This is a genomic window from Leeuwenhoekiella sp. NPDC079379 (genome assembly GCF_044542075.1).
GTDB lineage: Bacteria > Bacteroidota > Bacteroidia > Flavobacteriales > Flavobacteriaceae > Leeuwenhoekiella.
In genome coordinates, this window is the sequence record NZ_JBITTU010000008.1 from 124304 (window position 1) to 180048 (window position 55745).

The window sequence follows — 55745 nt, forward strand, 5'->3', positions numbered from 1 at the left end:
CTGAAGCGTGGCGAGAAAGCTATAATTAAAGAGTTTACCCTAGATATGGTACCTCTTAAGCTTTTAGAAATGGGCTGCCTGCCTGGTAATGAAGTAGAATTGGTTCAGATTGCACCGTTTAAAGATCCTATGTATCTCAACATCAACGGTAGTCACCTGGCTATACGCAAAGAAACTGCCAGTCATATTCTTGTAGAAAAACGCTCTCAATGAGTAAACAGTTAAACGTAGCCCTTATAGGAAACCCTAATACCGGTAAGACTTCCGTTTTTAATCAATTAACCGGTCTTAAACAACAAGTAGGAAACTACCCGGGGATTACTGTAGAAAAGAAAGAAGGTATATGCAAACTTCCACGAGGAGTTAAAGCACATATACTTGATCTTCCCGGTACTTACAGCCTTAACGCAAGCTCTCTTGACGAGAATGTGGTAATAGAATTACTGCTAAATAAAAATGACAAAGATTATCCTGATGTTGCTGTAGTCGTTTCTGATGTAGAAAACCTAAAACGAAATCTACTGCTGTTTACACAAATTAAGGATTTAAAAATACCTACGATTCTGGTTATAAATATGGCAGATCGTATGAAGCGTAAAGCTATTACGCTAGATATTGAAAAGCTAGAAGAGCGCCTGCAAACAAAAATTGCGCTGGTAAGCTCACGTAAAAATACCGGCTTTGATAACCTAAAAGAATTAATAGCAAACTATAAAGCACTCTCTGTTGAACCCTGTGTAAATGCTTCGGTAATTGCACCAGAATACTTTGATCGCTTACGCAAAGCGTTTCCTAAACAGGATTTATACAAATTATGGTTGGTTATTACCCAGGATGTAAACTTTGGTAAACTTGACCGTAATGAGATGCAGAGCATTACGAGTTTTCAAACCGAAAGTAAATCTAACCTCAAGCGTTTACAGCAAAAAGAAACCATTGTACGCTACCAGTTTATAAATGGTGTTCTTAAAGAAACATTGAGTATAGATCATCTGGCAGCTAAAGATTTGCGCAGCAGACTAGATCGCGTGCTTACTCACAAATTCTGGGGATACATTATTTTCTTTGCGATTTTGCTGCTTATTTTTCAGGCGATTTACGACTGGTCTTCTTATCCTATGGATCTTATTGATGAGTCTTTTGCTGCAATGGGAGAATGGGTGCGTAACACCATGCCTCCGGGTGCCTTCACAAGTCTTATTGCCGAGGGAATTTTACCCGGCTTAGGCGGGATTGTGATATTCATTCCGCAGATTGCTTTTTTATTTCTCTTTATATCTATACTCGAAGAAAGTGGGTATATGAGTCGCGTGGTCTTTTTAATGGATCGTATTATGCGTCGTTTTGGCCTAAGCGGAAAAAGTGTTGTTCCGCTGGTTTCAGGTACTGCCTGTGCCATTCCTGCAATTATGGCAACCCGTAATATCGAAAACTGGAAAGAACGCCTTATTACCATTCTCGTCACCCCATTTACCACCTGTAGCGCACGATTGCCGGTATATCTTATTATCATCTCATTGGTTATACCAGACCAACAAGTACTCTACATTTTCAATCTACAGAGTTTAGTCCTAATGGGTTTATACCTCATTGGGTTTGGTACCGCAATACTTTCTGCCTGGCTTTTAGACCGAATCTTAAAAATTAAAAGCCGTACCTTTTTTGTTATTGAGATGCCTAACTATAAGCTTCCGTTGTTTAAAAATGTAGCTTATAATGTGATCGAAAAGACAAAATCATTTATCGTAGGTGCCGGTAAAATCATATTAGCCATCTCGATTGTGCTGTGGGTTTTAGCCTCAAATGGTCCCGGAGATGCTTTTAATAATGCCGAAGTAAATGCGGTTGAACGCATGCAAGCCGGAGATTTCCCAGAAAGCGAACTCGATAAACACATTGCTTCAGAAAAACTAGAATACAGCTACATTGGCTATATGGGGAAAGCTATAGAACCTGTTGTTAGACCTTTAGGTTACGACTGGAAAATAGGCATCGCTATTGTGAGTTCGTTTGCAGCCCGTGAAGTATTTGTAGGCACGCTAGCAACAATTTACAGCGTAGGAAGCGAGGAAGAAGAAACCATTAAAAACCGAATGGCAGGTGAAGTAAATCCTATTTTAGGGGGCCCGCTGTTTAATTTAGCAAGTGGTGTTTCCCTTTTATTATTTTATGCTTTTGCCATGCAATGTATGAGTACTTTGGCGATTGTAAAACGCGAAACAAATACCTGGAAGTGGCCCATACTGCAACTCGTGATTATGAGTGGTTTTGCATATGTAGTTGCTCTAGTTGCTTATCAATTATTGATTTAAGTATTTTTCGCTTTAGCGAAAGCAAACATTTAAAAACAAAATTATTATGATACAGAATATATTAGTACTTCTTATTTTTTTAGTTGCTGTAGGATATCTTGTAACTAAATATGTTTGGAAACCGGCTTTCTTAAGCAGTAAATCAAGTGATAAATCCTGCGGAAGTGATAATTGTGGCTGTCACTAATTCTGCTTCCAAACTACATTAAAAATATAATCTTTCTGGGATATTTTTTCTTCGGAAGTTTTAGGATAAGGATGTACAGAAAGTGCAGCAAGACTTGTACCGCCAGTTTCTAGCAAACTTACAAACTCTTCTTTTGCCTCTAAGATCGCTTTGCAGTCTTCCACAAATTTTCCATCTTTATATACGGAATACTCAATACCTACGTTTCCTGCCCAAACACAGATTACGTCACTAGGGCATCTAGAGTCTACAACTTTTGTTACCTTGATTGCCACATCCCCAAAAGAAGTAAGTTTACCATAGGGTACTAGTACTACAAATTGAGGTTCAGGAACCTGTTTTTTAGCGCTTATTGAATCATTAGATATAACAATTGTTTGCGCTGTAGATACCACACTAAACAAACTGAATACTATAAGTGCTAGCTTTTTCATAATACAATAGTGAGTTATTTAATAAAGACTCAAATAAAAGCTTTACCGTTGCAGTTACCCTAAACCAACATCAAGTGTCATCATAAGTATGAAACCGCCTATAAATCCTAAAGTAGCAATATCTGTATTGTTATCCTGTTGCGACTCTGGTACCACTTCTTCAACTACAACAAATATCATTGCTCCCGCCGCAAAAGCTAATGCATAAGGAAGTATGGGTTTAAAAGTCATCACCGCATAAGCTCCTAAAACTGCAGCCATAGGCTCGACTATGGCAGATAATTGCCCATAATTAAAACTTTTCCATCTGCTAAAGCCTTGTCTGCGTAAGGGCATAGCAACAGCAAAACCTTCCGGGAAATTTTGTAAACCTATCCCAATTGCTAGTGCTACAGCTCCTCCTATACTCGCTCCGTCAAAACCTGCTGCGACACCACCAAATAAAACCCCAACAGCCAAGCCTTCTGGTATGTTATGTAGTGTAATTGCCAGAGTAAGTAAAACCGATTTATGCCAGGGTGTTTTAATCCCTTCTTTATCTTCCATTTTAAAATTGACGTGTAAGTGTGGCAACACTTTGTCAAGACCAAATAGAAAAGCAGCACCAAGGGCAAAGCCTACCGCAGCGGGTATCACTTTTATAAAACCTTCTCCGGGACTCATTTCGATTCCCGGCGCCAGTAAACTCCAAAAACTAGCAGCAACCATAACGCCTCCTGCAAATCCTAACATGGCATCAAATACCTTACGATTCATCCCTTTAAAAAAGAAAACTAAAGAGGCGCCTAAAGCGGTCACACCCCAAGTAAAAAGTGTCGCTAAAAAAGCACCCATAACCGGGTCTAAGGTTTCAAAATAATCTATTATTTCATTCATGTTAAAGTAGAATTAAAATCTAAACTTGCTTTTTAATACTTTTAAATACGCACGTAAATATGTTCTGTGGCGATTTGCGATAAAGATAATTCACGGTCATTTATACGCACAAGCATACTTTTATCAAACTCCTGAATATTTAAAATTTCTAAAACGCTTCCTAAACGTATGTCTTGCTGATCTAGAAATTGTAAAAAAGAAGACGACGTGTCATTTACCCCTATGCAGGTTCCCACGTCTCCGGGAACTAATTGAGAAACACGTTTCTTTTCAATCTTAATTATATTCCCATTTGCATCAGGAATAGGGTCTCCATGAGGATCATGTTTGGGATACCCCAAAAAGCGATCTAGCTCTCGTATTAACTTTTCAGACTTTATGTGCTCTAATTGTTCTGCAACATCGTGAATCTCATCCCAACTAAAATCGAGCTTTTGTACTAAAAAAGTTTCCCACAAACGGTGTTTGCGTACGACACGCAAAGCGATCTCTTCTCCCTTCTTATTTAAAAGCACGCCCTGATAGGGCTGATAAACTACCAGGTCTTTATCATTCAGCTTTTTAACCATTTCTGTGGTAGACGCCGGCTTTGTTTCTAAATATTGAGACAACGCATTTGTACTCACCCCTTTAGGACTTTCCTTTTGCAAGGCATAAATCGATTTTAAGTAATTTTCTTCAGAAAAAGTCATACCTATTTTTAATTATACCACAATAATACGCTAAAATATTCAAATATATTTTTTAGGTTTGCCTAAACTTTATTTTAGAAACAACATACATGGCTGCACGATATCTACTTATAATTTTATTATTGAATATTTCCGGTGTATGTTTTGCTCAAAAAACAATCACGATTCGCGGTAACATCACGCACAATAATGCAGCGCTACCCTTTGCGACGATTCTGGTTAGTGAGTCAGCAACTGGGGTTGCAGCAGATCAAAATGGAGCTTTTGAGATTGATGTTCCCGATAATTCCATCACGCTTGTGATTCAGGCAGTAGGTTTTAAAACTTTAAAAAAAACAATTAATCCCGCAGAGTTTGTTGAAAAGCCACTTAATATCAATCTTACTGAAGATTTACTGGGTTTAGAAGAGGTGGTGGTTAGCGCTACGCGGAATAGAATAAGCAAGAAAAAAGCTGCGGTGATTGTAAATGTCTTAAGTCCGAAACTATTTAAAGCAACACAATCTATTTCGCTGGCAGACGGTCTTAATTATCAACCGGGTGTTCGGGTAGAAACTAATTGTCAAAATTGCGGATTTACGCAGGTACGTCTCAACGGTCTGGGCGGTCAATACACGCAGGTTTTATTGAATAGCCGTCCGGTTTTTAGCGCTCTTAATGGCGTATATGGTCTTGAACAAATTCCGGTAAGTATTATAGATCGTGTTGAAGTAGTACGTAGTGGCGGTTCTGCGTTGTTTGGTTCTAGTGCTATCGCAGGAACAATTAATATTATCACTAAAGAACCCGTAAATAGCAGCTGGGAAGTAAATAGTAATCTCGGTTTAATAAATGGTGAAACTCCAGACCGAAGTCTCAATATTAACGCATCGCTGGTAAGTGAAGATTTATCAACCGGCATAACACTTTACGGGATGTATCGCAATCGTGATGCATTTGATGCTAATGATGACGATTTTAGTGAAATAACGAAACTCACTAATAATTCCTTTGGAATGAAAACATTTTACAGACCTAATGATAACAGTAAACTAGGCTTAGATTTTACAGCGATTAAAGAATACAGGCGTGGTGGAGATCGGCTTGACTTAACACCTCAATTTACAGACATCACCGAAGAACTGGATCATAATACGATTTTTACGGGTGTAGATTATGAATTATTTAATGACTCTCACACCAATAATCTTACTACTTACGCTTCGGTACAACACACAGATCGGGATAGTTATTACGGCGGATTAGGCGGCGGTCGAACGCGTGTAGACTCTACGGCAGCTAATAATTCTTTCGGAAAAACTACAGATATTGCTTTTGTGGCTGGTACTAAATTCACACATACATTTGAAAGCAATGATGTGCTTACTTCGGGTTTAGAATACCAACTCAACGATACCGAAGATGCTATTTTAGGCTATAACCGTATTGTAGATCAAAAAGTAAATAGTCTAGGTCTTTACAGTCAGTATGAATGGAAACCTACAGAGCAATTTACCGCATTAATAGGTGCGCGGCTAGACCACATTAATGTTGATGGCTTTTATCAAATTCAAAATATTTCCCGAAACTCAACAGTTTCTCAAACAGTTTTAAGTCCGCGATTAACGTTGCTTTACAACTTCACAGACGACCTTCAGTTTAGAGGAGGTTACGCACGCGGTTTTAGAGCTCCGCAAGCTTTTAATGAAGATTTGCACATCAGTTCTGTGGGTGGCGAACAACGCTTTGTTATCTTATCTAATGATCTGGAAAGCGAATTCTCAAATGCCTATACAGCATCTTTAAATTTCACAAAAGAATTTAATAAAGTACAAACCAGTTTGCTAGTAGAAGGCTTTTACACCACACTAGAAAATCCATTTACTCTGGTGAGCACGGGTGCTTCATTACCCAATGGTTCTATTCTTGAAGAATCTCGTAACGGTAACGGCGCCTACGTAGCAGGTACTAATATTGAATTTAATATATCTCCAGGCAAGGCTTTGTTGTTTCAGGCAGGAATTACCTATCAGCGATCTATTTACAACGAAAACCAAATTCTCTTTGAAGCTGATGAAAGCAACCCAAATGAGTCTGATGTTACAACAGATCAATTTGTACGATCGCCTAATGTGTATGGCTTTTTTAATACCAACTGGACGGTAAATGAAGCCTTAAAAGTTGACTTTACCGGAAGTTATACCGGCACTATGATTGCCCCTCACGTGATTAGCGAAAGTGGCTTTATAAAACTGGAAGACACCCCGTCTTTTATGGATGTGACATCCAAAATTACCTATCATTTTGACCTGGCAGACAACCTGCATTTAGAGTTGAGTGGTGGGGTTCAAAATGTGTTTAACAGTTATCAAAACGACTTTGACCGAGGTGCACTCAGAGACTCAAATTATATTTATGGCCCTAACAGACCGCGCACTGTTTTCTTCGGAATACGTTTTGGAGACTTTTAAGTGCTGGCCGCACCAGCAAAATAGATAATTATGAAAAGATTTATACTTCTTCTCGTTTTATGCTGCGGAAGCCTTGCAGCTCAGGATCGGGCGCAAATTAATTGGATTAGCTGGGAACAACTGGAAGATTCTTTAGTTGAAAAACCCAAAAAAACATTGATATTCTTTCACGCCGACTGGTGTGCATATTGTAAAAAAATAGACCGTGTTGTATTTACTAAACCTGAAGTGATCAAAAAAATAAATGATGAATTTTATGCCGTACGCATGAATGTAGAAACCACAGACACCATACAATTTGATGGACAAATCTTTACAAACAAACAGCATCTCACTAAACGAAACGGTATTCACGAACTACCACTCCTACTAGCTACGCGACCTAATAAACCCTTCTCATTACCGGCAACTTTAATTTTAAGCAAAGACTTTGCCGTAGAAAAACGAATTTTTGAATATTATACTTCAACCTTATTGCTTGGTTTTTTAGACGAATAAGCTTAAAATCATTTTGTGCGATAGCTCAATAAGTTCTAGCTTTAAACCGCTATGCAAAAGAATTCTTTACATTTTGATTACATCATACTGGGCGCCGGGCTATCTGGGTTAATGCTTGCAAAATCATTAGTTAGAGATCCTTACTTTTTAGATAAACGTATTTTACTTATTGATAAATCTGAAAAAAATAAGAATGATCGCACCTGGTGTTTCTGGAGTGAAAATTCACAAGCCTGGGATACAGTAATTTCTAAAAGGTGGAATAACGTACGCTTTAAAGGAAGCACTTTTGATGCTGAAATACCGCTGAAAGAATACAGTTATAATAAAATTGAAGGCATCGATTTTTACAATTCGGTTTTTGAAATTCTTCAGGCTTCTAAACAAGTAACTTTTAAAACTGAAAATTTTCAAGACTTAACCGAAACAAAACAAGGTGTTGAGGTCACTACAGATCAAAATACTTATACGGCTACCAAAGCGTTTAGCAGTATTCTTCCGCCGGAACGGCTGAAAAATCAAACGGCATTTCCGGTTTTACAGCAGCACTTTATAGGTTGGGAAGTAAAAACTCAGGAATCTGTTTTTGATCCTGATGTTGCCACTTTTATGGATTTTTCTGTTAAGCAAAATGGCAATACGCGGTTTATATATGTGTTACCTACGGCAAAAAACAAAGCGCTAGTAGAATACACCTTATTTTCTGAACATCTTTTGCCCAAAGCAGAATATGAAGCGGCAATAGAAGACTATATGGAAGGTCTGGGCGCGTCACAATATGAGGTCACGGCGGTAGAACAAGGCAGCATCCCTATGACGGCCTATCCGTTTGAACAGCACAATACAAAAAGCCTAATGCATATAGGCACAGCTGGTGGTTGGACCCGTGGTAGCACCGGTTATACCTTTAGCTATACCGTGAAAAGAACAGCTGAATTAATTCGCTTTTTAAAGCAAGAAAGCGACTTTAGAAAGCTTTCGCTAAACGACAGGTACCGCTGGTATGACAAGCTATTTCTAGATGTTTTGTACCGCAATAATGATCAGGGAGCGGCTCTTTTTACACAGATGTTTAAAAAGAATGCAATTGCTAAAATATTTAGATTTCTGGACGGCACCAGCACCCTAAAAGAAGACTTACAAATCATCTGGAGTCTGCCAAAAAAAGAATTTATAAAGTCTTTTTTAGGGTTGAAATAAAAATACCGGAAGGGTTAAAATCTAGTTTTGCTCGAGTAAAGCTGTCGGCACTAATTTTTCTAACATCCCATTTTGGCGGTTTTCAAGAACGATAAATTTCCAATCTGTGGTGCCATTATTTGAGATTGCGATAACCTCTTTTTCTGCGTGTATGGTATAACTATCTGTAGAGTCGTTATACTTCACATTATCTTTACCAAATGATTGTGCAAATGCAGCTTGTGTAAGCCCCGTACGCATTGCTTTTTGTTCTTCAGTCTCATCTTCTTCACCTTTAAGTTGCATATCCATATCATTTGCATAGGTGAGCATTGCATAAAATTTATCTTCTATCTCCTGTGCATCCTCAACATGCAACACTTCAGGATTACGAATTTTAAAAGACATTTGCGGGTTATTAAATGTCTGCTCCATAATGCTTACCAGTTGCGCTCTAGGGATAATATCGAAGAATTCGGGTAGCATATAATCCATCGCTTTCTCAAAGTCGGAGTTTACAATCGCATCCAGATATTCTGAAAAAGTACTTTTTATAGTGCTTTTATAGTCCTGAGCGTGTATTGTGAAGCTTGCAAAAAGGAAGCATACAATCAATATAAAATGTTTCATTTAAATGGTACTAAAAGTTTTAAAAGCTGAAAAATACAGTTTAAAACAAATAAAACCTCAACAGAATTTGAAATCTGTTGAGGTTTATTTTTCAATTTAAGTTTTTTGATACTACTCCTGTATCAACTCAAACGCACCTTTAGTAAGATATTCTGCGTTTATATCGAGCTGATCTGCATTTAAAACTTCGGTTAATCCATTTGCAGTTTTTCCGGGTTCTACCGCTATCTGGTCAAATAAATATGCACCATTTTCCTTACCTTTTAATTTAAGCACATAATACGCTTCTCCAAGATTTACAACAGCGGTCTGAGGTAACGCCATTCTGGTGGCTTCACCGGTTTCAATCTTAGCCTCTACAAACATTCCTACCGCAAATGTTGGGGTATCGTTCTCGTGCTCCAGATGCCCGTGTACTTTTACCGTACGGCCTTGCTCACTAAGCGAATTTCCTATTAGATGTACTTCACCTTTATACATTGTGTTTGAAGATTCTGGGATTTTAAATTGTATCGCCTGCCCTTTCTGCACGTTGAGCATATCTTTCTCAAATACCGAAAGTTCTAAGTGTATGTGATCTATATCTATAATTTCCATAATAGGATCTGCGGGAGAAACATACCTTCCTTTACTTACAAAGGTTTCAGAAATAGTACCAGTTATGGGTGCATAAATACGCGCTAGTGAAGTATAGTTTCCTTGCAAAGCCTGAGCTATGCTAATGTTGAGCATCTGCAATTTTTTTTGAAGACCGTTATAAGTTGCAACACTTCTTTTGTACTCACTTTCTGCTTTTAAAAAGTTTTTTTGGGAGGTGATGTTTTCGGCTACTAAAGCTTGTTGCCGCTCATATTCTGACTTTAGATACGCTAATTGCTCTGCCAGTTCCTGAAACTCTTGCTGTAGCGCAACAAACTCGGTATTTTCAAGCGTGATTAACACCTGCCCTTTTTTAACGGCATCACCTATCAACAACGGGTTGTCTTTAATATAGCCTCCCATAAAAGACGTAATTACGGCTCTGTTTTCGGGTGGGACATCAATCATTCCGCTTGCTTCTACCCATTCTGGAAATGTAGCCTCCTTTAACTTATCGAGTTCAAGACCGGCACTGCTAAACTGCTGTTGAGTTACCGTAACATCTGCTTTAGTTGTACTGGGTTCTTCTTCAGCATTTTTATCTTTGCTTCCGCAGCTTAACACTATAAAAAGCGAGCAAATTTGTGCGTATCGTTTAATTAAATTTTTCATTAGAATTTTTATAAAAGCGCCTTTAAGACGGATTAGTTGATTTATAGAACACTGTAATTAAGTTGAATTACCACCTGATTGTAGTTATTGAGACTCTCCAGATATGCGAGTTTAATATCATACGCCTGTTGCAGGATTTGTATGTATTGAAAAAAGTTTATCTCTCCGTTTTTATAGCTAGTGATCGCTGTTTTCTCTAGTTCGTCTGCCAATGCATTTCCTTCCTGCTCGTAATATGCAAGACTTTCGGCAAATATATTCAGCTGGCTCCTTAACTCCGTTTTTCGGGATTGCAATAGAATTTTATAATTCACAGCTTCCTGTTGTGCGGCCTCTGCTGCAATTTTAGCCGTTTTAATCTGGCTTGCCGCTCCTGAAAAAAACAAAGGGATTTTAATACCAAACTGATACCCTATCAGATTTTTGTTCAACCCATCATTAGAACCCTGAAAATAATTTACCGTTAAATCTGGTAAAAGCTGTTGAGTACTGAATTCACGCTGGGCTTCGGCCAGACTAATTTTAGAATCATAGTATGCGTTTGCGGTTGCCATACTTTGCGCGTCTAAAGCGGGTGTCAGTTGTTCTAATTTTGGTGTATTAAGTTGTAGTGTGTCTACCTGTACCAGCCGCTGCAAATTAATCTCGGCAGCTTTTAACTCTTCTCGTACCTGTTTGAGAAGCGTTTCTACTTCCTTTTGCTTGGCTTGCGCCGAAATTTTCTCGAGATAATTACTTTCGCCCAGTTCAAATCGGCGTTTTGCAGCATAGGCAAAATTCTTGTAAATACTGTCCAGATTTTTATAGAGCTGAAACTTTTCATTTACATAGTGCAGCGTGTAATAGGAATTTGCAAGACTACGCTCTAGCTCTATTTTAGTAAGTTCGGCGCGAGTCGCGACCAGTTTATAATTGGCCTTATTCACCTTAGCTTGCGCAAAATACACCGTAGGAAACAAAAAGGTCTGGCTCACCCCAAAAACATCTATAGGCCGGTTGTTTGACGCCAGGTTGTTCTCATCAAAATGATAATACACTTCAGTTTTATCAAATGTAAATGCATTTCCTATAGCTGCATTTGCTTCTTCACTGCGCAAACCGGCAGCTTTTATACCCGCATTGTTTTTAAATGCGAGATCGCGTACCTGCTCAAAACTGTTTATTTCCTGAGCCTGTGCAAAACCTCCCATCAAAATCAAAATTAGGAGTATTGAAATTCCTTTGTTTTTAAATTTCATTCCGCCTTCATTTTTTAAATCGTTATCAAACCAGGAAACCAGAACCGGTAATACCACCAGTGTTAATAATGTTGCTGAAATAAGGCCTCCTATAACCACCGTTGCTAATGGGCGTTGTACCTCTGCCCCAGCATTTGTAGATACCGCCATAGGTAAAAAACCAAGTGCAGCTGCTGTTGCCGTAAGCAATACCGCTCTCAAACGGTCTGTTGCACCTTTAGTAATAAGCTCCCGCATATCTGTTATTCCCTGGTTTTTAAGTTCTTTAAAATGCTCGAGCATTACAATACCGTTAAGTACAGCAATGCCAAACAGCGCAATAAACCCAACACCTGCCGAAATACTAAAAGGCATACCGCGCAGCCATAATAAAACAATACCACCTACTGCCGAAAGCGGGATTGCTGTAAAAATCAACAAGGCTTCTTTAACTGAATTAAAAGCGAAATACAACATGATAAAAATGAGTAGCAACGCCACAGGAACCGCTATTTGCAAACGGGAGGTAGCACTTTGTAGATTTTCAAACTGGCCCCCATAATCTATAGAATAGCCGGTAGGTAGTTTTATATTTTGAGTTACAAGCGCTTGAATCTCATCAACCACAGATTGTAGATCGCGATTACGCACATTCACACCTACAACAATGCGACGTTTAGTCTCATCACGTGAGATTTTTGCGGCACCTTTTGTATAACTTATTTCTGCGAGTTCGCTAAGTCTCACTTTTGCCCCTAGCGGCGTATCTACATATAAATTCTGAAGGTTATCAATATCTTTACGCTGGTTTTGCTCAAGACGTACGACCAGATCAAATCGTTTTTCACCTTCAAAAATATTCCCAACAGTTTGTCCCGAAAATCCCATTTTCACTACATCATTAAGGTCTGAAATGTTGAGACCGTAGCGGGCTATTTTTGCCCGGTTATACTTTACGCTCATTTGGGGTAAACCGGTAACTTTCTCTACCGAAATGTCTGCGGCACCTTCTACATCCTGAATTAAATCCCGAATTTCATTGCCTTTTTTATTGAGAATATCAAGATCTTCACCAAAGATTTTAATAGCGATATCTGCCCGAACGCCGGTAATCAACTCATTAAAACGCATCTCGATAGGCTGTGTAAATTCAATCTCCATTCCGGGAATAACACTTAACGCCACTTTAAAGCGGTCTGCCAGCTCATCTTTAGTTTCTGCAGAAACCCAGTCTCCTTTTGGTTTGAGCGTTACAATCACATCGCTTTCTTCCATAGACATAGGGTCTGTAGGTACTTCGGCCGCGCCTATGCGACTCACCACCTGTTTAACTTCGGGAAAACTATCAAGGAGTATTTGTTCAATCTGCGTGGTACGCGCTATTGCTCCACTTAGTGAAGTTCCCGTTTTCAGCACCGGCTGAATCACAAAATCTCCCTCGTCTAGCTGCGGAACAAATTCCCCACCCATTGTGGTAAATAGATACACCGAAGCAGCCAGCAAACCTACTGAAAGTCCTACAACCAATTTGCGGGAATCTAATGCCCAGTGAATAACGCGCTCGTACTTCTGTTTTAAAAAATTAACCAATCGTACCGAAATGTTTCGGTCTGAAGGGGCTTCCGCCTTTAAAAATAACGAGGCTGCTACAGGCACATAAGTAAAACATAACAGCATTGCTCCAACGACTGCAAAGCTAAAAACCAGTGCCATAGGCTTAAACATCTTGCCTTCTACACCACTTAAGGAAAGTATGGGGATAAAAACGATTAAAATAATCAACTGACCAAATACCGCCGAATTCATCATCGTTGACGCTGCATCTGTAGTAATCTCATCTTTAAGTTGGCGGGTTTCCGTAGTGGTAAGTTCTCTTATCGTGTTTTGTTTTTGTGCCATTTTATAAGCCACAAACTCTACAATAATTACTGCGCCGTCTATAATAATTCCAAAATCTATCGCCCCAAGACTCAGTAAATTAGCATCAACATCAAAAATATTCATAAGTGATATGGCAAACAATAAACAAAGCGGTATTACCGAAGCTACGACCAGACCACTACGCCAATTCCCTAAAAGCAAAACGACAACAAAAATCACGATGAGAAAACCAAGAACCAGATTTTCGCCAATAGTAAATGTAGTTTTTGCAATAAGTTCGCTTCGGTCTAAAAAGGCATTGATGTAAACCCCTTCGGGTAAAGAGCCGCTTATTTCTTCAACCCGATCTTTAACCGCCTGAATCACCAAATTTGAGTTGGCGTCTTTAAGCATCATTACCTGCCCCAGTACTTTCTCGCCTTCACCATTACCGGTTATTGCGCCAAAGCGTGTCGCATAACCAAAACCTACCGTTGCTACATCTTTAACATAAACAGGTATCCCATTTTGGTTAGCAACTACCATATTCTCAATATCTTCAAGAGAACTTGCAAGTCCTTCGCCACGTATAAAATACGATTGATTAGCTTTCTCGATATATCCACCCCCGGCGATACTGTTATTTTTTTCTAAAGCAGTAAAAACCTCAGCTGCAGAAATATGCATTGCATTTAATTTCTGAGTGTTTATAGCAACCTCGTACTGTTTTAAGTAACCACCCCACGAATTGATTTCTACTACCCCGGGAATACCAGAAAGCTGGCGTTTAACAACCCAGTCTTGTATAGTGCGTAGTTCTGTAGCGGTGTACTTGTTTTCATAACCGGGTTTAACATCCAGAATATACTGGTAAATTTCTCCCAGACCCGTGGTAATGGGTCCCATTTGCGGAGTTCCAAAACTAGCCGGAATTTGTTCTGAAGCAGATTTAATTTTTTCGGCGAGCAGTTGTCTGGGTAGATAGGTACCCATTTCATCTTCAAAAACTACAGTTACTACAGAAAGACCAAATTTTGAAACCGAGCGTATTTCTTTTACGCCGGGTAAATTTGCCATTTGTAATTCTACAGGATAGGTAATGAATTGCTCCATATCTACCGTAGAAAGATTTTGTGACGTGGTGATTACCTGTACCTGATTGTTAGTAACATCAGGAACGGCACCTACAGAAAGTTGGGTTAGCGAATACAGCCCAAAAGCCACAATCGCGGCGGTAAACAACAGGATAATTAATTTATTCCTGATGCTAAAAGTTATAATTGCATTAAGCATAGCATTAAAATAAAAACGTTAAAACATACTATTCTTAAACCGGTAGGGATAAGATTAAAAAAAGCTTTGGCTAATAGCCAAAACAACTGTTTTAAGCGTTTTTGGGCGGCTGAAAAATGCTTGAATCTACCGCGTGAGAATACGAATTGTGATATTCAAAATTTGAAGAAACTTGATCTGCAGGAATAATCTTAGGAATAACCTCCAAATCATTTTGATTAAAAAAAGCGACTACAGAATGCACACAACTGTGTTGATGTTCAAAAGGTAACTTCTCGTGATCTTCACGCTCTTCCTGATGTTCTCTGTTGTGTTCTGATTTAAGTTCGCCGTAATGCTTATCAATAAACGTGATTATAGTATCGCCAAAAGTCTCCTGGTGATACTCATAGTGCGCGATTAAATCATCTATATGCAAAAAATCCCCAAAACTTACATTGAAACTTTGGGCAAGTATTAAAACCGATAAAATTGCGGTAGCGATTTTTTGCATAGGGTAAATTTAAGTAAGAACACTTCAACATTAACTCAACGTATAAATTTTAGAATCATATTAAATAGTTTAAAACAGCTATGATTTTATAACCAAAATCTATTGAAGATAAAACTATTACCGTTTTAGCGTAAAATGTGATTTAAACTCAGCTGGACGATCTTCAAAAATATACTCAACTCTGAACCAGTAATCGTCTGAAGGCATATTTACCCCACGATAGGTCCCATCCCAGCCCGGGCCAGATGGGAAGAGGTTTTTTATAAGTTTCCCAAACCGGTCAAATATAAAAATTTGTGCCTCGGGGTATTCTTCGAGCGCTGTAATGTTCCAGGTATCGTGATATCCATCATTATTAGGTGTAAAATACTTTGGAAAATCTATAACCTGCACCTCAACAGTTGTAACTCCACAAGTGCCGTTAATGCCGCGTACGGTAACGGTATGTGGCCCCGGGAACACATTTGTAAACTCAGGTGTGTTTTGAAAAGCCTGGTCGTCTAATTGATACTCATAATCCCCATATCCCTGAATAATCGCAACCCGTATTCCTGAAACATCTTCAAAAGGCCGGGTAATTTCTACTTCTACAACAGGCTCTGCAGATTCAAAAACTTCGACAGTTGTGGGGTTGTAATTACAAGCCGCACCCACGTCTGGAGTGAGTTTCTGGGTTGAAACAGTATAAATACCGGCCTGTTCTACTGCAAATGTAGAGCCCTGATTAACTTCCTGACCATTTAAAAACCAGCTTACTAAAAATTCTGCCGGGTCGAGTCCCGAATCTAATAAAACACCACTTTCTACCGCTCCTGTGGCTGCATTTCTACAAACTGTTCCCCCTTCAACAGTAAAATCTAAAAGAGGATACACAATGACTTCAAAAGAATCTTCAGCAAAACATGCTGCATTGTTTAATGCTTCTGCATATTTAAAAATCGTGTAAGTTCCCGGTTGTAATTCATATTCAGAAACAGGGATGGGATTTTGTTTATTTCCGCTTAAATAATAGCCCTGAGCGAACACATCTTGTGGTAAGTCTGGTAATATATAAAACCCACAAACCTCAACGTCTGCCTCAGGAATCAAAACCGGAGTTTCTGAAATAGTCACGGTAAAACTACTTTCATCTTCACAGAAAAACCGCGTACCGTTACGGGCATAAATAAAAATCTCCTGCGTGGTCGTTATTATATCGCCTGCATTTAACAGCGTACCCTGACCTCCAGATTCTGTATAATAGTTTCCTGTATTGAGTGCCGGCAATGGGTAACTGTCACAAGAGGCAACATCATTAAAGGTTTCTACTTCGACCCCCAGAATATTTATGGTAAACCTATTTTCTGAATAACAAGACGGGAAATCATCGTAAGCACTATAGACAAATATGGTCTGTGTTGTTGTAATCTCAGTTCCCGAAAAAAGCTCAGTCCCCTGCCCCTGTGATTCAGTAAAATATCTTCCGTTATTTAAATCGGGTAAGGTATAGGCTTCACAAGAGAATACAAAAGTTAGATTATCTACAGGCAATAACGGTCTTATTTCGACTGTAAACTGTGTTTCACTTTGACAAATACGTACTTGATTATTAATGTAAATCGTTTGTGTAGCATTAATGACATCTCCTGAATTATACTGCGCACCCGATCTCCCCGGCCCCTCAAAATACTCCCCGTTTGTTAGTGCAGGTAGGGTATAGGTATCTCCTTCACATAATAATTGATCTGGTAACGTATCAACAAGTGGAGTATTTATTACTTCTAATTCAAAAAAAGAATTATTAGTACAATTAGGCCCATCTGTCGTGTTTACGTAATAATAAATACGCTGTGATGTATTTAATACAGTTCCCTGCGGTATAAGTGTACCGCCACCTAATGCAGCAGTATAAAAATCACCTGCTTCAACAGTGGGCACTGTAAAACTCCCGCAAGCCGTCATATCTGTATACTCTTCTACAATAAAAATGCGCCATTCATAATCATTTGTACAGCGGCTATCATCTGCAAATATGTAAACAGATTGCGTCTGTTCAATTAAATCACCGGCATTTAGTGGTGTTCCCTGCCCTTCGGGTTCTGTAAAATAGTTTCCATTTGTTAGTGCCGGAAGTGTAAAATTGTTACAAGCCACCACATTTGCAGGCATATCTACGAGCGGTAAAGGGTATACAATAATATCAAAAGCATCATCTCTACACACCGAATTATTCTCATTAAAATAAAAATAAATAGTTTGTGAGGTAGTTAATGCTTCCCCGGTATTTAAGCGTCTTCCTATTCCGTCAGGTCCATTAGGTTGCGTATAAAATGCTCCTGCCGGTGTAGGAGGAATACTAAATTCACCGCAGGCTTCTACTTCGCTTAAATCAAACTCTGTGACAAATGTAATGCTGAAAGAAGACTCGTTTCTACACCCATTTGCATCAGGACCATTTAAAATAAAAAGATCTATATCTGTTGTGATTATATCTCCTGCATTATACCGAACCCCCGTACCATTAGAACCACTAAAATAATTTCCGTTTGTAAGCGGTTCTAACTCGTAAGCATTACAAGTAATTACATTGCCCAATTGATCTACCGGGGGCAAGTCGTTGATAATAATATCAAAACTTACTGATCTATAGCAAAGGTCATTAGATGCATAAGAAACTCGTGCCCAAAGCGTTTCTCTAGTATTTCCGTCTTCAATAATGTAAGTAGCACTTAACGCGTTCTGTGAAGCATTTGCATCATTCTGATTTGCATAGTAGGTAATCGTAAAAAGAGCAGGATTTTGACCATTAAGAATACGGTTGTCTATTTGATTTAGATTTATAGTTATATCTCTACCCGGAATAGTACAGACTTGAATTGGTGCGGGTTCAGTTATAGTAATAGTGGGTAAAACATCAAGATCAAAATTATAAGTAGCGCCACAAACAGTACCGCTTATTAAATTACGTAATCTTAAATATATAGTCTGCCCTGTACTCGAAAATGCTGTAGTTTGATTTGCGGGAATAGGATTATTTGTATTTAAATCTGAAAGCGATGCGTAATAAATCACTTCAAATTGAGAAGGATCTACATCTAAAGCATCTGCATCATTTTGTGTCAAATCAAATACTGAAGGATCTGCACCATTAGGACATTCTTCAAGATTTACTGGCGGAGTGACCGTGAGATCATTTATCGTTAAATCGTCTGTTACTTCACACCCATTATTGGTAATGCGTACCGTATAGGTTCCGCTTCTGTTAACCGTTATGCTACTTGCATTCTGATTAGGAATTACTGTGCCATTAAAAAACCAACTGTGATTATAAACCGAAGCATCTAAACCGGTTTCTAAAGTCGCCTGATCGCCACTACACACTGTACGGTCTGGGCCCAGATCTACACTGGTGTTAAAACTTCCGCCGGCAAGAAAAATAGCCGAATCAAAATTTGTGTCATTAGAATCTCCTATAACAATACGCACATTGTAAGGTGTTCCCGGAGTTAAGGTAGATGCGGCATTGAGGACTTGAGTATAACCCCGCATATTTATAGTAGACTGTGCGTTTGTGACTTCGTACGAGTCAAAAAGATTTTCATTTACAGAATTGCACGTAGGATTAAAGCGCTGATCTCTAATATTACGCACCGAAACAGATTCTCCAGAAGCGGTAATTGCCAGGTTTTGAGCATTGCCTGTATTCAAATCTGTTAATACAAAAGCAACAATATCCTGAGAAGAACACTGCCACTCGCCGTATTCATTAGAGGCAAAAATAAAATCGAAACTAAAATTACTGGAAAGCGGTGTAAAGTTAAATTCTAAAAATGAAGTTTCGTTAATCTGAGCACCACTACCTGATGCATCATTTAAATTTTGAAGATAGGTATCTGAGTTTGTATTTAATTCACTGCTTAATTCTGCTTCATTACCGGTATACGCCCCACCGGTAAGCCGTGCAATACCTGTACGTAAAACAACTCCATTAGCTAAAGGAAAGGCACCTCCATTATTAGAAAAAGATCCTGCTGCCTGGATTGATGATATAGAAACATTTGAAATTTCTGCACAAGAATCGTTAAATAGCAAATCTACCAACTCCCCTGCCGGACGAGGATTACTAACGGTAACTTGCTGGCCGTTTAAGTTTAGGCTTACTAAGGCTATTAAACAGAGTATTAATCGTAGCATTATTGTGGGGGCTCTTACAATTTTTTATATAACTAGTGTACTAAAGTTAGTACTTAACGCTAATTACACCCCATAATTGCCTGAATATTAACAATATTCAATTCTAAATTGTTAACGTTAATTGTTCTTAAAAGCCATTACATACCCCGCTCTTTTTGAATCGTCTCATACGCTTCCTGAACCTTAGTGAATTTTTCTTCGGCACCGGCGGGAGCAGATTCAATTTGTGAGCTATTCACTTTTCCAATTTCCAAATCTAAAACTTCACCAACTTCACAACGTCCTTATCAACATAAGAATAGATGTAGTTTTCTCCAAAAAAAATTAATGCATCTTTAATATCCTTTTTTAAATCTTTTGATTCTTTAAAATCTTTGATTTTATCATATAAGTTGGGAATTGTTTCAGTATCTAAATGATTAAAATTTGAATCGAAGACAGCACTGAATGCAATCCATCGTTCGCTTGTTGTGACTAAATCACTTATAGGCAACGCACTAATAAAAAAATAATCTTGTGATAACCCAGCGAAATGAACTGAACTTGGTGCTGTACCTCCATAATACAGACCTCTGTTCGCACCGATACGCATTTGTAGGGTATCATTAATTTTTCTAACCAGAATTGCCGATTCTGAAGAAACAACTTTCCTCAAGAATTGAGAAGTTTTTTCCATCACCCGTTCTTTGATATAGGCAGCTCCTCTAAGTTTTATTTCAGAGTTGCTAATACTGATATCTTCATCATCTTTTACACTATATCGATAATTGACAAGTCCTGATTCCAGATTTTTAACTTCCAGAATCATTTCTTTTTTATTTAACGCGAACTGATAAATATGTTCATCCAAAATAAAAGAATTAGACTCTTTAATTTTTCCTTCAGTAGATACAGGCTTAGGAATATCCTGCAAAACCATTTTTCCGTTTTCAAGGTCAAATTTAATCAGTCTCGTTAGTTCGGGGTCCTGATCAAAAGTCAACCACAATTCCCGATTGAACACATAGCTCTTATACTTTGAAGAAGCTTCAAGAAAAGAATCGATCTCATTATTTTGAATGGGGCTTATTCCTTTTTGATATAAGAGATATTTAAGCTTCTCGTCACTAAATCCCGGAGCTTTAAACTTGTAATCTGAAAAATCATAACTCTTTTTAGAGCATTTACCAGCCTTATTTATTGTGTAAATCGACAATTCCTGACTGTTCAGGCTTACGGTCAATTGGTAAAATTTATCTTCAATGAAAAAAGATTTTAAAAATTCTTCATTTTTAAATTTTTCAAGCTGCAGAATTTCTACAAATTTTTGATTTTGAAAATCATACGAGACGAGTGAAAACTTATTTTTAAATATTCCGCCTGAAAGTAAAAAAAGCATTGTATTGTCTACAGATGCAGAGGATAAAATTTTGTGATTTCTAAATGGAGAATCGGTCAAACTTACCTGTTTGATTTGATTGTACTCAGCATCAAATGTGGTAATCTCAACATCTGATGCGACTCGTTGTATTACAAACAGAAGGCTGTCTTCACTTGTAACCAGATCTAGTTCTCCATCTGTATAGTAATCATTGAATTTATCTATTAATGGTAAAGAGGCTATTTCCTGAGAAAAGCTATTTGCTCTAGAAAGAATAATAAATAAAAATATATACCTGTTCAAAATCAAAATTTAAATTAGTCTATTAAAATATTACATACCCCGCTCTTTTTGAATCGTCTCATACGCTTCCTGAACCTTAGTGAACTTCTCTTCTGCTCCCTGACGATAGGCTTCATCCATATGTTGTAGTTTATCTGGATGGTATTTTTTTGCCATATCCCGGTACGCTTTCTTAACTTCTGCATCTGTAGCCGATTTCTCAATTTCGAGAATTTTATAGGCGCTTTCCGCATTTTTAAAGAACATGGCTTTTATGCTTTCAAATTCGCCACGACTCAACATTAAATAACCAGCTATTTGAGAAATTTGATTAACCTCTGAAGTTGATACCGTGCCATCTGCCTGTGCAATACCAAATAGAAAATGTACGATTTGTAAACGCACTTCTCTACGGGTTCGTTGGGTCAAATAAGTGCATATACGCTCTACATTAATTTCACGCTTCTTAATGACTTCATTAAAGGTTCTAAAAGTTGCATTCGCTCTGTCTTTACCGTAGGCCTGCACAAAATATTGACGCACATAATCCATTTCTCGCTGACTCACCTGCCCGTCTGCCTTGATTACAATAGAGCACAGCGAAAGTAAATTGAGTTCAAAATCACCTGGAGTAACGGTTTGTTCTGCTCTGCTAAAAGGTGATCTACCACCTGTGGTTGTCGCTCCTTTTTTATTGAAAAACAAACTGTCTAAAAGTGTACCAATAACATAACCTGCAACTGCCCCTAATAAACCTCTGTATGCAAAGCCTATAATGGCTCCTATATATTTAATCATTTAATCTTCTTTATAATATCATCACATCAAGTACTGATGTAATCTTTTTACTTGCGCTGCAAAAATAACGCCTTTGTCCCTTGTAGGTCTTTAAAACAGTGAAAATGTTACCCGGTATTACCTGCGCAAGGGATTAAAGCCTTTGTGAAGCTCGTATGATTTGCCAAGCAAATCATACAGCGACGGCTGGAAGCCCGACCCTATGGGTTGCGCTAAAAAATCAAAAAAAATCAATAAAGCTTATGTAGGGTTTGCAAAAAGTAGCCGACTATTATTTTGTATCTTTGTAATCTTAAATTAAAACAGAACTTATGTATCCAGCAGAATTAGTAAAACCTATGCGTGAAGACCTTACTTCTGTAGGTTTCACAGAATTACATACGACAGAAGATGTGCAGGCAGCAATGAAAAAAGAAGGTACAACTCTTGTGGTTGTAAATTCGGTTTGTGGTTGTGCAGCAGCTAATGCAAGACCGGGAGCGCGTATGGCTCTTCAGAATGCTAAAACTCCAGATAACTTATATACCGTATTTGCAGGTGTAGACCGTGAGGCTACAGATCTTGCACGCAGTTTTATGGTACCTTTTCCTCCTTCATCTCCTTCAATGGCAGTTTTTAAAGATGGGGAATTAGTGCATATGTTAGAACGTCATCACATTGAGGGACGTCCTGCAAATCTAATTGCAGACAATCTAATAGATGCTTTTAACGAATATTGCTAATTAACTGGCAATTAGAAATAAAAAAATCCCTACTCGTCAAAGTAGGGATTTTTTTATTTTATGTATGTTGTGTTACATTGGTTCTGAGAATTTGAGTTTACTTTTGAACCACTAAACTATTGAATGGTATGCCTGGTAAAAAACCTCTCTTACACCGCTTTCATGCCTGGCGCTACAAGCATATTTCTAAGACTACATTCATCTACTTTCTAGCAATACTTACCGGATTACTAGCGGGATTAGGTGCAGTTCTTATTAAAAATATCACACACATAATACAAATGTTACTTGAGGGTAAACTTGTAGAAAATTACCGCTACGGTTTTTATTTCTTATTTCCTATAATAGGTCTTGCGATTACCGTTCTAATTGTAAAATATATAATACGTAATCCGTTGAGTCACGGTGTACCTATGACATTACGCGCAATTTCGAAGCGTAAAGGTCTTCTCAAAAATTATCAAATATTCGGATCGTTATTAACTGCTCCTATCACTGTAGGTTTTGGAGGCTCGGTAGGTCTTGAAAGCCCTACGGTAGTCACCGGTGCAGCGATTAGCTCCTACTTGTCACGCATTTTTCATATGGATCAGGCAAACCGCACACTCCTACTGGGCTGTGCAGCAGCAGGAGCTATGTCCTGTATTTTTAAAGCTCCAATTGCAGCTATTATTTTTGCAGTAGAAGTTTTTAGTCTTGACCTTACCCTACTCTCCTTAATGCCCTTGCTTCTGGCTTCGCTCTCTGCCATATTAACTTCGTATTTCTTTTTTGGTTCAGATACTATTTTACCTTTTGAACTGAAAGATGCATTTACTATTGCAGACTTTCCGTACTATATGATATTGGGCGTGGTTGCTGGTTTAGTTTCGGTATATTTTAGCAAAGCATATTTTAATACAAGTAAACTATACAAGCGATGGGATTCTGCTCTCATACGTTTATTAGTAGCCGGGGGCTCTTTAGGAATACTGCTATTTTTAATTCCGCCGCTATATGGTGAAGGTTTTGATATGATAAACGAGTTGCTTGACGGAAAGGCCGTAAATGCCTTGGGCGAAACTTTTTTTAATGATTATTTAGATAATGTCTGGGTGGTTATTGCCTTACTTGCAGGTCTTGTGTTTTTTAAAGTAATCGCCTCTGCAATTACATTTGCCGGTGGTGGCATAGGTGGTATTTTTGCCCCTGTACTCTTTATGGGCAGCGTTATGGGTAATTGCCTGGCTAAGATTATTAACAATCTGGGACTCGACGGCGTTTATATTTCCGAAACAAATTTCACACTTGTGGGGATGACCGGTTTGCTTGCAGGTGTGCTACACGCCCCGCTTACGGCAATCTTTCTTATTGCAGAAATTACCGGTGGTTATGGCCTATTTATACCGTTAATGGTTACCGCCGCAATAGCATACGGGATTAATAAATACTTTTTGCCGCATTCAGTCTACGGGATGGAGCTGGGACTGAAAGGTGAACTCATAACACACGATAAAGATCAAGCTGTACTTACGCTGCTTAACGTAAATGATGTAATTGAGTCTAATTTTATACGTGTGCGTCCCGAAATGACTTTGGGTGAAATGGTAAAAAATGCGGTTGCAAAATCTACCCGTAATTTATTTCCGGTAGTTAATGAAGATGATGAGCTAGTAGGTGTAATTACACTAGATGATATACGCGAGATAATGTTTGATGCCACCTTGTATGACACCACAACCATAGGAAGTTTAATGCACGCGGCACCAGAATATATATACTTAGAATCTGACCCCGCAAAAGTGGTAATGCGTAAATTTCAGGAAAGTGGCGCTTGGAATTTACCCGTTATTAAAAATGGAAAATATCACGGTTTTATCTCAAAATCTAAACTTCTAACTGCATATCGTCGTATGCTGGTTAGTTTTTCAAGAAAATAATAATCATAATTTATCCAAAAACTAGTTATGCGTAACCTTATAATAACCCTTTTCTGTATTTGCTGTCTAACCTTAGCTTATGGTTTTTATCTGCGCTATTTTACAGATGATGTACTTACCGGAGACCGCTTTTTAGGACTTACAATTTTAGCCGTATCCTTTGTAGTAATGCCTCTGTTTTTATACCATCGTTGGAAAGATCGAAAAGTTAAAGATTATATGCTTGATGAGGATAACATAAGGAGAATGAGAGAGTTCAACGACAGCAAAGAATCACGTAAAAAACCTGAAAATCAATAATTTTAAAAAATTTATTTACATTTAGTTAACCTATATGTTCTATAAACTCTTAGCTTTGTGTTATTATTAATTTTTACAATTTTACAATGAAAGGTACAGTTAAATTTTTTAATGAATCAAAAGGTTACGGATTCATTACTGACGATGAGACAGGAAAAGACATCTTCGTACACGCAACCGGTTTAAACGGTGAAGTATTAGAAGAAGGTGACCAAGTAGAGTACATCGAAGAAGAAGGAAGAAAAGGTAAGGTAGCAGCGCAAGTACGCGTGCTAAACGACTAAGATATATATAAGTATATTTAAGATTCCAAAAACCCGCTACACCTGTAGCGGGTTTTTTTGTGCGTGATCGTCAACACATCTCGCATCAAGTTGTAATGATAGATACAGCACTAAAAAAGGTGTAAATAAGTTGAAATAGGTAATATCAAAATGAGAATCTATAATTGCACCTTCAAAACCAGCATCCTTTACAATAATAAAAAAAGCAACGACTACAGGAAGAGCAAGCGCCACAAAGCTATTGCGTATTAGTTGCTCAACTGTTTCCAATCTACTTAAAAAGTAAATAGCCAATCCTGCTAAAAGCAAACTAAGCCACAACGGAAGTTGTCTGTTTTGTAATGTAAATGGATTTTCAGCATAAAAAACCTCAAGAGAAGGACAAGTATAAAATACCAAAGCTCCTAAGCAAATCGCCGCTGTAAAAAACCCTAAGAGGAATTTAAATCGCTCACTTAAAGATGCTTTTGCAAAAGGCAGAGCAAACAATATCCCTAAAGGTAATGCAAAAACGAGCCTTGTAAATACCAGTATCGCGATTAAAACACCTAACAAAATTGCTTTTTTAAGACCTTCTTTATTTAAAATTTTAAATAGATAAACAAGACTTGCTAAAACAAGAATCGTATTGCTTACGAGATCACTTTTTACTACAATCTCGTACAAATACCAGAACGAACTTATAAGCAATAATAAACTTACGATGCGTATTGCGGGTGATTTAATTAGTTTATAGATAATACCGGTAAAAATTAAAAAGGTAAAGCTCTGTAAAATCCCTACATCTCCTAAAAGATAAAAAGGCAATCCTATTAGAAAGAGTGTTGGCAAATTAGAGGTTCGGCCACCTAAATGATCTAAGGCACTATATGGGTAAGTTCCATTTAATATTGCTGTGATACCTTCGGTCATTGCAGACCAGCGATCTATCTGAAGAGCAAGTGCATCTATCTTAACATTAATGTAAATAGTAACAGCAAAAAAAAGTACGACAAGTCCATAAAAAATACGGTTTTCTAAAGTTTGATCAGGTTTAAACTTTTTTGGAAATCTAGCTACTAAAGCCACTACTAACCCAGCGTAAAAAAAAGCCACAAGCGCAACTTCAAAAACTTCAAAATATCGAATACCGTACTTAAATACATACACCCAGTTTAAGAGTATAAGCAGAATCAGCGAAAATTCAATTTGACGTTTACGAGTTAATAACATTAACTTTATACCTAGTATGAGAGTGTTCTTAGTGTATTCAAAAATGCTTATAAACTCCTGTAATTAAAAATAAAGTTTATGAAGACTTTAAAAGTAGCCGCAATTCAAGCCAATTTAAAATGGGAAGACCCAGAAGCTAACAGATTGTATTTTGATGAAAGGATTAACAGCTTAAAACACAAGGTAGATCTTATTGTGCTCCCAGAAATGTTTTCGACAGGTTTTAGTATGCATCCTCAAGGAATTGCAGACCAGGGAGAAACCCTAAATTGGATGCTCGCTAAAGCTGCAGAACAACGTTGCGCACTTGCAGGAAGTCTTATGGTTTTTGAAAACGAGCAGTACTACAACCGCTTTTATTTTGTTACGCCAGAAGGTGACGTCACTACCTATAACAAACGACACCGTTTTACACTTGCAGGCGAACATAAAGTTTATGAACGTGGTGACAAGCCTGTTGTTATAAGTTATAAAGGATGGCAGATTTTAGCACAGGTATGTTACGATTTGAGATTCCCGGTTTTTGCACGTAATACAACTAATTATGATGTGGTTATCTATGTAGCAAACTGGCCTAAAAAACGAATTTTTGCCTGGGACACCTTGCTCAAAGCTCGAGCTATAGAGAATATGTGTTACAGCATAGGTGTAAATAGAGTAGGTCTAGACGGTAACAAGTATGAATATAACGGTTACAGTGGTATTTACGATAGTCTGGGAGCAACTTTAGCTTTCGCAGAAGCGGAAGAAAAAATTATATATGCAGAACTATCTAAAGCTCATTTAACTGAAACGCGTGAGCACCTAAATTTCTTAGCAGATCAAGATATCTTTGAACTCAAATAATTAAGTTTTGCTATTCCTGATTGAGAATAAACGTTTCTTTAGGATACCACCCAGATCGTATATCTAACTGCTTAGGGTAATATAAAATCTCTTCAGGCTGTCGTTGTTCTAAGAAATTACCCGTATCAAATTTTCCGTTTGCGTTAAGGTCTACGATTATTCGAGCGTAGTAGCTGCCGGGCTCTATTCGATCAAATTTAAATTCTACCTGCCCTACAGTTCCTATTTGCTCACGTTTTACATCTCCTTTTTCGGTAACAAGTTGTACAATATGTTGCACTTCTGCTGCTCCTTTTAAGGTGATGTCAAATTCCCCGTAATCTGAGTATTCTTTAGTGGTAGCTCTAAAGCGCAAGGTGTCATTTTTGCTTCCGTAGAAATCTGTAAGCGCTTCCGGAAGCATGGTAATTGCGTATGATTCCTTTTCTTCAGTAAGAAATTTAAGATTCAGCTGTAATTTTTTAGGAAACACCTCAACCTTAAAATCACTCACAAATGTCGAGTCTTTACGTTGAATTGAAATTTTTGTGGTGTCAACAGCGACAACAGGAATGGTGCTGTTTAATATAAAATCTTCTTCTAAAACCAGACTTGTAGTAGCGGGGTTGATTTGCAGCGAATCTGGCTTTAAGTTACGCAAACGCACATAAGCCGTATCTGTTTTTTTGTTTGCAAAAGTTTTAAAGATAAGTGAGTCTGTCTGCACCTTTGGCGTAAACCAATATTGCAATGAGTCTTGATCTTTCTTGCGAGTAATTAGCGTTTCAAAACCTTCAGGGCGTGCGCTTATTAATTCTATATCTATATTATCTGCATTACCTTTATATGGGAATGCGATACGCTGTGCAGTGGCTTGTTTTGGCCTGCTTACTTCAGGCTCTAATTCTTCATTAAAAAGGTTAAGTACGTATACAGAATCTGTAGGCACCTCTATAAATGAATCGTAAAATGCAATTTTATCTTTTGCAGGTTGAAAAGTATAATTGTTATCTGCGTCTTTTAATGCCGCTAACCGGTAGCGGCCTGCTTTGACATTTGTGATTTCAAATACATTAGAACTATCTAACGTATTGGTCACGTATCGCGGTACTTTTTTATAAACCACAGAATCTGTATACGTAGAGTCTGCTTCATAAAGCATAACAGTCACGTAATTATCTGCTTCTTGAAGTAGCGCATCACGTATAACTCCTACGACCTTTAGTGAATCTATATAGTCACCGGTAGAAAAAACATATTTGAAAAAAGAAAACGGGTTTCCTTCATTATTATCGGTAACGCTTTCCCCAAAGTTGAATACGTAGGTTGTATTCGCTAACAGGGTGTCCATTATTTTTATGTCTATAAATCGAGATGCGCTTCCCATAGGCGTTATGGAAGCCTTAGGATCCATAGGAGGAGATACAATGAGGTTTTTATTAAGGTCTTTTAGTTTAATAAATTCGTCAAAATAAATACGAACCTCATCCCCATCAAAATTTGTAGAGTAATTAGGAGGGTCTGCACTTACCAGAACTGGAGGCGTCTCATCTTTAGGGCCACCAGTAGGTGTACCTCTTTTTGCACAATTTACTACTAAGAGTAGCAGTAACGATACGATAAACAGCTGTGAACCTTTTTTAAACATAGCAGCGCAAAGTAACAATTATTTTTAATGATTAGTACTAGAAACCTGCCCTGAGACTTTAGCAAACATCTATAAAATCCTATTTTTCATTTATTAACGTAGCTTTCTAAACGGCTATTGCCATAACAGCTACACTTAACTTGATGTTTGTTGCTGTATTTAGTGCTAATGCGCAGCCTTCTACTGTACCTCCTGTTGTTATTAAATCATCAACTAAAAGTATATGTTTTCCTGCAAGTGTGTTGTTTTCGCGAAGCGCAAAAGAATCTATAACTTCGGTACTTCTAAAACTTCTGCCCAGAAAAACCTGTGTGTTTGTAGCTTTGGTTCTATATAAAATATCATCTAAATACGGTTTCTGTAAGGCTGTTGCAAGTGCTTTACCAAAACCGGTCACTTGATTGTATCCGCGAGATTTAAGCCTCTTTTTATGTAATGGCACAGGAATCACACAATCTATGTTTTTAAATGCTTCTGTAGTCATTAACTCGCTGCCCAGCCATTCTCCTAAATAAGCACTTACCCGCTCCTGCCCTTTATATTTTAAGTTATGAATAAGATGTTGTACGCGTGTTTTTTTATCAAAATAGAAGAGAGCGGCAGCATTTTCTAATGAAGTTCTACCTCGCAATAATTTTAATATAGGGTTGTACGTTGTAGTATGAAAATGAGCAAGAGGTAACGCATGCCGGCAGGATGTGCAGATGAGTTTTTCTCCGGTACTGAGTAAATCATCACAAGCACTACATTGATCTGGATAAAAGAGTTTGAGTAGCGACATTATCTCATTTTGATTAAAAATTATAACTTCACACTAAGATATAAAATCGTTTGCATGAGTGCTAATCGCAATAACAATGCTTTAAAGATTCTAATCGGTATACTTTTTTTTCTGCTTTTAGGCTTGGGAGTTTATACCTATTCATTCTATCAGGAGCTATCTGCGAATAAAGTCGCATTATCTGAAGAGAAGTTACTACTTCAAAATGAATTAAGTGACCTGCTCGTCACATATAACTCTGAAATTGAAAGCAGTAAACTTATGAGTAAAGAGCTTCGCGAAGCCAGATCTCGTATTCAAAATTTACTTACACGCTTAGAAAATTCTACTACTTCTCAAACTACCATTCAAAATTACCGTAGAGAATTAAGCATTCTTCGGAATGAACGAGATGTCTTACGTAAAAAAACAGATAGTCTAATGCTTGCAAATGCGTTGCTGGTATCTCAAAAAACTACGGTAGAAGCAGCTTTTGATCAGAGTGTAGTTCAGTTAGATTCATTACAAGTTCAAAATAATACCCTAAAAGATGACCTCGCCAAAGGTTCTCAACTTACAGTAAGCAGGTTTACTTCTGCAGGTGTTATTTTACGCCGTAGCGGTAAACGTTTACCTAATGATCGCGCAAACCGCATAGATAAATTAGAAATTTGCTATACCGTAAACGCAAATGAATATGCCAGAGCCGGCGACCACGATTTTTACATTCAGGTTATAGATCCTCGCAACAATGTTATGGGAGAACGTATTTCTTTAGCCTTTGGCGAAAACATTTTAATCTACAGCACTTATCAGGAGATCGCCTATCAAAATGAAGAAGTAGAATCCTGTGTACTTATAAACCCGGCTATAGATGAATTTTTACCGGGAATTTACCGAATAAATTTATTTGAAAACGACCGTTTATTAAGCAATAGCGTCTTAGAATTAGAATAAAAACAATCCTTTAAAATCCCGCTTCATTGCTGCGGTTTTTTTATTTTTACCGGCCTAACCTCTTTATAAATAAAACAGCCACAATGAAGTATCTTCTGATCTTTATCGTTCTTTTTTCAGCTATAAATTTGAGCGCTCAAAATGATGGCTGGAATATAACGACAAATCAAAATACTGATTATACGGGCATCGCCATCGCAAATGGCAGAATTGGGATGCTCACCTCCGCAAAACCTTTTCAAATTCAACACGTTGTTCTTAACAACGTATACGATGTAGACCCTGTGCTTAAAGTTAGTCAAATAGTACACGGAATGAATTTTGGAAATCTCGATGTTGTAATTGATGGCGAGCAACTAACAGAAAATAACATTACAAACTGGCAGCAGCATATGAATTTAAAAGAGGCTGCTTTTACAACGAGTTTCGACTTTAAAAATAAAGCTAAGATATCCTGCAAAGTTTATGCCCTAAGAAATGTGCCTTACACAGGTTACATAGACATTAGCATAGAAGCACAACAGGAAATTAGGGTTAAAGTCACCGGTAAAATTCAAACCCCGGAAAACTTTAAAAAACCTGATCATAAATATGAGGTTCTAAAAGACGTAGAAACTACGATGCCGATTCTTCAGTCTGTAGCTGAGACTCCTTTTGGAAAACATCTCGTGAGTACCTCTGCAACGTTTATATGGCATACTATTAATTCTTCCAGAGAAAAAGAGCGGCCTGAACTAACTGCCGCTGTAACCACCGACTATACAAATACCTTAACTTTTGAAAAAACAGTAAACCCGGCTGAATCTCTTGATTTTGCCTGGACGGCTGCAGAATGCACTACTCAGGATTTTAACGATCCTAAGTCAGAATCAGAACGTATGGTAATTTTTAACCTGTTAAATTCAAAAGAAGTATTACTAAAGCAGCACCGTACACTTTGGGAAGAGCTTTGGGAAGGTGATATTGTTATAGAGGGTGATTTAAAGTCTCAGCAAGATGTACGACTTGCATTATATCATCTATATGCCTTTGGACGTGGAGATTCAGACTTAAGTATAGCACCTATGGGCCTTTCTTTACAAACTCCATACAATGGTCATATTTTCTGGGATACCGAGTTGTGGATGTTTCCTCCTCTTCTGGTTTTCAATCAGAATATTGCAAGATCACTTGTTAATTACAGATCAGATCGTCTGGAACCTGCAAAACAACGTGCTACAAACTACGGGTATAAAGGAGCTATGTTTCCTTGGGAAAGTGATGACACAGGTGAAGAAGCTACTCCTCCATTTGCTTTAACAGGACCTTTTGAACATCATATTACCGCAGATATAGGTATTGCGTTCTGGAACTATTATCGCGTTACACAAAATAAAAAATGGTTGACTGAAAAAGGATATCCTCTGTTAAAAGAAGTTGCAGATTTTTGGGTAAGCAGAGCTGTCAAAAATACAGATGGTAGTTATTCTATAAACAATGTAGTGGGTGCTAATGAATTTGCCCCTAATGTTGATGATAATGCCTTTACAAATGGTTCTGCCATTACCGCCTTAAAATATGCTATCAGGGCTGCTCAAGAACTAGATCTAGAAGCTAATCCCGAGTGGGAAAACGTTGCTAACGCTATTGTAATTCATAAATTTAAAGACGGCACTACTAAAGAAAACAAGAACTATACGGGCGACATTATTAAACAAGCAGACGTAAACCTGCTTTCTTATCCGCTTAATATCATTAACGATACCGAAACGATTTTAAAAGATCTAAAATATTACGAACCCAAACTTTCAAAAGATGGCCCTGCAATGGGGAAGTCTATATTTGCAGTATTGTATGCCCGGTCTGGTAATGTAGATAAAGCATTTAGCCTGTTTAAAGAAAGTTACGTGCCTAATCAGCAACAACCTTTTGGAGCTTTATCTGAAGTTGCAACTTCAAATTTTTCTTATTTTGCAACAGGAGCCGGCGGAATGTTACAGACTGTTTTATTTGGATTTGGTGGTTTAGATTTTACTGAACAAGGAATCATTCAGAAAAATCCTGTTTTACCAAAAGAATGGAAATCATTAACACTTAAAGGGGTAGGACCTACTAAAAAGACCTACCGAATAGATAGATAAGTATATAATTAAAGTATTAAATCGAGAATATAAATAAATGGCACAACAGGAAGATCATTTTAAAAAGGTAATATCTCACGCTAAAGAATACGGATACATTTTTGGGAGCAGTGAAATTTATGATGGGTTAAGCGCGGTATATGACTACGGTCAGAACGGAGCAGAACTTAAGAAAAACATTAGAGATTACTGGTGGAAAAGTATGGTGCAAATGAATGAAAATATAGTAGGCCTTGATGCTTCTATTTTTATGCATCCTACTACGTGGAAGGCTTCAGGGCACGTTGAGGCATTTAACGACCCACTTATAGATAATAAAGATTCTAAAAAAAGATATAGAGCAGATGTTCTTATTGAAGACTATGCTGAAAAAATAAATCAGAAAGCAGAGAAAGAAATTGCAAAAGCAAAAAAGCGTTTTGGAGAGTCTTTTGATGAAGCCGAATTTGTAAGTACAAACCCAAGAGTTCTTAGATACCGAGAAGAGCAAGACACCATTCTTAAACGTATGGCGCGTTCTTTAGAGGCCGAAGATCTGGCTGATGTTAAAGCATTAATTGAAGAGCTAGGGATTGCAGATCCTGATACCGGTTCAAAAAACTGGACAGATGTGCGTCAATTCAACCTCATGTTTGGTACAAAATTAGGTGCTTCTGCAGAAACCGCAACAGATTTATACTTAAGACCGGAAACGGCTCAGGGTATTTTTGTTAACTTTTTAAATGTTCAGAAAAGCGGTAGAATGAAAATTCCTTTTGGGATTGCACAAACTGGTAAGGCATTTAGAAATGAGATTGTTGCAAGACAATTTATCTTTAGAATGCGTGAGTTTGAACAAATGGAAATGCAATTTTTTGTACGTCCCGGTGAAGAACTTAAGTGGTATGAACACTGGAAAGAAACACGCTTAAACTGGCATTTATCATTAGGATTAGGAAGAGAAAATTATCGTTTTCACGACCACGAGAAACTTGCTCATTATGCAAACGCGGCTGCGGATATCGAATTTAATTTCCCTTTTGGTTTTAAAGAATTAGAAGGAATACATAGTCGTACAGACTTTGACCTTAAAGCTCACGAAGAACATTCTGGCAAGAAGCTACAGTTTTTTGATCCTGAATTAAATGAAAACTACGTGCCTTATGTTGTTGAAACTTCAATAGGACTTGATCGTATGTTCTTAGCTGTATTCTCTCAGTCTCTTGAAGAAGAAGAATTAGAAAACGGTTCTACGCGTACGGTTTTAAAATTACCGGCAATATTAGCTCCTGTTAAGGCAGCTATTTTACCACTTGTTAAAAAAGACGGTCTACCCGAAGTGGCCCGTAAAATTATAGATGATCTTAAGTGGGATTTTAACGTTGCTTACGACGAGAAAGATGCTGTAGGTCGCAGATACCGCCGTCAGGATGCTGCAGGAACACCATTTTGTATAACTGTAGATCACGACACCTTAGAAGACCACAGCGTAACCATACGTGACCGGGATACTATGGAACAGAAACGAGTGAAAATTTCTGAATTAAATACAATACTTCACGATAAGATAGATTTTAAAAATTGGATGAAATCTTAGTCTCATCTAATATAATTTTATAAAAGCCCCTTAACGGGGCTTTTTTTAATCCGTATACTGGTAACTTTCGTACATTTATAGACCCTATTTATACGTTATGATAAAGATTTACAGGTTTTTATTTAAGAAGCAAGCCTATTTACTAATTCCGCTATTTAGCCTATTCTTTTTTGTTTCAGAATCCTTAAAAGCTCAAGAAATAGAAGGTCCGTCAACGATTAGGTCTATTCAATTTGTGAAAGAAGTGCCTGGTCTAACCTCTCAAATCGAAAAGGGAATTTTTCAAACTCCTTTAAAATCTACCGAAATTCAAGAAATAAACCCTAAAAGACGCACTACAAATCAAGTTGTTCCCGGTAAAGGTTTTCCAAAAGATGGGGATCCACTGCTCAAGACACAGAAAAGTAAAAGACCTACAAAATCTTATATTCCTGAACCTATACGAGTTTTTGAAGCCAATACCTCACGCTTCACACCTTCAGATCCTACAGGAGCAGTAGGCCCTAATCACTATGTAGCTGCCTGGAATGCCGGTTTTAAAATCTATGATAAACAAGGAAATCTTTTAGTAGATGAGGCTTCTTTGGGAACGCTGTTTGAAGGTAATACCGAAGGTGACCCTATTGTATTATATGACGCCCCTGCAGATCGCTTTATAATAACAGAGTTCGAGAAAGACAATAATTCAGGAGGGGTTAATGGTTTAAATATAGCAATCTGTAAAGGCCCAGACCCGGTTAATGACGGCTGGTATGTGTATACAGCAGGTTTTGAAACTGGCGAATTTCCTGATTATCCTAAATATTCTGTGTGGCACGACGGCTACTACATCACCTCAAATATTACTATAAATACAGACCGTCAGGGAAATCAAAGTGATGCCATATTTGTTATGGAACGCGAAAAAATGTTACAAGGTCTTACTAATGTTGGTTTTTTAGGCTTCAGTTTACCCACCCTGCAAACCAATGGTTTTTTCAGTCCGCAATTTTTTAATGTTAGTAGTCCGGAAGCTCCTGCAAGCGGGCCCGCAACGGTAGTTTATTTACAAGATGACTCCTGGTCTGGCGTTACCGACGATCACCTCAAATTATGGGATGTAAATGTTGATTGGACGACTCCTCAAAATTCGGCAATTTCACAACCCCGCATCATTACCGTTTCAGATTTCAACAGCGTATTTGATGGAGGCGCTTTTTCAAATCTTCCACAGCCCGCAGGACCAGATATTGATGCCTTGCAGGGGACAATAATGAATCAGGCTCAATTTAGAAAATTTCCTACCTATAATTCAGCTGTTTTCAACTTTGCTGTAAATGTCGCACCGGCCGGTCAGGAACAAGCCGGAATACGCTGGTACGAAATGAGACAGACCGGTGATGGACAGCCATGGACTGTTTTTCAGGAAGGCACCTATGTATCTCCTACCGGAAATAATGCTTTTGCAGCAAGTATGGCGATAGATTCACAAGGAACTATAGGGATGGGGTATACGACGGTAAGTACTAATACGCCTGTTACCATAAATTACACGGGACGCTATGCAAATGACCCGTTAGGACAAATGTCTGTTCCCGAAGCACTCATTAGAGCCAGTACAGGTGTTAGTGCTTCAGAACGCTATGCAGATTATACGCATCTGACAGTAGATCCTGTAGATGGAAATACATTTTGGTTCATTACAGAATATTTTAATGCAGAACGCAAAGATTTAGTTAGTGTGTTTAAACTTGCTCCAGATCTTGCAAATGATCTGCAGGTGGTTTCTATAGATACTCCTGAAGAAGGTACACTAACAAATGCGGAAACCATAACGGTGACTCTACGTAATGCAGGGACCGCTACACAATCTAATTTTCCAATATCTTTTAGTATTAATGGTGGTAGCATAATTACTGAAACCTTTACAGGGACACTTGCATTTAACGAATTTGCAGAATACACCTTTTCGCAAACCGCAGGTTTATCTATTATGGGTCAACGCTATACCATTACGGCTCAAACTGCTCTCGCTACAGATCAAGACACCTCAAATGATGCAGTGGATAAGGAGGTAGAACATTTATGGCAAAATGATTTAGGAGTAACTGCTTTGTTAAAACCACAATCGCAAACACGATTAGGGTCTAGTGAAAATATTACGATTGAAGTGACAAACTTTGGGACTGCCACTCAATCAAATTTTCCGGTATATTATGAGATAGATAATGGAACGCGTGTAACCGAAACTTTCACCGCATCAATTGCTGCAGAGTCTACGGCAAATTATACATTCACCGCATCAGAAGACTTTTCAGAATTACGCCCCTACACTATAAATTCTGGTACAAATTTAGCCACAGATAGTAATGCTACAAATAATAGTATTACTCAAGAAATTATAAGTTCATATTGTACTCCGATGGCAAACTGTACATTAGCAAATGATGGTATTACAAGTATAAGCTTAGAAGGGACAACTATAACTACTACGTGTACTTCAGACGGCTATAGCGACAACACAGATATTGTATTTGACCTTGATATACAGAGCAATCCTTATACAGGTCAATTGCAAGCTGGTTTTGAAAATACAGGATATGCTATTTTTATAGATTTAAATGACAATGGCACGTTTGAAGCCTCTGAGCTGGTTTCTAGTAGCACCATACCCTTAGCTAATAGAAATACACCATTTGAACTTGTACTGCCTTCAGGAATAAATTTAGGCACGTACAGAATGCGATTACGCAGTAAAGACAGTGAGTTTGGAGGTGACTTGCTTGATCCCTGTGATGATATTGCTTATGGTCGTATAACAGATGTGAGCGTTCGCATTTTCAATAGTCTTTCGGTTGAAGAAAATATATTTCCAGATGGAGACCTGGTCATTATAGAAACTGATAAAAATCAATTTCAAGTATCACTGAGCACAACAGAAGTTAGAGATAAAATGGCGGTTACTGTTTTTTCTATTTCGGGTCAAAAACTTGCAGAAAACTGGATTAAAAATGAATATGGAAGCTTTAAATATGATCTCGATATGTCATACGCCGCAAGTGGAGTTTATATTGTACGTATAGGCAATAGCAAAGGCGGGCAATCTAAAAAAATTATTGTGCGTTAAAAAAAGGCGCGTAACTGCACAGTTCCTGTATGTATTGTCTTTGAGGTTTCACTTTTTCTTCCAAAATATGCCACGTTTAGATCTAAGAACTTTGTAATTCTCTTTTGTGCTAATGCCGTCCACGTAAAATTTGCACCCGGCTGTAAGCCTTCAAGCATTAAATACGCTACAGGAGAAAATGCGCTCCCGCTAAATGCGTTACTTATGTATTTTGCCTCTGCATTTAGTGAGACTTTTTCGGTGTTGCTGTATGAGAAGGAAAGACCTAAATCTTGTTGCTTTAAAAATTCTTGTTCTCCCAGTGTATTTTCTTTAGTTGCAATACCGTAGAAAGCCTCGATTCTAGAATTATCACTAAATAAGTAAGCTATTTTAGGATTTACAGCTACGCTGGAAACATCAAAGTTACGCTGTTCAAAATTTGCTGAAGTACTCGCGTTTGACCCCAGATCTGCCTTTAAATTAAACAGGTAACTCGCTTTAACTTTATGTAGAAAATTTAATTGATGACTGCGTAATTCATTAGTTTGCAATCCTAACGAAACTAAATTACGCGTTGTATTTGCCAGATAAGTGTAACTGGTAGTATAATTCTGTTTTCCTCTATTAAAAAATAGGGTGTTTCTAAAGTTAAGATTTAACCCTAAAGCGTCTTCCCGCTCATTAAACGGGTTTAAATCAAAAGAATCTCCCGCTCTCAAAATCTTCTGGTCTATTAAGTAACTTGTCTGATTATAAAAATGAGAAGCAAACTTTTTAATACCATTTTTACCGCTCCATTGTTGAAAATCTAAGGTTAGTAACTGACTAAATTTATTTTGATGCGTTTTTATAAAAATCTGATTGGGGAGTAATACTTTTATAAAATCTGCCTCATCTTTAAATTGTGCGATTTCAAACTCCTGAAGTTGTTGTATTGCATCACCATTGTAATCATTCCACGTGTAAACCCCTTGTCCCTCATCAACTTTTACATAGGTAAATTCTTGCTGTGGCAGTGTACCACTGCTGGTTTCAAAAACCGTATTTAAGCGCATAATATTTTTAAAAAGACGCTGATCAAAAAGTAATCTTGAATTTAAAGACCGCTCTGTCTCTTTAGTTTCTTCAGAAAAAACCAGATGCCTATAGTTTACAAAAAGTCCCAAAGACGTGGTTTTCGATTTTATCAATTGTGATTTTAAGTAGTAGGTATTACTGTGATTTACACGCGCTAAACCAGTGCCACGCAAACTGTCGTTAACCCGGTGTCTAAAACCTAATTCAACAAAGACCTGAGTACTGTCCCCGCGTCCCACAAAAGCCTCATACGACTGAAATCGCTGACTTAAAGGATCTAATCTCCCCGTTAGCGTTTGTGAACTTACATTGTTTTCTGCCCTTAATTTTGCACCAACCCATGACTTTTTGCGACCGTAAATCGCAGTACTATTCAGTCTAAAAAATTCGGTTTTTGAGGTATCTGCTTCGGTCTTCAGGTAACTGGCGTTTAAAAAAGTGCGTAAGTTTTTATGCTTATAATGAGAAACAATACTATTTCGGTTTCCTGTATATATATTTGAATAGCTGAGATTTTCAAACCGGTAATCTAGAAAGCCTCGCGCAGAATCTCTTAGCTGTAAACCCGTTGTAATTAAAGTTTGGTTTCCTTGAGGGAATACTGGCAAATTCCAATCTCTATTAAATTCAATTGCATACGTACGCTCTATATTTTCAAAGTCATCTTGTATATAATCTAGTGTTGCAAAGGCATCTAAAGATTTTGCTGAATTATTACCCACTATATGTTGTCGCACATCAAGTTTACCGGCAAAACCGGTATTATTACTATCATTTAGATCTGAAAATAAATTAAGATCCCGCTTACTGCCTGCCCCCTCAAAAGAAATCGCTGTTTTCTCTAAAGCCTTATAAGAGCCTTGCACAACTGCCATCTGTAATTGTGTTGGGGCAAAAAGACGCACTACGGGAGCAAAGTCACCTTGTGAAACCCCATTTACAGGAGCTATATATTCATAAATACGATTAATCGCTGTAGCCGTACTTAGCAGGTAATCTCCCTCATTTGGCCCTACTTGCGTAAACCGCACATTAAACAAAGCCTCCTCAGGATTGTTCGAAAAAATAAAAATCTCCTTTCCGTTACGGGTTTCCTTCCGATATAAAATTTTATTCTCGTTATAGGTTTCGGGGTTAACACCAGGAGCAAACATTTGAGATGTGTCATCACCTGCACGCTGCAATACTGCTACTTGATCTGCATTCAAATTTTGTAAAAGAGGTTGGTTTTTAGCATCACTTTCAGAATACACGTGCGCGTTTAACGATAAGCGATTGTCATCTGTTTTATGAGCGCCTCCTGCATATGCTATGATACGTGTAAAATTTTGCTCACTGTATTGATATTCTACCGAAATACGCATCTCACTCGTAATAGGAAAAGTAGGATTAAAGCGCAATTCACCGGCATTGTAGTCTATCACATAATCTGCTGTCTCACCGCGCTTCAGCAATATACCATTTACAAAAACGCGCTCGCTACCGCTTACAATAAGCACATATAATTCCCCATTGGGACCCGTTAATTTATAAGGTCCTTGATTACCTTCCTGTCCCGTAAATCGACTCTGTGTAAATACTCCACGTACCAATGCAGCGTTCGCAAATACATCTGTTTCGGTTGTGGGTTGATTTAAAGTTCCGCGAAGCGAAAGCCCTTGTACTTTTTTTGAAAACCGTCCAAAATAAGAAGTGGTGTTTTCTAAATTAATATCACCTGCCCGTATGCTCCAGTTATCGCTATAAAGCTCAATAAATATCTGGTCAAACTCATCTAGGCGCTGTGAATAGCCGCCATCTTGCTGCGGAATATTAGCATCCTGTAATGATGCTCTCAAGGAAACACGATCACTCAGTTTACCGGTAATCTGAAGATCTAACTCGCTGTTTAAAGTGCTGTTCTGGTTGTTGCCGGCAGTAACGCCACGTACTAAACTTCCCGACACATCAAGGCCGTCAAAAGGTATTATTTCTTGCTTTGAATTTTCTTTTTTAAGCGCATATACTTTTTCCAGATTTCCAGAACTACTAATAATCAGATCTGGGTCATATTCAAAATAACGCTTTGTTAAAAATTCTGGATATGCTTTGTATTGTATGCGTATAGAATCTGCTAAGTTTTCTTTCTGCTTTAAAACAAGCAAAGAAGTACTAAAATCTATGGTATATGCTGTGCTGTCTATTAACTTTCCGTCTAGGCTAGTAACTCTAAACAATGCCGGATTTATACTTACTGAATCAACAAGTATCGTATCGCGTATTGCCAACGTTTTGTCCTTGATTTCTACAAAACCGCGATCCTGAGCAAAACCGCTTAAGCACAGAGAGAATAGTATTATACAGGCAAGGTTGCGCATCGGCTATAAAACTACATGAAAAAGAACAAAACAAACCCGCGTTCTTATCTTTGAATAGGGCTAATACTGTCTGATGTAATCTTACAATTGAAAATAGATTAAACCTAAATAATTAACTTCGCCCTAAATACAAAACACACGCATGAAAATCATAACCTACAATGTAAACGGAATACGCGCAGCAATTAAAAAAGGCCTTCTAGACTGGATTAAACAAGCAGATCCTGATGTATTGTTATTACAAGAAACCAAAGCGAATAAAGAGCAGGTAGAAATAGACTTTCTTAAAGAGACCGGCTATCATGATTACTGGTTTAGCGCACAGAAAAAAGGATATAGTGGCGTTGCAATACTTACTAAAAAAGAACCCGACAATGTTGTTCACGGCACCGGCATTGATTATATGGATTTTGAAGGGCGTAATTTACGTGTAGATTTTGGTGACCTTAGCATTATGAGTATGTATCTGCCCAGCGGTACAAATGCAGATAGACTTGAGCATAAGTTTAAGTATATGGCAGATTTTCAAAAGTATGCAGATGAGCTGCGCAAAACACGCCCTAATTTAGTAATTGGCGGTGATTACAATATTTGTCATGAGCCTATAGACATTCACGACCCGGTACGTCTTAAAAATGTAAGCGGCTTTTTACCTGTAGAATGTGAGTGGATGAGCGGCCTGATAAACAGTGGCTTCATAGACAGTTTTAGACATCTTAATGCAGATGTAGAACAATACAGCTGGTGGAGTTATCGTGCAAATGCACGCGCTAACAATAAAGGTTGGCGTCTTGATTACAATATGGTAAGTGAGCCACTACAAAATGCGATTTCTAGGGCGGTAATTTTACCCGAAGCAAAACACAGTGACCACTGCCCTGCCCTATTAGAATTAGACCATACGGGAATGCAATTCAATTAGGTATAGCACCAATAAATTAAAGACACCTGCGTTACTAAAAAAACAACTTAATCAATTTATAATTATGCTAAAAAAGTTTTGCTTTATTCTGTTTAGCGCTGCTACACTTACATCATGTGTCTCTGCAAAAGTTTACAAAGATCTAGAAGCGCGCTATGCCGGTCTAAAAGCCGAAAACCAGGATTTAGATAGAGATCTTGCTACTTCAAACCGATTGAAAAATCAGTTTGAGACCGAATCTTCCCGTTTACGTGAAGAACTTGAAAGTGCTACAACAGAACGTGACCAACTTGCAAGCCAGTATGCAGCTGCCAAGAGCAATCTTGAAAATTTACAAAAATCCTACGATGCCTTAGAAGCGAACAGCTCAAAAAGTCTTGCTGAGAATTCTAAGAAAAACAGAGAATTATTAAGTGAACTTGATGAAAAGCAACTAGCTCTGGCAACAGAACAGGCTCGTCTTGAAAAACTTCAACGCGATCTTGCAGAACGTTCACAACGAGTAGATGAACTTGAGTCTATGATTGCTTCTAAAGATGCAAAAATGCGTGCATTGAAAGATGCGATATCAAAGGCTCTTGTAGACTTTGAAGGAAAAGGCTTAACAGTAGAACAGCGCAATGGTAAGGTCTATATTTCATTAGAAAACAAATTACTTTTTGACAGCGGTAGCTGGACGGTAGGAGCTAATGGTCGCAAAGCCGTGCAGCAGTTAGGTTCTGTACTTGCAGACAATTCTGAAATTGCCGTGCTTATAGAAGGTCACACAGACAATGTACCGTATGGTGGTAGTGGCACTATAAACAACAACTGGGATTTATCTACAAAACGAGCAACAGCAATCGTTGAAATTTTGAGTCAGAATTCTGCTATTAATCCGCAAAACTTAACGGCTGCAGGTCGTGGAGAATATGCGCCCGTAGCGCCCAATACTACCGCAGAAGGGAAAGCAAAAAATCGAAGAATCGAAGTTATTCTAACACCTCAACTTGACGAGGTGACAAAATTGCTTAACGAGATCTAGATTTTATTTAAAAACGCGCTGATAGCTGATAGTATTGACTTGAAGCTTTTAAAGCTTACAAGGATCTCAAATTTTATGCTGTAAATCACAAAGCGTATTCTTTGGTTTCAGTAAATACATAAAACTTAAAATGCCCGTAAATACGGGCATTTTGCTTTTATATAATATTGCTATATTTTATTTGTACATAAAACTGCGTAGTTTATATAAATGTAAGTCTAGCGTACTGCGTAGTGCAATTAACAAATCTTGCGTAACCGGATCTTTCTTTCCAGTTATTTCAATTCGCTCTTCTAAACGATCTGACATTGTTTTATACCGTTGCGCTAATTGTTTTACAACCTCATAGTCATTTACAAATTGATCTGTTACAGGTCCTAAATTTGCATTTTGACCTGCTTGTATGGGTCTTCCGTCTGCACAGGGAAACCTATTGCAAGCTTGCGCTCCGCTACGTCATCTATATATACTGAAAGCTGCCCGTAAAAACTATCTAATAATTCGTGAATACTTATAAATTGAGGACCTCTCAGATTCCAATGTGCCTGATGCACTGCGTGCGATTGATCTATAAGTTCATACAAGGTACTCTGCAAGGCTGTAGCTGAGGGTTCTGCCTGTTCATTTGTAATAGATACTAGATTAGCTGTTACATTATCTTTGTAATCAGAGTTTTGAGCAAAAACTCCCGCTGTAAGGAGTAGCGCGAGCATAGAAGTTTGTAATTTTTTCATAGTTTTTTCTTTTTTTCCTAAAATTACCTGAAATCAATAGAAATCAGGATTAAGGTTAACTGAAAGCATTTATAAAGTTTGTTAAAGAGTAATAATTCATTCGCTATTAATTTCTTAAAATTTTTCACAAAAATTAACTCTTAAAAACACGCTTTTTTACTTTTACCAGATTCAAAAAAATAAATACTATGCGCTACACAACCCTCCCAGATACCGCTATAAAAGTGAGCAAGATATGCTTAGGAACGATGACGTACGGTCAACAAAATACTGAGGCTGAAGGTCATGCACAACTTGATTACGCTATTGAGCAAGGAGTTAATTTTATTGATACGGCAGAATTATATAGTGTTCCTGCTAAGCCTGAAACGCAGGGAAGCACAGAGCGTATTATTGGGTCATGGTTAGCTAAAAGAGGAAAACGTGATGATCTGATTATCGCATCTAAAATTGCGGGACCTGCAGCAATGTCTAAACACATTCGCACCGGTGGCTTTAAAAAAGCAGAATTTAAAGATGCCATTCATAAAAGTTTAAAGCGTCTACAGACAGATTATCTTGATTTATATCAACTGCACTGGCCAGAACGCAATACTAATTACTTCGGAAAGCTGGGTTACACGCACGATGAGAGTGAAAAATGGCAGGATAATTTTGCTGAAATTCTTGAAGGACTACAGGATTTTGTAAAAGAAGGATTGATAAGACATATAGGTGTAAGTAACGAAACACCTTACGGGTTGTCTCGATATCTAGAAGAAGCCCGTAAAGGATTGCCTAAAATGATAACGGTTCAAAACCCCTACAATTTATTAAACCGAAAAGATGAAGTAGGATTAACAGAACTCTTACACCGCGAAGAAGTAGGACTACTGGCATATTCACCGCTTGGTTTTGGCACACTTTCCGGGAAATATATTAAGGGTACAGCAGATGATGGTTCTCGGGTGAATCAATTTCCGCAGTATAATAGATACTCAAATGATAATGCAGTAGCAGCAACTAAGCAGTATATAGCAATTGCAGAGAAACACGGTTTGTCAATTACCCAACTTGCACTGGCTTTTGTAACAGACCGGCCGTTTATGACGGCAAATATCATAGGTGCTACCTCATTAGAGCAGCTTAAAGAAAATATAGGTAGTATTAACGTCTCTCTTTCTGAAGAAATTTTAGAAGAGATAGAAATGGTACATAAGGCAATACCAAACCCCGCTCCTTAAATTCAATTTATAAAAATAGATATAACCAGATCTCAAAAGGATCTGGTTTTTTTATTCATACAATCTTAGTCGGTTTTGTGTTGCATTAAGCTGATTTCTGAGGTTATCTACCGTATCTAAAAGATTTAGAATCACATCAATTCCTTCCATATTAATGTGCAAGTCTTCAGAAATACGCACGATTTTCTCAAATGTGGGTATGCTCTCTTGATGTAGGCAGTTTGTATGCTCTATACTCACAATTTGAAGCACACCTTTATCGTGTAATTCTTCAAAAAAGGTTTGCGTTATGCAATAATGCTTGCAAAGTTCGGGAACGGGTATATATTCTGAATGGCTCATGAGGATTGTAATTTTGAGAGTTCTTCAAATAGTTCTATTTCTTTTTCCGAAAGATCTGTGGGTACTTTAATAGCATAGGTTATAAATAGGTCTCCAAATTGATTTTCCTTTTTATAAACAGGAAAACCTTTGCCTTTTAATTTAACCTGCGTATCGCTTTGAGTGCCCGCAGCAACTTTTAATTTTGCTTTCCCGTCAAACGTGTCTACGATAAGTTCACCGCCTAAAATTGCAGTATATAAATCAAGATCTACCGTTTTATATAAGTTTGCTTTATCTCGCTTGAAAGCAGAATTATTTGCAATTGAGAATTGAAGCAGCAAATCACCTTTTGGTCCTCCATTTACACCTTCACCACCATAGCCTTTTATTTTTATGGTTTGCCCATTTTCTACCCCCGCAGGTATGGTAAGGCGTATAGTTTTACCATTAATGGTAATGGTGCGTTTTTCGGTTTTAAAAACCTCTTCGAGGTTTAACTGAAGTGTTGCATTAAAATCCTGACCTCTATACTGCGCAGCACGTCCTCCACGAGAACCGCCTGCCCCGCCAAACATAGACCCAAAAAAGTCTGAAAAATCACCCGCATCATAGCCTCCGCTATATTGTGCTCTTCCGCCGCCAGGATTGCCATACGCTCGCTGTTGACGTTCGGCATTTTCATAAGCATCAGCGTGTTGCCAGTTTTTACCGTACTTATCGTATTTTTTTCGGTTTTCTGGATTTCCTAAAACTTCGTTTGCCTCATTTAACTGCTTAAATTTTTCTTCGGCTTCTGCGTTTCCCGGGTTAACATCAGGATGGTATTTACGCGCCATCTTGCGATATGCTTTTTTGATATCTGCTTCGGTAGCCGTTTTATCTATACCTAAAACTTTATAATAATCGATGTATGCCATTGAGAAGTTACTTAAGTTGTGTTTTATTTAAATCTTCTATTCAATAGCAAAGAATTAAACAATTCACTTCACATTAAAATTAAGGAGATTTATAGTAAAGACACGATAAGATAATTCTAAATTTTAGTTAAGTAACATGTCTTCAAGATCTGTGTAAGTTACGCTTTCGCGGAAGCAAAAACTATCCTAAACTATTTAGATAAAAAGCCAGAATGAGACCTATTGCAGTCGCAATACCTGCCCAATAACTGTCTTCTTTATACGCCTTAGGAAAGACTTCAATAGCCAATGAAGCTACTACCGCGCCACCGGCAAAGCAACGTATGTATGCCAGTAAAGAGTCAGATACATCAGCGAGTAGTAGATTTCCTAAAAATGCAGCCAGTGATAAAATTAAGGCTGTAGCTGCCCAGAGCGTAAGTACTTTCTTTTTTGAAGCCCCGTTTTGAGTCATTTCTTTGGCGCCGCCGGCTGCTTCAGGCAAATTAGAGAGAAATATTGAGCCAGACAGTGCTGCTATGGTAAGTGGGTCTGCACCTATTAAGGCAACACCTAACGCCAAATTCTCAGGAATACCATCTAGCGTAATTGCAGCTAAAAGTCCGCCGCCACTGTTTGAACCCCATTTTTGTTTAACGAGATAATCAAGACCTGTAAAAACCAGAGCACCTGCAAAAACGATGCTCAATGCAATACCTATGGAGGATTTTTCCATCGCCGGATTAATCAATTCCAGCACTGCAGAAACAATAAGGGCACCACCTGCCAAAGCAACCAGAAAGCCTTCTGTAGTTTTTGATAACGAACCATAAATTCCCCAAACAGCTCCCAGCAGAAGCGCTCCGGAAACTACCGCGATTACAATTAAGGTCATCAACATAAGCTTCGGTTTATCTTAAACAGCTGTGCTGATTTTTGATTGAATGGGTTATTTTATACCTAATAACTCTACATCAAAAATGAGCATTACATACGGTGGAATATCTTCTCCTGCACCGCTTACGCCATATGCCAGTTCTGCAGGAATATACAGTTGATATTTAGAACCTACTTTCATAAGCTGCAAAGCTTCTGTCCATCCTTTTATTACCTGCCCTACTCCTAAAACAATAGGTTCTCCCCTTTTGTAAGAGCTGTCAAATACGGTTCCGTCTAGCAAGCGTCCTTCATAATGCACCTCAACCTTATCTGAAGCGCCAGGAACAACTCCTGACCCCTCTTTTAATACTTTATACTGCAAACCACTTTCAGTCGCTGTAATACCCTCTTTAGTCTTATTGAGTGTCAGGAAATCTGTTTCTTCTTTTTTGTTTTTAACTTCTACAGCTTCCCGTTGTATTTCTTTTAAAGAACGCAGTTCAGCCTGAAATCTTCCCATAATGTCTCTGATTTCATTTTCTGAAAGCGCAAGCGTGTCATTGAGACCTTCTTTTAAGCCGTTTTCATACTGCTTCAGATTAAAAATAGAATCCTGCGACTTGCCAAACATACCTTTAAACTGCTTTGCTGTTGAAGCACCCATCGCGTAAGAAACCGAATCTTTAAAGGATGTAAACTTAGCAACCGGCGCTACCGGTTTTGCCATTACAACTTCTTTAGGAGTAGAGCAGTTTATAAAGCATAACGTTAAGGGTATGAGGTATAGCGCATTTTTAAATTGCATGGTATAGATTTTAAGCTTGTGATTTATTAAAACAAAAAAAAAGGCACTGTAGTTTACAGTGCCTTTCAAAATTATGCTTTTCTTTTTTATTCTTTTACTACTTCTAGTAACTCAACATCAAAAATTAATGGCTCACCAGGTCCAATGTTAGGCTGTGATCCGCGCTCGCCGTATGCTAAAGCTGAAGGAATATACAATTGATATTTTGCTCCTTCTTTCATAAGTTGTAATGCTTCTGTCCACCCTGCAATTACCTGAGTTACGCCAAAAGTTACCGGCTCTCCACGCTCATAAGAGCTGTCAAAAACAGTACCGTCTAGCAATTTACCTTCGTAATTAACACTAACTCTATCTTCTGCTGTAGGAGTTGCTCCTGTACCTTCAGTTAATACTTTATATTGCAGACCGCTCGCTGTTGTTACAACACCTTCTTTCTTAGCATTTTCAGCTAAAAACTCATCTTCTTTTTTCTTATTATCTGCAGCTTTAGTAGCCATTTCAGCATCTTGCTTCTTCTTTAATTCTGCTTGAAAACGCGTCATTAAACTTTGCATTTCAGCCTGAGAAAATTCAATACTATCTGTAAAACCTTTACGTACTCCCTGCTCGTAAACATCTAAATCAAAAAGATCACCAGCGTCATCACCAAGAGCCTGCTTAAATTGAGCTCCGGTATTACCACCTATCATATACGATATTGAGTCTTTAAAAGTCTTAAGCTCTACATCTCCAGAGCCTTTTTTTGAATCATCACAATTAACCAGTGTTAATGCTACCGGCAATGCAAGAAATAATCTATTAAATTTCATTTTATATTTTTTAAAAAATTCAGTTGCAAATAACGTGATATTCTAACAGCTATAAAAATCTTTACCCCTCATTCTTTACATCTGTATTTATTTAGCTTACAAAGGCGCTGTAGCCTGTAATTGCTCTACCTACAATTAAAGAATTAATTTCTTTAGTGCCTTCATAACTGTAAATTGCCTCTGCGTCTGCTACAAATCGCGCAACATCATACTCCAGTAAAATACCATTACCACCCATAACTTCGCGAGCTCTGCTCACCACATCACGCGTACGCATAGAACAAAATACTTTTGCTAGAGAAGCGTGCTCATCTTTTAACTGACCAGCATCCTGCATCTCGCTAAGGCGAAAACACATGGTTTGCATTGCTGTAAGATTAGAAACCATTTCTACCAGGTGATTCTGAATTAATTGAAAACTAGCAATAGGACGGCCAAACTGCTCTCGCTTCTTAGTATATTTTAAGGCAGCCTCGTACGCACCGCGTGCGCAACCTACCGCTTGCCACGCCACTCCTGCGCGCGTCATTTGCAATACTTTTGCGGTGTCTTTAAACGATTCTGCATTTTGTAAACGATCACTTTCGGGCACTCGACAATCTGTTAGTGTGATTAATGCATTTTGTACGGTACGTAATGCCATTTTATCCTGCATTTTTTCGGCTTTAAAACCCGGATTTTCTTTTCGCACGATAAAGCCTTTTACCCGGTCTGTAGCTTCGTCTCGCGCCCAGATGATAGTTATATCTGAAAACGTGGCATTACCTATCCATTTTTTCTGGCCGTTAAGCACCCATTCTTCTCCTTCTTTACGACAAGTAGTTCCCATACCGCCTGCAACGGCAGAACCCACTTCAGGCTCCGTAAGGCCAAATGCTCCTATTTTTTCAAATTTTTGCATTTTAGGAAGCCATTCTTGTTTTTGTTCTTCGCTACCGCAGAGGTAGATTGAGCCCATCGCAAGGCCGCTATGCACCCCAAAAAACGTAGAAATAGAAACATCTACACGAGCTAGCTCCATTGCCAGAATTCCTTCCATTAAGAAAGATTGACCTGGGCAACCATATCCTTTGTAGGCGATACCTGCTAGCCCAAGCTCAGCAAATTTAGGAATTATATGATGTGGAAATTCAGCTCTGTTCCAGAAATCATTAGCGATGGGTTTAACCTCATCTTCCATAAAATTGCGCATCTTCATCTGCATCTCGCGCTCTTCTGGAGTTAATTTTAGAGCCATATTGTAAAAGTCCCCATCTACAGGAGGTAATTTGCGCTGGCCTTTTTTTGCCTGTGAAGTTAACATCTTCATCAAGCCTTTTAGCTGTCTATCGTCAAGATTACCTACAGCGCTCATCACCTGCGAGAGATCTACTTTCTCAGATAATTTTGCGAGAGCATCTAAATCAACCGATTTTAATAAGCCTATTGTATTTTTTACTTTTCCAAATAACGACATCGTTTGCGATTTTTTAATTTTCAGCTTAAAAATAACGACGATTGATCCTTTTATAGCCAAAAAACTGTTAATAAGAAGCAGTTATTTTGAGATTTTAAAGTGGTCTTACTAAACTTTGATGAATGTATGCCCGCTTTGCACCCTGAGTTGAGATATGTAACCAATCGTTGACAACTCCTAAAACCTGAATGGTATCGTTTCGGTTTAAAACGCCTATTTTTTTTGCTTTCGCGGAAGCGGAATTTCTCAAATTAGCCACGTTGTTTTTAATCAAATAGTCTAATGGTGCATCAGTATCTACATCAGCAGCTTTCAAAACGGACTCTTGTTTTAAAAACGAAAGCGGATTAATTGCTCCTGTGCCTCTGCCATAAATACCAAAATGCAAATGAGGTGGAGTCGTTCTTGCATTACCGGTGTTTCCTACTAATCCTAAGGTGTCACCTATTTTTACACGCTGCCCGTCTCGTGCGATTATACTATCTAGATGCGCATAATACAGCGAATTACCAAACAAACCTTCTCGCAACCACACCTGTTTACCGCCTAATCCCCTATTTCCGGTTCTGCCCACAATACCGTCTACACTTGCAAGTACAGGAGTCCCGCGATCTGCAAAAATGTCTACGCCTTCGTGACTGCGCCTACCGCCATCACGCGATGCTCCCCAATAACTTTGTATGGCCTTTTCTGAAATACCCGCTACGGGGAAACTATAGGCCGGTGTACTAGAAAGACTAAATGTGAATGTTGATTGTGCTCCTAATTGAGGCTGAACCACAATTTTATAATCTCCTTCTTTTTTTGTTGAAAAGCGCAACTTTTTAGAATTGTATTCTGCCTGCTCAATTAAATTGAAATGTGCTAAACTATCTGAAGTTTTCTCATAGAGGTCAATAAATACTAACGGATTTAACGTGTCTGTCTGCAACTCAAACGTATAGCTACGCCCACGTTCTAACCGAAGATCATAACTATAAACCGGAAATCGTTCTGGGTTGAATCTCCCTGATTCTAAGTAAGGTGATGCTATGGTTAAACTATCTTTTAAAGCATTTGTAAACGCCGTTTTCCATAGGGTGTATGGTAGTGAGTCTGTCTTAAAGTTGCGGGCATAAATCTCCCGGGCAGTAGGTTGTGTAATAAAATCTGTTGCCTTAGTAAGCTTATCGCAAGACACCATAAGCAATATAAAAGCACAGCCGACAAATCGAAGGAATAGGTTTTTCATTTTCTGTTTTATAGCAGACTATTATGTACAGAAATTATGCCAGTACGTAAATTTAAAACAGAGACAGTTGCCCCGGCCTGTATTGCTCAAACAAGTCGCAGTTAAGCGGTTCTTTCTCGCGACCTTTAAGATATTTTTTACGACCTAATTCCATTTGTGCCTGTATCTGGTTTGCAAACTCTCCGCTACCCTTCATTCTCCTTCCATATTGCGAATCGTTGAGATTTCCGCCGTGACACGCCGCTATTTGATTGAGTACTTTATCTGCGCGGTCTGGCATTGCAGAGCGTATCCACTTTTCAAAAATAACGCCTATAGCCCCATTTAAACGCACTACGGTATACCCCACCGAACTTGCGCCGTGGTCTGCTGCCGCCTTGATAAGTGGTAAAACCTCATGGCTATTTATTCCCGGAATAATAGGAGCTGTCATCACCCGTACCGGCACGCCCATATCGGTAAGTTTTCTAACCGTCTCTAATCGTTTTTTAACACTTGCCGTACGCGGCTCGAGTAAACGTCTGGTCTTTTCTTCGAGCGACGTTATAGACATATTTACGTGTATCAAATTATACGCGGCAAGTTCTTTAAGAATATCAAAATCCCGCTGAATGAGCGCATTTTTAGTAATAATCCCCACAGGATGCCGGTATTTTAGAAAGGTCTCAAGCAGACTTCGAGTGATTTTAAATTGTTTTTCTGCTGGCTGGTAACAGTCTGTATTACCCGATAAGACGATGGGAGTCGCTTTCCACGATTTTTTAGTGAGGTGTTTTTCGAGTAAACGTACCGCATTGCGCTTCACTAAAATACGGCTTTCAAAATCCAGACCGGCGCTATACCCCCAATATTCGTGTGAGTTGCGCGCATAACAATACACACAACCGTGCTCGCAGCCCTGGTACGGATTTAAAGAATATCCCATTCCCACGTCTGGACTTTCAACTTTATTTACAATCGTTTTTGGGAATGTATCTATAAAAAGCGTTTTTAAATTTTGAGGTTCGTCACCTTCCTGATTGCAGTGATTTAAAAAATCATCCCGCATCTCGTGGCTGTGTACCGAAAATCTATTGGTAACGTTTTGCTGCGCCCCTCTGCCTTTTAAATGTTCTCCCGGAATTTGCATAAATAGGATTTATTACAAATATATGGAATATTTCCTAATTATAAATTTCGAAAACGCACAAAAAGTGGGGCAGGGATGCTCGGTTTGTTTTTAAAGTTCACAATGACGTTAAATAAGGAGTATAAGTCCATTTTAAAGAGACTTCATTCTGCTAATTTACAAACGATATAAAACTAGGAAACCGCTCTTGAGCGGCTTAAATAAGGGAGATTTTATAAGAATTAGAGACTTGTGCAACGGTTACCATTGTTAGCAAACGTATTTTAATCCATTTCATTTTCTTCAATTTCAATCGGTTTTGGTGGTGGATCCATATATTCAAGTCTATATTTTTCCATTTCTTTAGGATACAACTCAAACATAATCCTTTGATAACGCTCAATATTGAATCCACGATTCCCAAGACCAGTTGTTCTCAATAAAATTGTGTCTTTTTCTTTTGGGTTAGTTATTACAAAAAATGGACTGCTAATTTTTTCTTGATAGTTAATATCAAAATCAGTCATCATTTTTTCCAAATTCAGAGAGTCATTTTTTAATTCATAAACTACTTTATTAAAATGAACAGGTTTATCGTCCATAACACGTTTTTCCATTAATTGAAGAAAAACACTGTCATTTGATTTTGTGATTTGTAATTGGTCATATTCACTCCACATACACATTGATAAAACAACTCCGATATTCAAAGTATCATAATTTTCCATTTGAGTTGTAAATTCAGAGTAATCTTGAGCAACTTTAAATTCGGATTTTTTCGGTTCAACTTTCTGTTCACAACCAAAAATTAGGACTGTAAAAACTAAAATTAATATGTTGAACTTTTCGTTTTTCATATGTTTACTAACGTGATTGTATAAGGAAAGTTGCGTGTTTGTGTGCGAGGATTTTCCGAAGGAAAATCAGAAGCTAGCAAACGAGTAACTAACTTTGATTTAGCTAAAACTAGCAATTTTTTTTATACGGTGTTAGCCACAGTAATTTACTCAAATTCTATTACTTTCTTTGGTCCGATTAAGTATATCTTCACTCGTTTATTATATTCTTTACGATAAATATCGAGTTGTTCATTCATAAATTCATTTGCGCTTTCAAATATTTCTTCTGTTCGAGCTGAGGCTATAATGAAACACTCGTTTTTCGGTGCTTTAATCAGTAATCTCGTTTTCGCAAAATCTTTTGCTATTTTAGGAATATCCGTTGGATATCTGAAATATTTTAATTCGATAACCAAAGCTTCGTCATCGTATTTATATCCCTTTCTGTTTAATTCAGGGTCATACGTTATTTGCAATTTGTCTTTGTCAAAAGCAGTCACGTCAACATAATAAGTCTTATTTGTCTCATAAGTGTCGTACCAAGGTGATTCCGTATTTACTGTTATATTGCTGTCAAATTTCTCCTTGATTTTGTTACTGAAAGCAACTTTAAAATCACTCTCGGTGAGAAAAGTAATTTCTTTTAATATAAATAATTCAGCGACTTCGTCTTTTGCTATTATGACTTTTTCTGTGAACATTGTTTTTCTCTTATTGTGGCTAACTCCTTATATCCAAACAAATATACTTTTTTACAAAAGCGATTAACGGGATATCAAAACTTTTTTACACTGATTATCAGGGCCTTTTTTTAAATAGAAAAACCGCTAAAAAGCGGTTCAACGGAATGTGATTTCTATAATTTAAAGGCTTGTGCAACGGTTACCGTTGTTGCCTGCAGTTATTTTTCTTTTTTTCTCATTTGCGCTTTATAGTAAGCTGCCCACATTATTAATATTATCCCTAAAGAACTAAATAATATACCTGAAGTTTTGTTAGTAAAATACAATGCATAAAATAATGCTCCGACCGCTGCAATCGTCATAATTATTAACACGTAAAACATCAATTTGTACTCAAACATCGATTTTTTCCTAACGATTTCTAAATTGTTTTCATTCTTGTAATTTGATATGTTGGACTCAAAATAATCTGTAAACTCTTCAAATGAAGATGCGTCACAAAAGTTGTCATTGGCAGTAATTTGATGCTTTTTGCCACTCTTTAATTTCACTTTAAAAATTACCCCATTGTAGTGATCAATCTTATAATTTTCAATTTCATTCAAATCAATAGTCAACATTTCGGTGTCAAGCTTAAGAAAAAGAACTCCATTTTTAATTTGTCCTTTTCCAAACCTTTTTATGTTTTTCTTGAAAATAAAGAATATGATTACAGGAATGGAAAAACTCAAAACAAGAGTTATATCAGTTTTGTCAAGAAGATTTGTAAAAACCAAAATCAATAAGATTAGTGAGCCAAAACATATTCCAAGAAGTCCGAGAGTATATTTTATACTGGTATAGGTAAAATCTTGTTCTGTTATTGATTTGTTGTCAATTACTTTCAATTGTGGTGGTTTTAGGTAATTCATAGCCATAGGAGAATCAATATTTTAGATTCGAAACATTCTCGGTTCGACAATTGTTACAAATGACTGGTGTTTTTTTTTGTTCTATTGACATTTTTTTTTGTCTAATGTGTTAGAACGTTTATGTGTAAGGAACGTTGCGTGTTTGTTTGCGAGGATTTTTCGAAGGAAAATCAGAAGCTAGCAAAAGTGCAACTACCTTTGTTTAAGCACTAATTTAGCAGTTTTTTATTCAGTTTGTTTTTTCCGATTCATAAATTCAGTCAGTTTTTGTTTAATCAGCTTTGATTCTTCATAGGTAACTCTTAATTTATCTAAAGGAAATGAAAATTTTTGATTTTGGTCAATCACTTCGAGCGTGGTTTTATTTCCGTTATAATTCAGAGATTCAATTCCGATAAAAATCCGTTCAATATAGATTTTGTTCCGAACGATTAGAATTATTCTATTTTCGGTCAGAATTAGAGAATCATTTTTTTTTCTTGTCAGGAAATATAACGCAGAAATAACAGAAACCATATTACTAAAAATAGATTCAAAAAAAGACTGCTCAGATTTCTTTTCCAAGAGTATAATTCCAGATTCAGTTTTCAGAATATTATTGATTTCTTTTTTCGTCATTTTGAGTTTTTCTCAAATGTTTGCCAACGTGTTTGTGTATGGCTCGTTGCGGGAAATCAGCTATGATTTTCCGCCGTAACCGAAAGATAGCAAATTGCAATGAATTCCGATTAGGAATTCAGCCGCAATGAGCTATACACTGTGTTGTACCACGTATTTTTTAGGAAACCCAAGTTCCTTTGATTTTGTCAATTTTCCAATTTCCGTTTTCGTCTTTTCGAATAAAAATTCGACAGCCACCTCCATTCAGACGACCTTTTACGAAACCAGCATTCAAAACTCCGAATGTTTTTGTTTCGTCAAATAAAATTCGAGTAAATGACATTGAACCTCGAAAGTTGAAATCGTATTTAGTTGTCTGTAGGCTTCCCTAAAAACAGGACAGTTGTTAATTCGAATTTACTAATTTTAAATTCACACTGTCACGATGAAAAACAGCAAATTTAGCGAGAG

Annotated in this window: 46 protein-coding genes; 18 read left to right on the forward strand and 28 right to left on the reverse strand. The window is 37.8% G+C overall.

Annotation, left to right across the window (positions count from 1 at the left end; all coding sequences use genetic code 11):
* Positions 1–45 precede the first annotated feature (45 nt).
* The 3 genes from ACIGAM_RS14815 to ACIGAM_RS14825 are packed head-to-tail and all read left to right on the forward strand — an operon-like array spanning position 46 to position 2499.
* Complete coding sequence (locus ACIGAM_RS14815) at positions 46–213, forward strand: ferrous iron transport protein A (RefSeq protein WP_396512296.1); 168 nt, start codon at positions 46–48, stop codon at positions 211–213.
* Positions 210–2312 carry a ferrous iron transport protein B gene (gene feoB, locus ACIGAM_RS14820; RefSeq protein ID WP_396512251.1) on the forward strand — a complete coding sequence of 701 codons (2103 nt, stop codon included), beginning with the start codon at positions 210–212 and terminating at the stop codon, positions 2310–2312. The genes ACIGAM_RS14815 and feoB overlap by 4 nt, the downstream gene beginning before the upstream one ends.
* Before the next feature lie 46 nt (positions 2313–2358).
* On the forward strand, positions 2359–2499 hold the full coding sequence (locus ACIGAM_RS14825; RefSeq protein WP_396512252.1) for a FeoB-associated Cys-rich membrane protein: 141 nt from the start codon (positions 2359–2361) through the stop codon (positions 2497–2499).
* Here the strand turns inward: ACIGAM_RS14825 and ACIGAM_RS14830 are convergent.
* From ACIGAM_RS14830 to ACIGAM_RS14840, 3 genes are read right to left on the reverse strand one after another with little or no spacing between them, the layout of a single operon-like run.
* Complete coding sequence (locus ACIGAM_RS14830) at positions 2496–2933, reverse strand: hypothetical protein (protein ID WP_396512253.1); 438 nt, start codon at positions 2931–2933, stop codon at positions 2496–2498. The two genes, ACIGAM_RS14825 and ACIGAM_RS14830, sit on opposite strands and share 4 nt — an antisense overlap.
* Before the next feature lie 54 nt (positions 2934–2987).
* A complete protein-coding gene (locus ACIGAM_RS14835) occupies positions 2988–3809 on the reverse strand; it encodes a ZIP family metal transporter (protein ID WP_396512254.1) in 822 nt (273 codons plus the stop codon).
* Between the two features lie 41 nt (positions 3810–3850).
* Positions 3851–4501 (reverse strand): metal-dependent transcriptional regulator, encoded by a 651-nt coding sequence (locus ACIGAM_RS14840; RefSeq protein ID WP_396512255.1) that lies wholly within the window; start codon positions 4499–4501, stop codon positions 3851–3853.
* Positions 4502–4590: 89 nt separating this feature from the next.
* On the opposite strand from ACIGAM_RS14840, the gene ACIGAM_RS14845 reads away from it, so the two are divergent.
* Genes ACIGAM_RS14845 through ACIGAM_RS14855 form a run of 3 tightly spaced genes read left to right on the forward strand, consistent with a single transcriptional unit; the run spans position 4591 to position 8649 of the window.
* Positions 4591–6951, forward strand: coding sequence for a TonB-dependent receptor domain-containing protein (locus ACIGAM_RS14845; protein WP_396512256.1), 2361 nt, complete (start codon positions 4591–4593; stop codon positions 6949–6951).
* A gap of 30 nt (positions 6952–6981) precedes the next feature.
* A complete protein-coding gene (locus ACIGAM_RS14850) occupies positions 6982–7449 on the forward strand; it encodes a thioredoxin family protein (protein WP_396512257.1) in 468 nt (155 codons plus the stop codon).
* A gap of 51 nt (positions 7450–7500) precedes the next feature.
* Positions 7501–8649 carry a lycopene cyclase family protein gene (locus tag ACIGAM_RS14855; RefSeq protein WP_396512258.1) on the forward strand — a complete coding sequence of 383 codons (1149 nt, stop codon included), beginning with the start codon at positions 7501–7503 and terminating at the stop codon, positions 8647–8649.
* A gap of 21 nt (positions 8650–8670) precedes the next feature.
* On the opposite strand, the gene ACIGAM_RS14860 is transcribed toward ACIGAM_RS14855, so the two are convergent.
* From ACIGAM_RS14860 to ACIGAM_RS14890, 7 genes are all read right to left on the reverse strand, one after another.
* Positions 8671–9258, reverse strand: a complete 588-nt coding sequence (locus tag ACIGAM_RS14860) for a hypothetical protein (protein WP_396512259.1) — start codon at positions 9256–9258, stop codon at positions 8671–8673.
* Between the two features lie 111 nt (positions 9259–9369).
* On the reverse strand, positions 9370–10509 hold the full coding sequence (locus ACIGAM_RS14865) for an efflux RND transporter periplasmic adaptor subunit (protein ID WP_396512260.1): 1140 nt from the start codon (positions 10507–10509) through the stop codon (positions 9370–9372).
* 41 nt (positions 10510–10550) lie between these two features.
* Complete coding sequence (locus tag ACIGAM_RS14870; protein ID WP_396512261.1) at positions 10551–14879, reverse strand: CusA/CzcA family heavy metal efflux RND transporter; 4329 nt, start codon at positions 14877–14879, stop codon at positions 10551–10553.
* 91 nt (positions 14880–14970) lie between these two features.
* Positions 14971–15372, reverse strand: coding sequence for a hypothetical protein (locus ACIGAM_RS14875; RefSeq protein ID WP_396512262.1), 402 nt, complete (start codon positions 15370–15372; stop codon positions 14971–14973).
* A 117-nt stretch (positions 15373–15489) separates the two neighbouring features.
* Positions 15490–19545 (reverse strand): choice-of-anchor L domain-containing protein, encoded by a 4056-nt coding sequence (locus ACIGAM_RS14880; RefSeq protein WP_396512263.1) that lies wholly within the window; start codon positions 19543–19545, stop codon positions 15490–15492.
* A 256-nt stretch (positions 19546–19801) separates the two neighbouring features.
* Positions 19802–21208 (reverse strand): hypothetical protein, encoded by a 1407-nt coding sequence (locus ACIGAM_RS14885; protein ID WP_396512264.1) that lies wholly within the window; start codon positions 21206–21208, stop codon positions 19802–19804.
* A gap of 30 nt (positions 21209–21238) precedes the next feature.
* Positions 21239–21985, reverse strand: coding sequence for a TerB family tellurite resistance protein (locus tag ACIGAM_RS14890; protein WP_396512265.1), 747 nt, complete (start codon positions 21983–21985; stop codon positions 21239–21241).
* A 311-nt stretch (positions 21986–22296) separates the two neighbouring features.
* Here ACIGAM_RS14890 and ACIGAM_RS14895 point away from each other — a divergent pair, with 311 nt between their 5' ends.
* From ACIGAM_RS14895 to ACIGAM_RS14910, 4 genes are all read left to right on the forward strand, one after another.
* Positions 22297–22707 carry a BrxA/BrxB family bacilliredoxin gene (locus tag ACIGAM_RS14895; protein WP_396512266.1) on the forward strand — a complete coding sequence of 137 codons (411 nt, stop codon included), beginning with the start codon at positions 22297–22299 and terminating at the stop codon, positions 22705–22707.
* A 128-nt stretch (positions 22708–22835) separates the two neighbouring features.
* Entirely contained in the window at positions 22836–24626 is a 1791-nt protein-coding gene (locus ACIGAM_RS14900; RefSeq protein WP_396512267.1) for a chloride channel protein, read from the forward strand.
* Between the two features lie 27 nt (positions 24627–24653).
* Complete coding sequence (locus tag ACIGAM_RS14905) at positions 24654–24926, forward strand: hypothetical protein (protein WP_396512268.1); 273 nt, start codon at positions 24654–24656, stop codon at positions 24924–24926.
* A gap of 86 nt (positions 24927–25012) precedes the next feature.
* The gene (locus ACIGAM_RS14910) at positions 25013–25210 is read left to right on the forward strand and encodes a cold-shock protein (RefSeq protein WP_028377208.1); all 198 of its coding nucleotides are present in this window, start codon (positions 25013–25015) and stop codon (positions 25208–25210) included.
* Positions 25211–25246: 36 nt separating this feature from the next.
* Here the strand turns inward: ACIGAM_RS14910 and ACIGAM_RS14915 are convergent, their stop codons facing one another.
* Positions 25247–26422 (reverse strand): hypothetical protein, encoded by a 1176-nt coding sequence (locus ACIGAM_RS14915; RefSeq protein WP_396512269.1) that lies wholly within the window; start codon positions 26420–26422, stop codon positions 25247–25249.
* A 78-nt stretch (positions 26423–26500) separates the two neighbouring features.
* Here ACIGAM_RS14915 and ACIGAM_RS14920 point away from each other — a divergent pair, with 78 nt between their 5' ends.
* Positions 26501–27268, forward strand: coding sequence for an amidohydrolase (locus tag ACIGAM_RS14920; protein ID WP_396512270.1), 768 nt, complete (start codon positions 26501–26503; stop codon positions 27266–27268).
* 10 nt (positions 27269–27278) lie between these two features.
* On the opposite strand, the gene ACIGAM_RS14925 is transcribed toward ACIGAM_RS14920, so the two are convergent.
* Positions 27279–28895, reverse strand: a complete 1617-nt coding sequence (locus tag ACIGAM_RS14925; RefSeq protein ID WP_396512271.1) for an Ig-like domain-containing protein — start codon at positions 28893–28895, stop codon at positions 27279–27281.
* A gap of 106 nt (positions 28896–29001) precedes the next feature.
* On the reverse strand, positions 29002–29676 hold the full coding sequence (locus ACIGAM_RS14930) for a ComF family protein (RefSeq protein ID WP_396512272.1): 675 nt from the start codon (positions 29674–29676) through the stop codon (positions 29002–29004).
* A gap of 54 nt (positions 29677–29730) precedes the next feature.
* Between ACIGAM_RS14930 and ACIGAM_RS14935 the strand changes: the two genes are divergently transcribed.
* The 4 genes from ACIGAM_RS14935 to ACIGAM_RS14950 all read left to right on the forward strand — a co-directional run bounded on the left by ACIGAM_RS14935 (position 29731) and on the right by ACIGAM_RS14950 (position 37414).
* Positions 29731–30612, forward strand: coding sequence for a hypothetical protein (locus ACIGAM_RS14935; protein WP_396512273.1), 882 nt, complete (start codon positions 29731–29733; stop codon positions 30610–30612).
* An 83-nt stretch (positions 30613–30695) separates the two neighbouring features.
* Complete coding sequence (locus tag ACIGAM_RS14940; RefSeq protein WP_396512274.1) at positions 30696–32732, forward strand: glycosyl hydrolase family 95 catalytic domain-containing protein; 2037 nt, start codon at positions 30696–30698, stop codon at positions 32730–32732.
* Positions 32733–32769: 37 nt separating this feature from the next.
* Positions 32770–34308: a glycine--tRNA ligase gene (locus tag ACIGAM_RS14945; RefSeq protein WP_396512275.1), complete on the forward strand. Its 1539-nt coding sequence runs from the start codon at positions 32770–32772 to the stop codon at positions 34306–34308.
* 97 nt (positions 34309–34405) lie between these two features.
* Positions 34406–37414, forward strand: a complete 3009-nt coding sequence (locus ACIGAM_RS14950; RefSeq protein ID WP_396512276.1) for a GEVED domain-containing protein — start codon at positions 34406–34408, stop codon at positions 37412–37414.
* Here ACIGAM_RS14950 and ACIGAM_RS14955 read toward each other — a convergent pair.
* A complete protein-coding gene (locus ACIGAM_RS14955) occupies positions 37411–40830 on the reverse strand; it encodes a hypothetical protein (protein WP_396512277.1) in 3420 nt (1139 codons plus the stop codon). The genes ACIGAM_RS14950 and ACIGAM_RS14955 overlap by 4 nt on opposite strands.
* A 142-nt stretch (positions 40831–40972) precedes the next feature.
* Between ACIGAM_RS14955 and ACIGAM_RS14960 the strand changes: the two genes are divergently transcribed.
* Complete coding sequence (locus tag ACIGAM_RS14960; RefSeq protein WP_396512278.1) at positions 40973–41752, forward strand: exodeoxyribonuclease III; 780 nt, start codon at positions 40973–40975, stop codon at positions 41750–41752.
* A 64-nt stretch (positions 41753–41816) separates the two neighbouring features.
* On the forward strand, positions 41817–42776 hold the full coding sequence (locus tag ACIGAM_RS14965) for an OmpA family protein (RefSeq protein ID WP_396512279.1): 960 nt from the start codon (positions 41817–41819) through the stop codon (positions 42774–42776).
* Positions 42777–42953: 177 nt separating this feature from the next.
* On the opposite strand, the gene ACIGAM_RS14970 is transcribed toward ACIGAM_RS14965, so the two are convergent.
* Positions 42954–43181, reverse strand: a complete 228-nt coding sequence (locus tag ACIGAM_RS14970; RefSeq protein WP_396512297.1) for a ferritin-like domain-containing protein — start codon at positions 43179–43181, stop codon at positions 42954–42956.
* Positions 43154–43510, reverse strand: coding sequence for a Dps family protein (locus tag ACIGAM_RS14975; protein ID WP_396512280.1), 357 nt, complete (start codon positions 43508–43510; stop codon positions 43154–43156). The genes ACIGAM_RS14970 and ACIGAM_RS14975 overlap by 28 nt, the downstream gene beginning before the upstream one ends.
* A 188-nt stretch (positions 43511–43698) precedes the next feature.
* Here ACIGAM_RS14975 and ACIGAM_RS14980 point away from each other — a divergent pair, with 188 nt between their 5' ends.
* The gene (locus tag ACIGAM_RS14980) at positions 43699–44733 is read left to right on the forward strand and encodes an NADP(H)-dependent aldo-keto reductase (RefSeq protein ID WP_396512281.1); all 1035 of its coding nucleotides are present in this window, start codon (positions 43699–43701) and stop codon (positions 44731–44733) included.
* Between the two features lie 51 nt (positions 44734–44784).
* Here ACIGAM_RS14980 and ACIGAM_RS14985 read toward each other — a convergent pair whose 3' ends face one another.
* The 12 genes from ACIGAM_RS14985 to ACIGAM_RS15040 form a co-directional block, all read right to left on the reverse strand.
* Positions 44785–45075 carry a chaperone modulator CbpM gene (locus tag ACIGAM_RS14985; RefSeq protein WP_396512282.1) on the reverse strand — a complete coding sequence of 97 codons (291 nt, stop codon included), beginning with the start codon at positions 45073–45075 and terminating at the stop codon, positions 44785–44787.
* Complete coding sequence (locus ACIGAM_RS14990) at positions 45072–45974, reverse strand: DnaJ C-terminal domain-containing protein (protein ID WP_396512283.1); 903 nt, start codon at positions 45972–45974, stop codon at positions 45072–45074. The genes ACIGAM_RS14985 and ACIGAM_RS14990 overlap by 4 nt, the downstream gene beginning before the upstream one ends.
* Before the next feature lie 181 nt (positions 45975–46155).
* On the reverse strand, positions 46156–46854 hold the full coding sequence (locus ACIGAM_RS14995) for a ZIP family metal transporter (RefSeq protein WP_396512284.1): 699 nt from the start codon (positions 46852–46854) through the stop codon (positions 46156–46158).
* Positions 46855–46902: 48 nt separating this feature from the next.
* On the reverse strand, positions 46903–47637 hold the full coding sequence (locus ACIGAM_RS15000; protein ID WP_396512285.1) for an FKBP-type peptidyl-prolyl cis-trans isomerase: 735 nt from the start codon (positions 47635–47637) through the stop codon (positions 46903–46905).
* Positions 47638–47723: 86 nt separating this feature from the next.
* Positions 47724–48446, reverse strand: a complete 723-nt coding sequence (locus ACIGAM_RS15005; RefSeq protein ID WP_028377191.1) for an FKBP-type peptidyl-prolyl cis-trans isomerase — start codon at positions 48444–48446, stop codon at positions 47724–47726.
* A 91-nt stretch (positions 48447–48537) separates the two neighbouring features.
* A complete protein-coding gene (locus ACIGAM_RS15010; protein ID WP_396512286.1) occupies positions 48538–49902 on the reverse strand; it encodes an acyl-CoA dehydrogenase family protein in 1365 nt (454 codons plus the stop codon).
* 94 nt (positions 49903–49996) lie between these two features.
* Positions 49997–51133: a peptidoglycan DD-metalloendopeptidase family protein gene (locus ACIGAM_RS15015; RefSeq protein ID WP_396512287.1), complete on the reverse strand. Its 1137-nt coding sequence runs from the start codon at positions 51131–51133 to the stop codon at positions 49997–49999.
* Positions 51134–51185: 52 nt separating this feature from the next.
* On the reverse strand, positions 51186–52262 hold the full coding sequence (locus tag ACIGAM_RS15020; protein WP_396512288.1) for a PA0069 family radical SAM protein: 1077 nt from the start codon (positions 52260–52262) through the stop codon (positions 51186–51188).
* 263 nt (positions 52263–52525) lie between these two features.
* Entirely contained in the window at positions 52526–53098 is a 573-nt protein-coding gene (locus tag ACIGAM_RS15025; protein WP_396512289.1) for a hypothetical protein, read from the reverse strand.
* Between the two features lie 146 nt (positions 53099–53244).
* A complete protein-coding gene (locus tag ACIGAM_RS15030) occupies positions 53245–53781 on the reverse strand; it encodes a hypothetical protein (RefSeq protein WP_396512290.1) in 537 nt (178 codons plus the stop codon).
* A gap of 200 nt (positions 53782–53981) precedes the next feature.
* A complete protein-coding gene (locus ACIGAM_RS15035; RefSeq protein ID WP_396512291.1) occupies positions 53982–54680 on the reverse strand; it encodes a hypothetical protein in 699 nt (232 codons plus the stop codon).
* A 219-nt stretch (positions 54681–54899) separates the two neighbouring features.
* Positions 54900–55292 carry a hypothetical protein gene (locus ACIGAM_RS15040; protein WP_396512292.1) on the reverse strand — a complete coding sequence of 131 codons (393 nt, stop codon included), beginning with the start codon at positions 55290–55292 and terminating at the stop codon, positions 54900–54902.
* Positions 55293–55745: the final 453 nt, after the last annotated feature.

Bases quoted from the DNA above. Each gene is read 5' to 3' on its own strand.
- ACIGAM_RS14815 (WP_396512296.1), top strand. From the start codon at position 46: ATGGTACCTCTTAAGCTTTTAGAAATGGGCTGCCTGCCTGGTAATGAA.
- feoB (WP_396512251.1), top strand. From the start codon at position 210: ATGAGTAAACAGTTAAACGTAGCCCTTATAGGAAACCCTAATACCGGT.
- ACIGAM_RS14825 (WP_396512252.1), top strand. From the start codon at position 2,359: ATGATACAGAATATATTAGTACTTCTTATTTTTTTAGTTGCTGTAGGA.
- ACIGAM_RS14830 (WP_396512253.1), bottom strand. From the start codon at position 2,933: ATGAAAAAGCTAGCACTTATAGTATTCAGTTTGTTTAGTGTGGTATCT.
- ACIGAM_RS14835 (WP_396512254.1), bottom strand. From the start codon at position 3,809: ATGAATGAAATAATAGATTATTTTGAAACCTTAGACCCGGTTATGGGT.
- ACIGAM_RS14840 (WP_396512255.1), bottom strand. From the start codon at position 4,501: ATGACTTTTTCTGAAGAAAATTACTTAAAATCGATTTATGCCTTGCAA.
- ACIGAM_RS14845 (WP_396512256.1), top strand. From the start codon at position 4,591: ATGGCTGCACGATATCTACTTATAATTTTATTATTGAATATTTCCGGT.
- ACIGAM_RS14850 (WP_396512257.1), top strand. From the start codon at position 6,982: ATGAAAAGATTTATACTTCTTCTCGTTTTATGCTGCGGAAGCCTTGCA.
- ACIGAM_RS14855 (WP_396512258.1), top strand. From the start codon at position 7,501: ATGCAAAAGAATTCTTTACATTTTGATTACATCATACTGGGCGCCGGG.
- ACIGAM_RS14860 (WP_396512259.1), bottom strand. From the start codon at position 9,258: ATGAAACATTTTATATTGATTGTATGCTTCCTTTTTGCAAGCTTCACA.
- ACIGAM_RS14865 (WP_396512260.1), bottom strand. From the start codon at position 10,509: ATGAAAAATTTAATTAAACGATACGCACAAATTTGCTCGCTTTTTATA.
- ACIGAM_RS14870 (WP_396512261.1), bottom strand. From the start codon at position 14,879: ATGCTTAATGCAATTATAACTTTTAGCATCAGGAATAAATTAATTATC.
- ACIGAM_RS14875 (WP_396512262.1), bottom strand. From the start codon at position 15,372: ATGCAAAAAATCGCTACCGCAATTTTATCGGTTTTAATACTTGCCCAA.
- ACIGAM_RS14880 (WP_396512263.1), bottom strand. From the start codon at position 19,545: ATGCTACGATTAATACTCTGTTTAATAGCCTTAGTAAGCCTAAACTTA.
- ACIGAM_RS14890 (WP_396512265.1), bottom strand. From the start codon at position 21,985: ATGATTAAATATATAGGAGCCATTATAGGCTTTGCATACAGAGGTTTA.
- ACIGAM_RS14895 (WP_396512266.1), top strand. From the start codon at position 22,297: ATGTATCCAGCAGAATTAGTAAAACCTATGCGTGAAGACCTTACTTCT.
- ACIGAM_RS14900 (WP_396512267.1), top strand. From the start codon at position 22,836: ATGCCTGGTAAAAAACCTCTCTTACACCGCTTTCATGCCTGGCGCTAC.
- ACIGAM_RS14905 (WP_396512268.1), top strand. From the start codon at position 24,654: ATGCGTAACCTTATAATAACCCTTTTCTGTATTTGCTGTCTAACCTTA.
- ACIGAM_RS14910 (WP_028377208.1), top strand. From the start codon at position 25,013: ATGAAAGGTACAGTTAAATTTTTTAATGAATCAAAAGGTTACGGATTC.
- ACIGAM_RS14915 (WP_396512269.1), bottom strand. From the start codon at position 26,422: ATGTTATTAACTCGTAAACGTCAAATTGAATTTTCGCTGATTCTGCTT.
- ACIGAM_RS14920 (WP_396512270.1), top strand. From the start codon at position 26,501: ATGAAGACTTTAAAAGTAGCCGCAATTCAAGCCAATTTAAAATGGGAA.
- ACIGAM_RS14925 (WP_396512271.1), bottom strand. From the start codon at position 28,895: ATGTTTAAAAAAGGTTCACAGCTGTTTATCGTATCGTTACTGCTACTC.
- ACIGAM_RS14930 (WP_396512272.1), bottom strand. From the start codon at position 29,676: ATGTCGCTACTCAAACTCTTTTATCCAGATCAATGTAGTGCTTGTGAT.
- ACIGAM_RS14935 (WP_396512273.1), top strand. From the start codon at position 29,731: ATGAGTGCTAATCGCAATAACAATGCTTTAAAGATTCTAATCGGTATA.
- ACIGAM_RS14940 (WP_396512274.1), top strand. From the start codon at position 30,696: ATGAAGTATCTTCTGATCTTTATCGTTCTTTTTTCAGCTATAAATTTG.
- ACIGAM_RS14945 (WP_396512275.1), top strand. From the start codon at position 32,770: ATGGCACAACAGGAAGATCATTTTAAAAAGGTAATATCTCACGCTAAA.
- ACIGAM_RS14950 (WP_396512276.1), top strand. From the start codon at position 34,406: ATGATAAAGATTTACAGGTTTTTATTTAAGAAGCAAGCCTATTTACTA.
- ACIGAM_RS14955 (WP_396512277.1), bottom strand. From the start codon at position 40,830: ATGCGCAACCTTGCCTGTATAATACTATTCTCTCTGTGCTTAAGCGGT.
- ACIGAM_RS14960 (WP_396512278.1), top strand. From the start codon at position 40,973: ATGAAAATCATAACCTACAATGTAAACGGAATACGCGCAGCAATTAAA.
- ACIGAM_RS14965 (WP_396512279.1), top strand. From the start codon at position 41,817: ATGCTAAAAAAGTTTTGCTTTATTCTGTTTAGCGCTGCTACACTTACA.
- ACIGAM_RS14975 (WP_396512280.1), bottom strand. From the start codon at position 43,510: ATGAAAAAATTACAAACTTCTATGCTCGCGCTACTCCTTACAGCGGGA.
- ACIGAM_RS14980 (WP_396512281.1), top strand. From the start codon at position 43,699: ATGCGCTACACAACCCTCCCAGATACCGCTATAAAAGTGAGCAAGATA.
- ACIGAM_RS14985 (WP_396512282.1), bottom strand. From the start codon at position 45,075: ATGAGCCATTCAGAATATATACCCGTTCCCGAACTTTGCAAGCATTAT.
- ACIGAM_RS14990 (WP_396512283.1), bottom strand. From the start codon at position 45,974: ATGGCATACATCGATTATTATAAAGTTTTAGGTATAGATAAAACGGCT.
- ACIGAM_RS14995 (WP_396512284.1), bottom strand. From the start codon at position 46,854: ATGTTGATGACCTTAATTGTAATCGCGGTAGTTTCCGGAGCGCTTCTG.
- ACIGAM_RS15000 (WP_396512285.1), bottom strand. From the start codon at position 47,637: ATGCAATTTAAAAATGCGCTATACCTCATACCCTTAACGTTATGCTTT.
- ACIGAM_RS15005 (WP_028377191.1), bottom strand. From the start codon at position 48,446: ATGAAATTTAATAGATTATTTCTTGCATTGCCGGTAGCATTAACACTG.
- ACIGAM_RS15010 (WP_396512286.1), bottom strand. From the start codon at position 49,902: ATGTCGTTATTTGGAAAAGTAAAAAATACAATAGGCTTATTAAAATCG.
- ACIGAM_RS15015 (WP_396512287.1), bottom strand. From the start codon at position 51,133: ATGAAAAACCTATTCCTTCGATTTGTCGGCTGTGCTTTTATATTGCTT.
- ACIGAM_RS15020 (WP_396512288.1), bottom strand. From the start codon at position 52,262: ATGCAAATTCCGGGAGAACATTTAAAAGGCAGAGGGGCGCAGCAAAAC.
- ACIGAM_RS15025 (WP_396512289.1), bottom strand. From the start codon at position 53,098: ATGAAAAACGAAAAGTTCAACATATTAATTTTAGTTTTTACAGTCCTA.
- ACIGAM_RS15030 (WP_396512290.1), bottom strand. From the start codon at position 53,781: ATGTTCACAGAAAAAGTCATAATAGCAAAAGACGAAGTCGCTGAATTA.
- ACIGAM_RS15035 (WP_396512291.1), bottom strand. From the start codon at position 54,680: ATGGCTATGAATTACCTAAAACCACCACAATTGAAAGTAATTGACAAC.
- ACIGAM_RS15040 (WP_396512292.1), bottom strand. From the start codon at position 55,292: ATGACGAAAAAAGAAATCAATAATATTCTGAAAACTGAATCTGGAATT.